Below are 55,800 nucleotides of genomic sequence, written 5' to 3'. Positions count from 1 at the left end.
GCCATGCGGCGGCCGGCCTGGGCCGAATAGGAAACGCCGTTGCCGCCGTAGCCGAGCGCATAGACCAGCTTCGCCTGGGGATCGGGACGCACGATGCGCGGCATCATGTCGTGGCTGACATCGACCCAGCCCCACCACGAATAGTCGATCTCGATGCCTGTGAGCGCGGGAAACTTGCGGTGCAGGCCGTCGATCAGGAGCTGGAGGTGCCGGTCATGCGCGGCGTCGGCACCGGTGATGGCGCTGCGGCTGCCGATCTGAACCCGGTTGTCCGGCAGCAGGCGGTAGTAGTAGCGCAAGGTGCGCGTGTCGGTGATCACCTGCCGGGTCTTGAAGCCGGTCGCCGCGACTTCGGCCGCAGTCAGCGGGCGTGTCACCAGCGAGTTCGACAGGATCGGCATGCAGCGGCCGGACAATTCCGGCGTCAGCCCGAGCGAGGTATAGGCGCCGGTGGCGATGCCGACGCCGTTCACGGTCACTTTGCCGCCGGGGGTGTGCAGGATGAACCTGCCGTCGCGATGCTCGATGCGCATCACGGGGCTTGCGGTATGAACCTGCACGCCGAGCGCGCGCGCCATCTGCAGATAGCCGAAGGCGAGCTTGGCCGGATGTACGCCCGTCCCAAGCGGCTCGTGCACCGCGCCGACGGCCTCGGCCTCGTTGACGAAGTCGCTCGCCAGTTCCTCACGCGACATCACCCGCGAGGCGTAGCCGAACACATCGTTGAGCACCTTGGATTCCGCTGCGATCTTGTCGAGGTTGCGCTGGCGGTGAGCAATGTAGAGGTGACCGCCGCGCTGCGGCTCGACATCGATCGGGCTCGTTCGCACCAGTTCCTCGAAGGTCTCGAAGCCCTCGGTGACCTCGGCGTGCATCCGCTTGGCGACGTCCAGGCCCCAGCGTTGGATCCATTGCGAGCGAGTCAGGCGGCCCGAGGCATTCTGTGCCTGTCCGCCGTTGCGCGTGCTGCAACCCCAGGCCACGCGGTTGGCTTCGAGCACCACCGCCTTGATGCCGTGCTCGCGCGCCAGGAAGATCGCGCAGGCAAGGCCGGTGTAGCCCGACCCGATGATGGCGACGTCGGCCGTCGTGTCGGCCGTGACCGGACCGTCGCTCTCCGGCGGCTTGCCAGCCGTCGCGATCCAGTAGGTCGGGGCGTAGTTGCGGTTGCGACCCGGTCCGTCGGAAATGAGCGGATCGTAGTGCGGATCATAAGGCGCCGCAGGCAAACTGTGCATGTTCATCACGCGGCACTCCCGCTCGCGGCCGGCTGCGGTGGCCGGTCCTTGCGGAAGGCGCTCTTCACGCAGATCTTGTCGCCGCGGAAGCTGAACAAGTCGCAGCCCTGGACCTCGATGCGCCAGCCATCCGGCGCGGTACCGCGGAACGTCCATTCGGATAGTGCCCGATCGCCGAACACGGCGTGGCGCGTGCACTCCCAACTCACGTCAGGCATGCCGCTCCAGGTCGCCTCGAACGCGGCGCGCACGTCGGCGGCGCCGCTGATGCGACGGCCGCAAATGTCGGGGCCGGCGGCCGCGTCGAATACGATGTCGTCGGTCATGCAGGCCATCACGCCTGCGCCGTCGTGACGGTTGAAAGCGGCGAACAGCGTGTCGAGCAGTTCGCTGCGGACGGTTTCGATATCGGCCATGTCATGTCCTCACGCATCACGCCGCGACATCTGCGGGGCGTCGCTTGCATGTGCCATGCGATCGGCCGCAGGCCCTAGAACCAGGGCGGGTGACCTCTGCGGCCAGAACTGGTCCGGTGGCCGGGCACGGGCTGGCCCTTTCGTCGCTGTGACGGACTTGCTGACTGGGCCGATGACTCGACCCTTGTGTTCTTACGCCCCACGCTGACGATGGCCCTGCAGGAACTGGCCGTCGCCGTCCACGACATCGCCGCCACATCGCTGCCGAGCCCGGCCCTGGTGCTGGCCGCCGCACTATCGATCTTTGCCGCGGCGCTGGTGCGGGGCTTCACCGGCTTCGGCTTCGCGCTGACAGCCGTGCCGCTGCTCGGCCTGTTCATGCCGCCGACACAATCGGTGCCGGTTGCCGTCTGCCTGCAACTTCTCATCGGGCTCAGCGATTTACCGCGCGCATCGCGTGTCTGCGACTGGTCGTCTTTGCGCTGGCTGATCCTGGGCGGCCTGATCGGCTCACCGATCGGCGCGCTGGTGCTGAGCCTGGTGTCCGCGTCGGCGGCGCGCATCCTCATCGCGCTGATCACCGTCGGCGCAGTCGTGCTGCTCAATGCGGGATTTCGGCTGGCTGCGGCGCCCGCGGGCTGGATCACGGCGCTGGTCGGTCTCGTCGCCGGTCTGTTCAATGGACTTGCGGGCATGCCCGGACCGCCCGTGATCGTCTACTACAATGCGGGTCCGTTCGGCCGGGTTGCCGCGCGTGCTTCGATGATGGTGTTCTTCCTCGTCTCTTCGATCGTTGCGACCGCCAGCCTCGCATGGTTCGGGCTGCTGGACCTGCATATCGCGGTCCTTACCGGGCTCGGCATTCCCGTAATGCTGGCCGGCGCCTGGCTCGGCGATCTCGGTTTTCATCGCGGCAGCGACACGCTGCACCGCCGGGTGTCGATCGCAAGTCTCGCGGTTGTCGCGGTCGGCAGCGCGCTCAAGGGGCTGAGCGACCTGCTGTAGCCACGCAGGTGTCCCGTCGAGACACGTGCTGGGCGAAGATCTCGCCGAGCTTGGCGATCCCCGCGGCGATCCGGTCGGTGCGGATCGAGGAGAAGCCGAGACGGAAACAGTTGCGCGTGGCCTCCGCGTTCATCGAGAACACATCGCCGGGCTCGATGACCACGCCCTCGGCGCGCGCCGCCTCCGACAGCTTCACCGCGTCCGTTCCCGCAGGGCAGGTGATCCAGTAGCTGGTGCTGCCCGGGCCGCGCGACCAGCTGCAGTCCGGCAAGGCCTGCGGCAGCAGTTCGTCGAGCAGGGCCGCGCGTTCGAGCAGCACGCGGCCGACCTGCTGCAGATGCGACCGGTAGTGTCCGAGGCCGATGAACAATGCCGCGACGCGCTGGTTGTTCAGCGGCGGATGGCGCAGCATCAGCCGGCGCAGCGCGCGCAACTCGCGGATGACGGGCGCCGGCGCCACGACATAGCCGAGCCGCAGGCCGGGCGCCAAGGCCTTCGACAGGCTGCCGACATAGAGCACGCTCTGGTCGCGGTCCAGACTCATCAGCGGCGGCAGGCCGCTGCCTTCCGGAATCAGTTCGCTTTCATAGTCGTCCTCGATCAGGACGATGTCGCGCTCGCGCGCGACCTTGAGAATCTCCTCGCGGCGAGCCCGCGACATCGCGGCCGTGGTCGGGCATTGGTGGCTCGCGGTCACATAGGCCATCGCGCAGCGCGCGAACGCCTCGTCGGGCACCAGGCCCTGATCGTCGAGCCGCAGCGGCACGACGTGGGACGTCATCATGCCGAAGATGTTGCGCGCATCCGGATACCCGGGGTCCTCCATGCCGATCGGCGTGTCGGGCTTCAGGAACAGCTTGGCAATTAGATAAAGAGCATGCTGCGCCCCGATCGTGAGCATGATCTCGTCGGCGCGGGCGCGGATGCCGCGGCGCGGCAGCACCTGCCGCTGCAATTGTTCGATCAGCGCCGGATCGTCGCCGTCGATCATGTCGCGCGCCCAGTTGTTGATCTCGGGGACGCTGAGCGCCGCGCGCGCGCTTTCACGCCAGTCATTGGTCGGAAACAGGCTCGGATCGAACTGGCCAAAGATGAAGGGATAGGGATAGGTCTGCCAATCGAGCGGCTTGACGATGTTGCGAAGCGCCGACGGCTGCAGCGCGAACCGCTCGGTCCAGCGCCGGCTGTAGACCTCCGTCGCCGGCTGCCTGGCTTCGCCGATCTGCTTGGGCAGGCCGGCCACGAAATAGCCGCTGCGTTCGCGCGACACCAGGAAGTTCTGGTCGACGAGCTGCTCGTAGGCGATGACGATGGTGTTGCGCGAGACCTTGAGCAGCGCGGCGAGGTCGCGGCTGGACGGCATGCGTACGCCGAGCGGCAGACGGCCGTCCTCGATCGCGGTCACGATCATCTGCCGAATCTGAAGCTGGAGGAAGCTGCCGCCGCGATCCAGCCCGTCGAACAGCGAGCCCCAGAACAGGACGTCGTGGAGCGGAACCGTCGGTCCGGCTGCTTCGGAACGCCGCAGGGGAGCGAATTTTGTCATCGAAATGCTTGGTCCTGGGAGCTGGCAGATGCGCGAATCTAAAGCAAAAACCGCGCCATAGCGGAATGCTTCTGGACGTGTTTCGCATGGGCTGGCTCCATTTGTGCATGGCATCTGGCGCTGGCCTGGACTCATTCGAGACCGCAGGCTTCCCAAAACGGCTCTTGGGAAGTTGTAGGAGTCCACGGTGAGCTCAGCTACGGTCGTCTACTCAGCCCGCAGGATCGTGACGATGAACCCGTCGCGTCCCTTCGCGACGCATGTTGCCGTGCGGGAGGGGCGGATCGTTGCGGTCGGCAGTGAGGCGGAGATCGCGCAATTCGCTCAGGACGGCCAGGTCGACGCCCGCTTTCGCGACAAGGTGCTGCTGCCCGGCTTCGTCGAGGGCCATAGCCACATCATGGAAGGCATCATGTGGTCGCTGCCCTATGTCGGAGCGTTCGAACGGCGCTCGCCGGAGGGCAGGGCCGTCGCCGGCGTTCCCGACATCGATGCCATCGTCGCGCGGCTCCGTGAGGCCGAAGCCGGGATGGCCGATCCGAATGCGACGCTGTTCGCCTGGGGTTTCGATCCGCTGCATATCGGTGGCCAGAAGCTGACACGCGAAGCGCTGGACCGGGTCTCGACCACGCGGCCGATCATGGTGATCCACGCCAGCTTCCACATCAGCGTGGTCAACACCGTGGTGCTGGAGCGCACCCAGCTCCTGCGCGCCACCGACATCTCCGGCGTCGTCGCTGGCGCCGACGGGCTGGCCAGCGGCGAACTGCAGGGCATCGCGGCCAGGCTGCGGGCGTTCCGCCTGGTGGGTAATCCGTTGTCGGAGCTGCTGACCTTGTCCGACGTGCAGCGCTACGCGTCGTCGGCCTGCGTACAGGGCGTGACCACGATCACCGATCTGCACAACGACCTTAGCGAGACCACGCTGGAGCTCTACCGCTCGGCGACGCAGCAGGCGGATTTCGGTGTACGCTTGGTGCCCGCGCTGGCCTCGGCCACGCATAGCCCGGAGCAGGCGATCGAAAAGATCGCGGCGCTGCGCGAGTCCGGCAACGACAAGCTGCATTACGGCATCGTCAAGCTGGTCGTCGACGGCTCGATCCAGGGCTTCACCGCGCGCCTGCGCTGGCCCGGCTATCACAATGGCGCGCCGAACGGCCTCTGGTACATCGCACCTGAAGATCTGCCGCGCCTGGTCGGTCTCTACCACAAGGCCGGCATCCAGCTTCATATCCACACCAATGGCGACGAGGCCACCGAGCTTGCGCTCGACGCGGTGGAGAAGGTGCAGACCGCGCATCCGCGCCCCGATCATCGCCATACGCTGCAGCATTGCCAGATGGCCGATGCGGCGCAATTCCGCCGCATGAAGACACTCGGCATGTGCGTCAACCTGTTTGCCAATCACGTCTTCTACTGGGGCGATTCCCACTACGAGCTGACGATGGGGCCGGAGCGCGCCGGACGTCTCGACGCCACCGGTACCGCGCAGCGGATCGGCGTTCCGTTCTCGATTCACTCCGATGCGCCGGTGACCCCGTTGTCGCCGCTGTTCACCGCCTGGTGCGCGGTCAACCGCGTGTCGTCGTCGGGGCGTAAGCTCGGTGCCGAGACCGAGGCGCTGAGCGTGGAGCAGGCGCTTTGCGCCATCACGATCGGTGCAGCCTACACGCTCAAGCTCGATCATCTCGTCGGCAGCATCGAGACCGGCAAATATGCCGACTTTGCCGTCCTCGAGCAGGACCCTTTCGCGGTCGCGCCCGAGGCGCTGAAGGATGTTCCGGTCTGGGGAACGGTGGTCGGCGGCGTCGTCAAGGAGGCGCCGCGCGCATGACGACGGCAGCGCCCATTCCGTTCACCGTGATCGGCGGCTTTCTCGGCGCCGGCAAGACGACGCTGCTCAATCGGCTGTTGTCCGGCAGCACCGAGCGCTGTGCGGTGCTGGTGAACGATTTCGGCGAGATCAATGTCGACGCCGCCCTGATCCGCAGCCATGACGGAACGACGATGTCTCTGACCAATGGCTGCGTCTGCTGCAGCATCGGGGCGGGATTCCTCGACACGCTGGCGCGGCTGCTCGACGATGTCGGCCGCTTCGACCGCGTCGTCATTGAGGCCAGCGGCGTCGGTGATCCCTGGCGCATCGCGGAGATCGCGCTGGTCGAACCGTCGCTGCGGCTCGACGGCGTCGTCGTGCTGGCCGACGCCGCCCGCATCGCGACGCAGTGCGACGACCGGCGTGTCGGCGAGACCGTCCGCAATCAGTTCGCCAAGTGCGACGTCGTGCTGCTGAGCAAGTGCGATCTGGTGATCGAGACCCAGCGCAATGCGGCATGCGCGGTGATCCGTGCCATCCGGCCGGACGTGTCGATCGAGCCGCTGTCGGCCGTGACCCCCGCCAATCAGGCGGTTTTCGGACGGGGGCAGGCTGCGCGTTTCCGGTCAGACCCTGTCGAGGAGACGGTCGATCACGAAAGCGATTTCCGCCGCTGGACCTATCGGCGTGACGGCCGCTTCGATCGTGCTAGGCTGGCCCTCGCTGTAAGCGCCTTGCCGCAACAATTGCTGCGTCTGAAGGGCACCTGCATGATCGACGGGGACGCGGGGGCGCAAGTGTTCCAACTGGTGTCGCGCAACTGGTCGCTGACGCCCGCGGAGCAGGACACGACAGCGGCTGCGGAGACGATCGCGCTTGCGGGGGTCGGCACCGCCGATCTTCCATCGGATCGCGAGCTCGATGCGATCCTCGACCGCGCGCTGACCGCAGCATGACGACATCGATGACATCCGACCACCAAACCACTTTCTCATCATCCACCCGGTCGTGAACCAGGAAAGCGGGATAGCCATGTTGATCAGACGACATTTTGTGCTGGGAGCTCTCGGTCTCGTTGCGGCCACGGTTGCATCCCCCGTGGCGCAGGCGCAGTCACCCGGCGGCAATACGCTCGTGGTCGCCACCACGCAGGTGCCGCGCCATTTCAACGGCGCCGTTCAATCGGGCATGGCCACGGCGATGCCGACAGCCCAGATCTTCGCAAGCCCGCTGCGCTATGACGACAAGTGGAATCCGCAGCCCTACCTCGCGCAGTCGTGGGAGGTCGCGGCGGACGGACTTTCCGTCACGCTGCACCTCGTCAAGGACGCGGTGTTCCATGACGGCCATCCCGTGACGTCGGAGGACGTGGCGTTTTCGATCATGGCCATCAAGGCCAATCATCCATTCCAGACGATGCTGGCTGCGGTTGACAAGGTCGAGACGCCGGATCCCTCGACCGCGATCATCCGACTGAAGAATCCGAGCCCGTCACTGCTGTTGGCGATGTCTCCGGCGCTGATGCCGATCCTGCCCAAGCACATCTATGGCGACGGCCAGGACCTGAAGACGCATCCGGCGAACCTGAAGCCGATCGGGTCCGGTCCGTTCAAGCTGACCGAGTACAAGCAGGGCGAATATTATACGCTGGAGAAGTTCGACAAGTTCTTCATTCCCGGCCGGCCCAAGCTCGACAAGATCGTGGTGCGGCTTGTTTCGGACCAGAATGCGGCCGTGGTCTCGATGGAGCGCGGCGATTTCAGCGCGCTTCCTTTCATCGCCGGTGCGCGTGACATCGACCGTCTGCAGAAAGCGTCCAACCTGGTCGTGACCGACAAGGGCATGGCGGGCGTCGGCCCGGTCAACTGGCTCGCTTTCAACACCAGGAAGAAGCCGCTCGACGACGTCCGTGTGCGCCAGGCGATCGCGTACGCTGCGAACCGCGATTTCATCGTCTCCAAGCTGATGAGCGGCAAGGCGACGCCCGCGCTCGGGCCGATCGCGCCGGATTCGCCGCTCGCCGAAGCCGGCGTCGAGTCCTACAAGGTCGACTATGCGAAGTCGGCGGCGCTGCTGGATGCGGCGGGCTACGCCAAGGGCGCCGACGGTTCGCGCTTCTCGCTGACCATCGACTACATTCCCGGTGCCGACGAGCAGCAGCGCAACGTCGCGGAATACATGCGCTCGCAGCTCAAGCGCGTCGGCATCAATCTCGAGGTGCGCGCCGCGCCGGATTTCCCGACCTGGGCGCAGCGCGTGTCCAACTTCGATTTCGACCTGACCATGGATACCGTCTACAATTGGGGCGACCCGGTGATCGGCGTCAACCGGACCTACCTGACGTCGAACATCCGCAAGGGCATCATCTGGTCGAACACGCAGCAATACTCCAACCCCAAGGTTGACGAGCTGCTGCAGGCGGCGGCGGTCGAAACCTCGCCCGAGAAGCGCAAGGCCCTGTACTCGGAGTTCCAGAAGATCGTCGTCTCCGACGTTCCGATCTATTTCATCAACGTCACCCCGTACTACAATGCCTTCGCCAAGGGGCTCGGCAATCTTCCGACCTCGATCTGGGGCATGATGTCGCCGCTCGACGAGCTGTACTGGGAAACGCCGTCGAAGACCTGAGGCCGGCCCGACTGGACATTCGCTTCACGACAATCTCCAGGAGAGTTTCTGCACCATGGCATTCGCCACCCATCTGGCCAGGCAGATCATCAACGCGGCAGCCTTGCTGATCGCCGTGCTGGTGCTGAACTTCTGCCTGATCCACCTTGCTCCCGGCGATCCCGTCCAGGTGATCGCCGGCGAGATGGGCGGCGCATCCGCCGATGTCGTTGCGGAGCTGCGCACCAAATATGGCCTCGACCAGAGCCTGATGCAGCAGCTCTCCATCTATCTCGGCAATGTCGCCGTCGGCGATTTCGGTTATTCGTACTATTTCAACCAGCCGGTGCTCGGACTGATCCTGCAGCGGCTGCCGGCAACGCTCTATCTGGCGCTGTGCGCGCTGGTCGGCGCGCTGACCATCGGCACCTTGCTCGGGATCGTCAGCGCGCGCAAGCCGAACGGCCTGTTCAGCCATGCGGTGACGGTGGTTTCGCTGGCGGGCTACGCGGCGCCGGTGTTCTGGACCGGGCTGCTGCTGCTGCTGCTGTTCGGCTCGGTCTGGCCGATTCTTCCCGTGGTCGGCATGGCCGACGTCGTCAATCCCAAGCATGGCCTTGCCTATGCGCTCGACGTCGCCCGCCATCTGGTGTTGCCGTCGCTGACGCTGGCGCTGGTGTTCATCGCGCAGTACAGCCGTCTGGCGCGCGTCAACATGATCGATGCGCTCTCGGCCGACTACGTCCGCACCGCTCGCGCCAAGGGCCTGCCGGAATGGCTCGTGGTCGGCAAGCACGCGCTGCGCAACACGCTGATCCCGATCGTGACGGTCGCCGGTCATCAGTTCGGCAATTTGCTAGCCGGCGCTGTGCTGGTCGAGACCGTCTTCAGTTGGCCTGGCATGGGCCGGCTCGTGTTCGATTCCATTCTGCGTCGCGACTATCCGACCCTGATGGCCGTGCTGTTCTTCTCTGCCCTGATCGTGATGACTGCAAACATTCTGACCGATGTGATCTACCGGTTGATCGACCCGCGTATCCGGACGGGGCGGCGATGACGACGATGGAGGCTTCCTCGCCGATACCTGCGCCGCAGATCGACCTTCCCGCCCGGGCCGCCGTGTCGCCCGGGCGCGTGGCTTTGCAGCAATTCATGAAGAGTCCGTCGGGGGTCGCGGGGGCCTGCATGCTGGTCCTGATCATCCTGGTGGCCGCGATCGGACCGTCGCTCTATCCGGTCGATCCGCTGGATCTCGTCGGAGCACCGCTCATGCCACCCGATGCCGACGCCTGGTTCGGGACCGACTATCTCGGCCGCGACATTCTGGCCGGATTGATCCATGGCGGTCGCGCGACGCTCGCGGTCGGCGCCGTCGCTGCACTCATCACGATCGCGATCGGGCTCGTCGTCGGCGCCGTCGGCGGCTTCTTCGGCGGGGCGATCGATGCGGCGCTGGTCAAGATCACCGAGTTTTTCCAGGTCCTGCCGCCGCTGCTGTTCGCGATGGTGCTGGTGACCCTGTTCGGGCCGAAGCTGACCACGATTACGCTCGCGATCGGCGGGGTGAGCTGGACCTCGGTGGCGCGGCTGACGCGGGCGGAGTTCATGCGGCTGCGCGACCTCGATTTCGTCAAGGCCTCGCGCGCGGCGGGCGCGTCCAGCGCCAACCTGATCCTGCGCGTCTTGCTGCCCAATGCGCTCCCAGCCGTGATCGTATCGGCGACGCTGGCGATCGGTGTCGCCATCCTGTTCGAGGGCGGACTGAGCTTCCTCGGGCTCGGCGATCCCAACGTCATGAGCTGGGGGCTGATGCTGGGCCAGAATCGCAACTACATTCTCGATGCGTGGTGGGCGGTGATGTTTCCGGGCGCTGCGATCTTCCTCGCGGTGCTCGCCACCAGCCTGGTCGGCGACGGTCTCAACGATGCGATCAACCCGCGGCTGCGACGGAGGTCGTGATGAGTGCGCTGCTCGAAGTCGACAAGCTCAATGTGAGCATGCGCAACGGCTCCGGCCGCCTCGTGCCGGTCATCGAGAACCTGTCGTTCACGGTTGCACCGGCGCAGACCCTGGCGCTGGTCGGCGAGTCCGGCTGTGGCAAGAGCATGACGGCGCTGGCCCTGATGCGGCTGCTGCCGGAGGATTTCGTCATCACGTCCGGCCGCATCATGCTGGAGGGCAGGGACGTTCTGACCTTGCCGCCGCGTGAGATGCGGACGTTGCGTGGCAGCGCCATGTCGATGATCTTCCAGGAGCCGATGACCGCGCTCAATCCGCTGTTCACGGTGGGCGACCAGATTGGCGAGGTGCTGCGCTGGCACCGCGGGCTCGATCGGGCCGCTGCGCGGGCGCATGCCGTCGATTTGCTCCGTGCGGTGCAGATCCCGGCCGCCGAGCAGAGGATCGACGCCTATCCGCATCAGCTCTCGGGCGGCATGCGCCAGCGCGTGATGATCGCGATGGCGCTGGCCGGGCGGCCGAAACTATTGATCGCCGACGAGCCGACCACCGCGCTCGACGTGACGGTGCAGGCACAGATCTTCGACCTGCTGGCCGACCTGCAGCACAGCACCGGGACGGCGATCCTGCTGATCACCCATGATCTCGGCGCGGTCGCCGAACTCGCCCACCAGATTCTGGTGCTCTACGCCGGACGCTGCATCGAGGCCGGCGCATCCAGCGAGATCGTGAAATCACCGCGCCATCCCTACACGCGCGGTCTGCTCGGCTGTGTGCCGCATCTCGCACTCGGACAGGCGCCGCAGCCCTGGGTCGATCTCGGCGAGATTCCCGGCATGGTGCCCCCACTCGGCGCGCGCGGCGCCGATTGCGCCTTTCTGGCAAGATGTGCGCAGGCCCGCGACGTGTGCCGTGCGAAGCCGCAGCCTGCGCTGGAACCAATTGCACAAGGCCATGCGGTGTCCTGCTGGCGCAAGGCGGAGATCGCGGCATGAGCATGGCTGAGGCGATCCGCGGCACAGGCACCCGCGAGGTGCTGCTCGACGTCAACGACCTCGTCGTGCATTTTCCGGCCGGCCGCCGCGATGGCAAGCCGTCTTTCGTGCACGCGGTCGACGGCGTCAGCTTCCGCGTTCGCCGCGGCACCACCTTCGGCATCGTCGGCGAGAGCGGCTCGGGCAAGTCCACCACCGCGCAGGCGGTGATGCGGCTGGTGCCGGCGACGTCCGGCCAGATCGTGTTCGGCAACCGCGACATCGCAGGCCTCACCGGGCGGCGGTTGCGCGAGGTCCGACGGCACCTGCAGATCGTATTCCAGGATCCGTTCTCGGCGCTCAACCCGCGCCGCCGCGCCGGCGACCAGATCCGCGAGCCGCTCGATCTGCTCGGAATCGGAACGCGCCGCGAGCGGGACGAGCGGGTGCGCAGGCTGCTGGCCGAGGTCGGCCTGCCGCCGCAGGCCGCCGATCTGTTTCCGCATCAATTCTCGGGCGGCCAGCGGCAGCGGCTGTGCATCGCACGCGCGATGGCGCCCGAGCCGGACCTCATCGTCTGCGACGAGGCGGTGTCCGCGCTCGACGTGGCGATCCAGGCGCAGATCCTGAACCTGTTGAAGCGGCTGCAGCGCGAGCGTGATCTCACCTACATCTTCATCTCGCACGATCTCGGCGTGATCCAGAAGTTCTGCGACGAGGTCGCGGTGATGTATCTCGGCAAGATCGTCGAGCAGGCGCCGGCCGCCCAGATCTTCGCCGCGCCCCGCCATCCCTACACCTGGTCGCTGATTGCAGCCGCCGCACCGCCCGGACCCATGCGCGACGAGTTGAAGCGCCGCCATCTCGTCAAGGGCGATCCGCCGAGCCCGGTCGACCCGCCCCCCGGCTGTCGTTTCGCGCAGCGATGTCCGGCCGTGATCGATACATGCACGCAGCATCTTCCGGTGTTGGATGCGATCGGACCGCACCACTACGTCGCCTGTCATCGTGTCGCAGAGCTGCCTTGATCGGCGATCCTTGCGGACGCGTTCCAGGATCGTTGCAAGGTCGCCGATACGAGGTTGCCGTGGGATTTCGCCAGACGGGGAAGATGTCGACCAGCGTCGGCGCTTGGAGCCGGCGTTGCCGTCTGACCGCAAATGAAGGTCATCGCGGGGCTCGTTCGTAAGCGACCCGATGCGAAGGTTAGAAATGCTCATTGCAGTGCAGGCGACGGCGGCTGATAGTTGCCGGGCGCGCTCGGCGTGGCAGCGCAATATGTTCCCGTGGAACCAAGAGCCCGAACGCCGTCGGTCCTGGCCACGGCGTCGTCGAACGATCTATGCGCGTCGCGGGCGAGTAGGGGTCTTGCGCAATGACTTTTGATCACCGATCTGTTGGGATTGCTGCCCTGGCATCTCTCGTATTTTGGCTGGCGGCGGAACGATCGACTGCGCGACCGGACATTCGGTATCAGATTGCCGAACAGAAGCAGGAGGGGGGTGCGATGCAGATCAAGCCCAACAAGACCATTCTCCAGGGAAAGGTGAGCAGGGTGGAGCGATCAGCCGACGGCTGGGGCGCGAATGTCGACATTTCGGTCGACAAGAGCACGGCAGCGGAGGGTTATTCTGATTTCGTGCAAGCGAAGCCCGGCTCCACCGTGACGGTCTTTACGGCGGAGCCGGAAGCGGTCGAAGTCGGAAAAGACTATACCTTGACGACCTCGGTGCTCGGCGGGCCCCGAGGCGAGCGGGTGGTCGTCGAAAGTGTAGACGCTCCGAAAAAATAGTGCGTGCCGAACTCGTTCGATCGCTGTCTGCCTTTGCAGAACTCAGACCTTGACGCTCAGCTGAATGACGTCATTGACCTCCTTGATCTTGGATAGCGCGACGCCGCTGGTCGTGCCGTCGTTCTTTCGCGTGTGCGGGTGGACGGTGCCCTTATCGTCCAGCTTGACCACGCCTGCGGATCCCGGAAAAGTATCGCCGGGATCTCCCGAATTCTTGTTGAATTCGAGTTCGCGTTTTCCGTCCGCCTGCACCAGCGCAACTTTATAGGCGAGGGGATTGGTGTTGTCGGATTGGGTCTCGTCGATATGCCAAACCGCGAGACCGTGGCCGGGAAGTTTGGCGTCGCGTCCCTTTTGCTGCCGGTTCTCGATCAGGAAATACTCCTTGGATGCCTTGCCTTTCGTCCATAGCCGGTAGCACGCCGTCTTGTCGGCCTCGAGGGCTTTGAGCGAAAGGTTGCCGGCCGCGGTGATGTTCTTCGGTTTGATCCATCCGAGCGTCGACAGGCACCATGCGGACATCCGCGCGGGTTGATCCCCTGCGCCGTTCCATGACCCTCCGGCCATCAGGCACCAGTTCCCGATCCCGCGGCTGCGATAACTCGTATCATACAAATCCGGCAGTCCGAGGAAGTGGCCGAATTCGTGAGAGAAGACTCCGAGCTTGCCGTCTTCGGGAGCGGTGAAATAGGCGTACGCCTTGACGCCGTTGTTCGTGAAAGCCGAAGGAAGCGTCCATTTGTGCGACCAGATCATGTCCTTGCGTTTCGCCGGGTTCGGCTCCGCCTCGGCACCACCGCCGGCATGGACCAGGAACAGACCGTCGATGAATCCGTCGCCATTGGAATCGAATGGCGCCAGCGAGTTGTTCTGGCAATATTTCTGCAGAATCTCCTGCAGCAGTCCGGGAGTGTTCTTCGGGAAATTGTTGCCCGTTCCGCTTTGACCGTCGACGTAGTGGCCGTACGGATTGGCGGCGCGAATCCAGTCCGTCACCTGTCCCGTCACCGTCAGATTGCCGAACGACATCTCCTTGTAGAAAGTCGTCATCGAGTTCGGCTTGTTTTTATTGAACAGCAGATCCTGGTAGTGGGTGGGTTTTGTTTTTCCGACATTGTCGGAAAAGTCGACGAGCAGGACGAGGCAGTTGAGCGTGACGCCCCCGCTCGTCGGCGCCAGCGAAACACGGGCGGCCGGCCGCCGGCCGTCATCGCTGGCTGACAGCATTGGGCCTTCTTCGCCGGTCGGCGGGTAGATCACGCCGTCGTTGAAGCCGGTTCGCCCAATGGCGGGAATGTTGAGCATCCCGGCCATCGTTGCGATACGCGCGTCGGCAGTGGAGAGGATCGAATTCTCCGCGATCTGGGCCTGAATATTCTTGAGTACCTTCGGGTGGGCGACGCAGGCGGTGGGGCCGCTATCATAGTCTTCGCCGGGATTTCCATTCCGGCAACCGCACGTCCGCAATGTCATGACACCCTCCGTGATTGAAAACGCCTCAACAAATACTAAAAAGAATAGCTGCCAAATGCGCCAACGTAAAGTTGTGTGCGGGCAAAATAAGACTGAATGACGACGTTCGGCGCTCTGACGCGGATCTGTCGCCAGGCGCAGGTCCATTTCCGAAGGCATGGTTGCCGGTAAAATGATATCGCGCCAGTCACGAAACGAGATTGCGAGCACAGCGTAGCCGCGCATTTGCGGTGAACACGACGGGGGGGAGAGTTCGCGGCGGATTTCTATTTGAAGTGCGACACCCCGTACATATGTCGAGGGTGAGCATGGGACGCCACTACAGCCAATTGAGCGCGACGGAGCGTAACGATCTTCAGGGGGGCGAAGAAGGCATCCCGCCGTGCCGATCGAGCTGATCTGGTCCAATCAGGCGCGGGCCGATCTGATCGATATCTATTTGCTGATCGGGATCGAGCAGCCGGCGGCCGCCGAACGCTATCTCGATCGTATCGAGGCGAAAGTCGAGCTGTTGAGATCGCAGCCGGCGCATCGGCGGCCGCCGGAATAAGCTGTTTCGGTCGTCAGTCCAACTGATCACCTGCCCGACGGGCAATCCGCGCATGCCCAGTATGCGCCAACTGCCCGTCGTGCCAGTTTGTCGCAAACTAATGACTTGCCTTGTCGGGCAAATCACCCTCACATTTCCGCGCATCCCGGCTCGCTGAAGAGGGACGTTTCGCGATCGTCACGAGCGTCGAGCAGGGGAAGCGACGGGCGCGTTGCTCTGCAGCCGGGTGTCACAGCCCGTGCCGACGAACGGAGCGATGCGACGGCGAAGTGGTGTGGTCCTGGCATCGCGGTGCTGATGCCAAGCCGGTGGTGATGATGATCCGCCGGTGACGGGGGCAAGACAGCCGATCCCCGGGGAGAGCGCCTATAAGTCGTCAAACCGTCGCGCAGGGAAGGCTGGATATTGGGCTGAACCTGTGTTTCTGCCGCGTGCTTTTTGCTGCACGCGGACCGCTTGTATCAGTCGATACCCGGTCTTCCCTGCGCCTCTTCGTCGGACGAAGAGGTTCACTTGAGGACACAGCTCGGGTGGAAGTCGCCGCGAGATCGCGAAGCCATGCCTGCTGTTGAAGCGTGCAGAACGCGCGTCGCATGATGCTCCGCGCCGGCGTTGCACAGGAGTAGACGTCGCCGACGTGCTGGTCGATCAGAAGGATCACTCGACGAGTGAGACCATTTCGAAGTTTGAGCAGTTTTGCAGACACGTTCGAAAGAGAGATGTCGCTCGCGCTCGCCGTTTACCTGATCAGGTCATGCGTTATTTCGGCGGCAGGGCTGATGATCGTCGGCGATGCATCAGGCATGCGTTCGCAAATGACGTGCCATGCGCTCTCACCACTGCGGTGGAGCCGTCACTTAAGCGTGTCTTAAAGGGTATCCTGATAGTCTCACCAGCGGCTCAACTCAATGGGACGACAAGGCGACAAGATGCGGAATGCGATGGGACGGCGTCAGTTTTTGTGCGGGTGTTGCGCGATGCTTGGCGCCCAGGTGATTGGCGCTGCCACGCTGCCGGGACGCGCGAATGCGGCAGGCGAGCCTGAGATCGTTCCGATCGAATTCGCGAGCTTCCACGATCAGACCTTCAAGAACGAATATCTGCAGTTCATGAACGTCACGATCCCGGCCGGCGGAATGGCGGCCTACCACAGTCATTTCAGGGATTTCGCGCAGGTCTATCTGGCCGTCTCGAATGCGGAGGGGACGCCGCTCGGCGGCAAGCCGCTGATCGTTCCACGCAAGGTCGGGGAGGTCCTGTTCACCAACTATACTAAGAAGCCGGGCGTCCATCAGGTCGTCAACGTGGGCGACGGTGACTTTCGGATCGCGGGCTTCGAGCTGTTCGATTCCGCGCCGGGCCGCTTCACGCCGGCCGCTCGTCCCGAGCCCTACGTCACGGTCATGGACAATCATCGGGTTCAGGCCTGGCGACTGATTCTGAAGCCCGGCGAAACCGCGCCGGCGATGCATCAGGCCGCCCCGGGCGTGCGGATCGTGGTGCAGGGTGGCGAACTCATCGAGGGTCGCGAGGGCAAGCCCGACCACAAGCTCAATTTGAAGTTCGGTGATTTCGCCTGGCAGGACATCGGGCCGGCGCGGACGATCCGGAATACGGGCAAGTCGACGATCGAGATGGTGGAATTCGAATTGAAGTAGGGCGGGGCCTTTCGCGCGAGAGCGCTCGGTGCGCCCTCGCGCTTGATTGTCATGGGAATGAGGAGTGGGGACGTGTCCATCAAGCGGACGGGAATTGCCATCGCGGCGCTGATGTCGGGCGTCATCGTCCTGACATCGGGCCTTCAACTCAGCGAGCGCTTGGGCGCCTATCAAAATGCCATCGCGGCGCACGCTCTCGAGACGCGGCTGGCGGCCGGCTTCGAGGCGGTGGGAGCACTGACCGTCGAACGCGGTCCCGTCAATCGCGCCTTGATCGGCAAGTCTCCGGCGGATGGCGCGGTGCTGAAGGAGTTCGCCGACAATCGCCGAAGCAGCGACGGGGCTCTGGAGAAGCTCGCTGTGCTCGCGCGTGGTGACGCCGACCTGACGCAGCGCGTCAAGGCGGCCGCGGCGAAGATCGCCGCCGTACGCGACGAAGCGGCGGCCAACTGGACCAAGCCGCTGGCCGAGCGCGGAAGCGGCATCGCCGTCAAGGCGATGCGCGACTACGCCGATGCGATGGTGAGCCTGAACCAGTTGCTCGAAAGCGGCATCAAGGAGACGATGCGGCTGAGCACCACGGCCGGCAACCTGCTCGACGTCGCCCAGAAGGGCTGGGTGATCCGGCAGACGGCAGGTCAGGTGTCGCTGCTGATTTCGGGGCTGGTCACGGCGGGCCGCCCGGCCACGGCGGCGGAACGGGACGAACTGAACTTCGCGAATGGTCAGATGGCGCGGCTGTGGGCCGAGATCCTCGATCGCGGCGACGATGCGCATGCGCCCAAGGCGACACGCGCGAGCGTCGGCGAGGCGCGTGAGCGTTATTTCGGCGCGGACAAGACGCTGCGCGAAGCGCTGATCAAGGCCGCCTCCAACGCGACGCCTTATGAGGTGTCGATCGACGACTGGCGCAGGCAGGCGACGATCGCCAACGCGTCGCTGTTGGGCATTCGCGACGCCGCCTTGCGCGATGCGCAGGCCGTCGCCGAGCAGGACGAGTCCGACGGGCTCAAGGGCATCCTGTTCGCGGGTGCCGCCATCCTGTTCGTGCTGGGCTTGTCGGCGGCGTCGTCCCTCCTGTTGGTGCGCCATCTGCTCAACCCGATCGCGAAGCTGTCGGAGGTGATGACCCGGCTTGCCCGCAATGAGGAGGCCGAGGTGCCGTTCGCGCTCCGCAAGGACGAGATCGGCGGCATGGCTCAGTCCGTGCAGGTCTTCAAGGAGGCCATGCTCACCACCAACCGGCTGGCCGGCGAACAGGCCGCCGAGCGCGTCATCAAGGAAAAGCGCGCGACGCGTCTCGAAGGCCTGGTGCGCGATTTCGAGGCCAAGGCGGGCGCCATGGTGGCGCAACTGGCCTCGGGCGCGACCGAACTGGAAACGACGGCGCGCTCGATGTCCTCAACCGCGACGCAGACCAAGGGGCAGGCGGCCACGGTTGCCGCCGCGGCCGAGGAGGCGAGCATTGGCGCCAGCACGGTCGCCTCCGCGGCCGAGGAACTGACGGCCTCGATCACCGAGATCAGCCGCCAGGTCGCGCAGTCCTCGACGATCACCGGCCGGGCCGTGGCGGATGCGCAGCGCACCGACAAGATCGTGCGGACCTTGGCGGAGGGCGCCGAGAAGATCGGTGAGGTCGTTACCCTGATCCAGGCGATCGCCGCCCAGACCAATCTGCTCGCGCTGAACGCGACCATCGAGGCGGCGCGGGCAGGCGAAGCCGGGCGCGGCTTCGCGGTGGTCGCCTCCGAGGTGAAGATGCTGGCAACCCAGACGGCGTCGGCGACGGCGGATATCGGGGCGCAGATCTCGCAGATCCAGGCCGCCACCAAGGAGGCCGTCGACGCGATCCGCGGCATTGCCGGGACCATCGAGGAGGTCTCATCGATCTCAAACGCAATCGCTGCGGCCGTCGAGGCGCAGGGTGTGGCGACTGAGGAGATCGCCCGCAACGTTCAGCAGACCTCGCATTCGGTCAAGGACGTGACGGCGACGATCAGCGGCGTGAGCAAGGCGGCGACCGAAACCGGCATCGCCGCGAGCGAGGTGCTGAACGCGGCGGACGGACTGTCGCGACAGGCCGAGCAACTGACGACCGAGGTCGGCAGCTTCGTCGAGGAGGTCCGCGCCGCCTGATCGCGGCGGCCCGGGGTGTCTTGCACGACCGGCTGAACCTGTGGTTCTGCCGCGTGCCTACTTGCCGCGCGGGGACTGCTTGTATCAGTCGATACCCGGTGTTCCCTGCGCCTCTTCTTCGGAAGGAGAGGTGGATCGAAAAGCAAAGCTCGGGCGCATGCGGCCGCGAGATGGCTCAGCCATGCCTGCTGTTTGAAACGTGGAGAGATGTATTGGTGACGATGTCCCGCGCCGGCGTTGCTAAAGGGCCTCGTGTTCAGCACGTGATGGGGCGATGTTTGGACCTGTCAGTGCGAACCCTAGGCCGATTTTACTTCGGGTCTGGCTGCTCATCGCGCGTCAGGACGACAGCCAGCGATCTGATGACGGGCGCGGCTACGACGACGATCGGCAACATCGTGGCCCAGGCCATCAGCCACGACGACATCCAGTTATGAGCGAAGTCGCCCATCGCAAAGGATGGCAGACTGGCTATGCCAGCGGCGACGAAGCAGGTCAGTCCGGACTGAATGGCTGCAAAGACGAAGTGGCTGTAGCGACGGGGAATGCCGAGCATGGCGGGCCTCCTCGCAGAAACCAAGGCAAGAGTCGGGCCAGGAACGCTCCGGTGTCGGGAGGCCTTCTCGGCGCAGCATGGTGGCTGTGCGAAGATCCCAGGAACACCTGCCGACGCGGCGGGCCAGACTTCACATCGTCCGTTCGGCGGCTTTGCCCTTTCCAGGGAAACTCAGCAGCGCCATGCCGAACAGGCCCGACAGCAGCGAGCCAAGCAGGACGCCGACCTTGACCTCGTTCTGAAGGGCTTCGGCACCGGGAAATGCCAGCAATCCGATGAAGAGACTCATCGTGAAGCCGATGCCGCAGAGGACCGCGATGCCGTAGACTTGGCGCCAGTCGGCCCCTTCGGGCAGGCGCGCCAGCCGAAGACGTATCGCAAGCCACGTTGCGGCAAAGATGCCGCTCTGCTTGCCGACGAACAGGCCCGCGATGATGCCGAGGGTCACGGGTTGCTTCAGGACATCCCAGCTCATCCCGGTCAGAGAGACGCCGGCATTGGCAAACGCGAAGATGGGCAGGATCGCGAAAGCCACCCAGGGGTGGATCGTGTGCTCGAGCGTGAGGAGGGGCGAGTGCCTGGCCGGGGAGGCCGGAATTGTCCAGGCCAGCGCGACACCTGCGAGCGTGGCGTGGATGCCCGACTTCAGCGTGAAGATCCAGAGCACGGCACCGAGCACGAGGTAGGCCGAGAGCCTCGCGACGCCGGTCTGATTCAAGACGACCAACACGGCCAGAACGACTCCTGCCGCGGCGAGCCATCCGAGCGAGAGGTGATCCGTGTAGAACACCGCAATGACGGTGACGGCGCCGAGGTCGTCCAGAATGGCCAGCGCGGTCAGGAATATCTTGAGAGAGCTCGGCACGCGAGAGCCGAGCAGGGCCAGCGCCCCGAGTGCAAACGCGATGTCCGTGGCGGTCGGGATTGCCCATCCGCGAAAGGTCTCCGCGGTGTTCAGGTTGAAGCCGATGTAGACGAGCGCAGGAACAACCATCCCGCCGGTTGCTGCAAATGCCGGCAACACCCGCCGCGGCCAGGTCGAGAGCTGCCCACTCAGGAACTCCCGCTTGATCTCGAGTCCGACGAGCAGGAAGAACACGGCCATCAGAGCGTCGTTGATCCAATGAAGGATCGAAAGTCCGGCAACGTAGCGTTGGAGCGAAGCGAAGTAGAATTCTGAAGCCGGAGTATTGGCGACGATCAGCGCAGCGGTGGCGGAAATCATCAGGATGATGCCAGCGCCGGCCTGGCTCGCGACGAGGCGATGGAACGCAGAGGGCAATGAACGTGACATCGTGTCTTGTATGGGACGCCGAGCAGGCAATCAAATCATGCCGGCGCGACGAGATGCGGCCAATTGTTGCGCCTCGATGCCGGCGATGCTGTGGAGGTGCATCGGGCGGTGTCCTTGTAGACAATGCTTCCGCTTGGGGCGCGAGCATTTGTGACGACGGTGTGCTCCGGCTTCACCGGACCGCCGGGGCCTTGCTCAGCCCGACCACATTGGTTGCACAAAACGATGATCGTTGTTGCCGCGCCTCGTCTGGCCAGCTCGCCCCAGGGCCCAGCCGCGCGCCACCTGTCACCGCGACTTCTCCGACCTCGCCCGCCGCATCTCGTCCTGTCGCATCGGCATCGCGTCCACGCGCTTGAACAAGTCGTCGGCTGAGATCGGCGTCTCCGAGGCAAGCGCAGCGTGCCCGTCCTTGCCGATCAGGGTGACCTTGAAGCGGCGGCCGTCGGTGCCGAGGGCAGAGCGGAGCTCGCGGGAGAGCGCGCTGTCGTCGACGGCTTCGCGCAGAATGATCTGGCGCTCCGACATGCCGGCTTTGGCTGCGTGAAAGATCCGGCGTTGCTGCTGCGCTGCGGCGTCGTCGGGGCCGGTCACCACCAGGATGCGGTGCGTCCACCGGTAAAGGGCGAGCGGAGAGGCTGAACTCGGGGTCGGCAGGGTGATGGCTCCCAGCAGGGCGATGGCTCCCAGGCGGATCGCCGTCGTGAGCAGAGGTCGTCGCATGCAGCAGATCTCCTGGTGGCGCGTTCAACTCAACGTCGTCGGCGACGAGCTGGATCAGCAGGCTTCGTTCCGGCACGGGGCCCGAATGGTCGGCGAGATCAGACGACGCGGATCGTAGCCCGCCACGCGGTCGAGGTGTGACGATGTCGCCGGCCTACCTGTTGCCCTGCTCCTCGATCGGGACGTCGTCCCAGGGGCGGTAATACAGCTTGCTGCACGCCTCGCGCAGAACGCCGCCCTCGATCGTGAGGTCGTCGCGATAGGCCTTCTCGACGAATTTCAGCGTGTCGACATGCCTGGCTTCGAAGTACATCTGGTGCACGTCCTCGCGGCCGGCGCCGAACACGATGCGGCCGACCTTGCTCCAGATCGAGGCCATCGTGCACATGCCGCAGGGTTGCAGGGTGGTGTAGAGCGTGGCGCCGCGCAGCTCGCCATTGTCGAAGCCGCGTCCGGCCGCACGGATGGCCTCGATCTCGGCATGGGCCGTGGCGTCATGCTTGTCGGCCACGTGATTGCGGTCGGCCGCGATGATCTCGGAGCCCAGCACGATGACGCAGCCGATTGGCGACAGCGCCGGATCGGCGCCATCCTGCGTTGCGACCTTGATCGCCTCCTGCATGAAGTGTTCGTCGGTCTTCAGGTTCGGCACGGTGAACATCCTGACGGTGGCGTCTGCGGTCAACGACGATGGCCGGGCTGCGGCGAAAGCCATCGTCGGCAGGGCAATGGCTCGATTTAGGCCTGGCATGGACCAGGCGCTCAGGTTTCGAGCTGCTTCATTTCCGCGATCTTCGTCAGCAAGGTCCCGCGCTGCCGGCGCAGCGTTGCCGTGATCGCGGGATCGCCGGCGCAGTCCTTCAGCGCGTCGTCATAGTCGGCCACGATCTGCTCCTCGCCGCTGACGAAGGACGAGAGCGCATTGGTGCCAAGGCCGGTCACCGCGGCGCGCACGCTGATGACGGTCTCGTGGACGGTGGACATGAACGATCCGGAATCGTCCGGTGTCTCGCCCAACCGGGTCAGCGCGTCATGCAGCTCCGCATGATCTCTCTCCTTCAAGGAGATCATCTCGGCAAAGAGCGACTTGAGCGCGGGCGTGTCGGCATCCTTGGCCGCTTCCTGATAGCCGTTGCGGGCATCAACCAGTGCAGTATGCAATGTCTTCAGGCTGTCAGCGGTCATGGTCGTCTCACCGTGTTGCTGTGTTGCATGGGGAGATTGCGACCACGACAATCCGCGTTGGCCGGCTTTGTTCCGGAGCGCGATGCGGCTGGGCCAGGCATGGTGCGGCAGACGATCTGTCCGACGGGCCATCCACGCATGCCCTGCATGCGCCAACTGCCCGTCGTGCCAGTTTGTCGCGGACGTATCGCTCGCAGCGTCGGGCACGCTGATGCCAAGCCGGCGGTGATGATCCGCTGGCGATGGGGGCAAGACAGCCGATCCCCGGAGAGAGCGCTTATAATTCGTCAACCGTCGCGCAGGGAAGGCCGGAGATTGGGCTGAACTTGTGGTTCTGCCGCGTGCTTATTCGTTGCACATGGACCACGGGTATCAGCCGATACGCGGTCTTCCCTGCGCCTCTTCTTTCCGAAAGGAGAGGTCGAACGGATGCAAAGCTCGGGCGCCGCGAGATGGCTCAGTTATGTCCGCTGTTTGAAACCGGGAAAGCCGGCCGTGTGATGTCCCGTGCCGGCGTTTCGCAGGGGCGCCAGAACGTCGTCGACGGGTTGGTCGATCCGGATCGTCATTATTTGGGAGTCGAACAGCCATGCGTCCGAGTTTGGAAGATAAGCTATTCTCGCTCGCCACCTCCCTGATCAGGCCAGCGTCATTATGATCTTTCGAACAGCGCGGCCGAGCGGCGGATCTCGCCGTGCGACAGGGACTATTCGCGACCGTGTTGCGCAAGGAACGAGATCAGCGTCTCCACAACAGCTTCGGGCGCTTGCTCAGGAAGCAAATGGCCACCGTCAATATCGACCTCCCGAACATCATCAGCCCACCGCCGCCATACGGTCCCAGGGGTCAGCACGTCGTCGTGACCTCGGTCCGCGACGAGGCGTTGGTGCCGGGGCCAGAGCACCAGCACCGGGCAGGCAATCTTTCGTCCCGCTCGTCTGTCAGCAGCATCATGCTGGACGTCGATATCGTAGGCTGCGCGATAATCCTTGATGATGGCCCTGCGAACCGAAGCTTTGGCGAACGCTTCGCGGTAGTCGGCGACGGCGATCTGATGCAGCGAGGAGAGGCCGTGCGCCATGTGGTCCAGCGTGTCGTCCAGAAAGGCATCGGGATCGGCTGCCAGAAGACGCTCCGGGAGGTCGCCGGGCTGCGCGAAGAGAAACCAGTGAAATGCCCGTTTCGCGAATTCGCGGTCGACGGCAGGCCAGACGTCGAGGGTCGGAACCACCGCGATCGAGCAATAGGCTGTGACCTGCTGAGGAAAGTCGAGCGCCAGGCGGTATCCCACACGCGCGCCGCGATCATGCCCGACAACCGCGAAACGCCGATGTCCAAGGGATTGCATCAGCGAAACAAGCTCTGTTGCGACGTCGCGCTTGGCCCAAGCCCCATCATTGCGGACCAGGCTTCGCCCATAGCCGGGGAGGTCCGGAGCGACGATCGAGAAGCGCTGTGCCAGCGCCGGAGCCACAGCATGCCACGTTGCATGCGTCTCGGGGTAGCCGTGCAGCAGCAGCACCGGTGGACCGTCGCCGCCCATGACGCCCGCGAAGTGCACGCCAGTGGTGGTGTGATCCAAGCGAGAAAATCCCTCGAACAAGCTATTGGTCGGAAGGACGCTCATAATCGTCTCCGTGCAGGCATGAGTGATCCGGATGGATTGCTGTTCTGAGCATTGCCGCTGCGTGATGGCAACGCCTGCGATGCAGATGAGCGAGCCGGCGACCACGGCGGGGGTCACAATGTATAGGGTGCAACGCGCGCTATCGAACATCGCGACATGGTGGCGTATTGCGGTCCCCTCAGGAAGACAGGAGCACGGCACAGGCCATTTCCAGCAGAGACATGAGATTTCCTTCCGAAGCTCTCACCTGCCAGGCTCCGTGCATGTGAAGCGCGTGTCGATCACGCCTTGTTCGCCGCGGTGACGAAAGCGGCAAGTTCTCGCCCAAAACGGGCTGGCTCCTCGTAGAACGGACTGTGCCCGCTCTGAGCAAATACGGACAAACGGCTTTCCGGCTTGAGCGATCGGATGCGCTCGGACATGGCTTGGCGAACGAGGCGGTCGTGGGCGCCGTGCGTCAACAGGATGGGACCGCTGTAGTTCGCGAAAGCCGGCTCCAGATCGGTCGTGGAGGTTCGGAGGAAGCCTTCATATGCCGCGGACGGCGTCATGCCGTTGACGACAAGCATCTCCTGCAATGCCGCGCCGGTCGGTGGCTGGTGGAAGCAGGCTCCGAGGAAATCCGCCGTTGCGGCGACCCGCTCCGCCAGATCGTGCGAGGTCGTGCTCCGGGAGAACTCACCCGCGAGCGGCGTGAGCAGGTCGGGCGACAATCTGGTGACGGCATCGACCAGGTTGATGCCGGCGATTCCGGCGCCGCCGTTCTTGCGGAGATGCGCACCAGCAACGTACCCACCGAGCGACCAGCCGACGAGGACGGGGCGGCGCAGTTTCGACGCCGCGATCACGGCTGCGACATCGTCCGCCCATCGATCGGAATCCGAGTAGGCGTCGAGAGCAGCCGGCTTGTCGGAGTCGCCATGCCCGCGCAGATCGAAACGAACCATTCGGAAGCCGGCCAGCACCGGATCGCGGAACTGCTTGTCCCAACTCAGCCGGCTTTGACGCAGACCATGGATGAACAGGATTTCGGGCGCGGCGGGGTCGCCTTTCGCTTCGGCAGCGAGCATCGCACCGTCGCTCGAGCGTGCGGAGAACAATTCACGGTTGGTGCGGGGGAGTACCTCCTGGTTGGTCGATCCCTGTCCTTGAGCCAGGACGTCGTGCGGCCGCACGGCCTCAGCCCCCAGCGCAGCGGCAGCGAACAAGAAGTGACGACGGGTCTGGCCCATGAAAGCGCTCCATGTTGTTTAGCGTTCGCTATTCAACTCGGTTGACGACCAGTGTCAAGCTATAGTTTAGTGATCGCTATGGAACAGAACGGAAAGTCGCGCGGTGGACGGCCTTGGAGCTTCGACCGCGACGGCGCGATCGAAACGGCCATGCTGCTGTTCTGGCAGCATGGCTATGAAGGCGTCTCGGTGGGCGATCTCACCAAGGCAATCGGGGTTGCGCCGCCGAGTCTCTACGCAGCCTTTGGCAGCAAGGCCGGCCTCTATCAGCTGGCGATGGCCCGGTATGAAGAGACAATGGGCTGCCTCGATGAGGCAGCCATCGCATCGGCAGAGTCGCTGCCGGCAGCGGTGCGGTGGTTGCTTGAAGGGGCGGTGAGGAATGTCACGCAACGTCCGCATGAACGCGGATGCATGATATCGAGCGGCCTCGTTGCCTGTCATCCTGATCACGCCGCCTTGGCGCAAGATGCCGCCGCCCGGCGCGAAGCGCTGCGCGCAAGGATCGCGCAGGCCCTGTCATCCTTTGCAGAGCACGATCAGATCCAGCGATTGGCCCGACATCTGGCTGCCGTCATGCAGGGAATTTCGATCCAGGCCCGCGACGGCGTCACGCTGTCGGAACTCGGTGTCATCGTCGATGAGGTCGTTGCGGGCGTCGCGGCGCGCTTCCCCGGAAATTGAGCGGAGCTGTGCTTGCGCGCATTGGAGCGGCCGGTCGCGCAAGGCAAACGTGCACTCGCATCATCGAAGTCATCCAAGCCATGACACCTCGATCGCCGATTGCCAGATATTGGCAGATCGTGACGTCACGATCAGCGTGAGCAGGCCGGGCAACCCTATCGACAACGCTAAGGCCGAAAGCTTCATGAAGACGCTCAAGGCCGACGAGGTCAACCAGCGAGGCATTCTCCGACATCAGAGACACGCCTCGCCGGATCGAAAGCTTCATCGCAGACGTCTACATAAGAACCGATCGCTTCTTGGGTTCGAAGCCGCGTTCGCGCAAGACAAGGCACGGTAACACGTCGTGGCAACCGCACTGTCACTGAGATTATCGTGTCTCACTTGAGGGGTGGAGTGCAGCACACTCAATGAGCTTCGCGACCTGCCGCGACCTCCCGCTTGCCGCTCGTCCGGCGACGCGGCTCAGTCGCCTCGCCGTCGATCGGTCGCAACGGGCTGTCGCGGCCTTCTGCTGACCGTTGCGCTCCGTCGGACGCATAGAAAGCCCTCCGCCATCATGCGGAAGGCGTCGACGGCTTTGGGCAGGGTGGATTGCGGATCGTCGCTGGCGGCGACCCAAAGGGCTGCGTTCAGAGCGGCGCCACAGAGCAGGCGGGCGGCGGCCTCGATGTCGGTGCGCTTCATGACGCCGTCGGCGATCAATGTCGCGACCGCCTGCTTGGTGGCCTCCAGACATTCGTTCTGGCTGGGCCAGTGCGAGGGATCGCCGAGGAAGGCGGGTCCATCGAGCAGCACGATCCGTCGCACCTCCGGATCCAGCGCCATCGCGATATAGGCCGCTCCTTCCGCCAGCAGACGGTCCCAGTCATCGCCCGCATCGGCGCTGGCCAGTTGTGCGCGGGCGGCCATCTCACCGTCGACCTGCGCCACCACGGCTGCGAGCAGGCCGGTCTTGTCGCCGAAATGGTGGTAGAGCGCGCCGCGCGTCAGACCGACCGATGCCGTCAGTTCGTCCATCGACGCCGCCGCGAAGCCTTCGGAGGCGAACGCTTTGCGGCCCGCGGCAATCAGCTTGGCGCGGTTCTCCTCCATCGTTTCCGAGCGACGACGTGCAGCCACAACCCACCCCTCCAGAAGTGCCGGAACCATATCAGTTGACATACGTTGCGTATATGAAAATAATATACGTCGCGTATGTGAACTGCGTGGTCGGCATTCTTCATCGGCTCCGCGGTGCAACGCTCAACAGGAGAATTCCCATGGCCCAGCGCGACGCCGTTTTCCCCGCAGGTCGGCACGACCTTTACGCATCCCATGCCTACTCCGCGGCGGTCCGCTCAGGCGATCTCCTGTTTGTGTCGGGGCAGGTCGGCAGCCGCAGCGACGGCTCGCCGGAGCCGGACTTCGAAGCCCAGGTCCGGCTGGCCTTCGCCAATCTCGAGGCCACGCTGCAGGCGGGGGGATGCGGGCTCGACGACATCGTCGACGTCACCAGCTTTCACACCGATCCCGAAAACCAGTTTGGCACGATCATGACCGTCAAGAGCGAGGTCTTCCCGCGTGCGCCTTATCCGAACTGGACCGCCATCGGCGTCAACTGGCTGGCGGGGTTCGACTTCGAGATCAAGGTGATCGCGCGGATTCCCGCCTGACGCGATCGGGTGCTTGAAGCGGTGCCGGCTACGAATGTGGGCGCGGTCGCCGATCGTCGCTCGCAACTCGCTGCCCAGTTCCGCCCGGCGCCCGCGACGATGGCGTCACATCTTTCGTCGTGCCGAGCGGTCATGACGATGCCGGGGAGGGGCGAACGCCACGCACGGCACAGGCCCTGCAGGCCATAGATGCGTCCGAGAAACGGAAAACGGCGTGCCTGTTGGCGTCCGCGCCAGCACGCCGTCATCGTCGATGCCGAGGACGACAACGTGCGCAGCTTCTACGAACGTGAAAGCGTTCTGCCGCTGCCGGATCATCCGATGAAGCTGTTTCGCCTGACGGCGGATAGCCGCCGTCTATTCGATGAAAAATGACTGGCGTGTTCCAGCGCTTCCCGCGTTGCCCCGCTCAGCGCGGACCTGCAACGCAGGCTGGGGCATTCACGTCCTTCTTCGTGCTGACATCGACGTGGATGGCTGAGACAAGCCCAGTCACTGCCCGTCGTGCCGGTTTGTCGCAAGCTCATCACTTGCATCGCAGCATCAGGCGCGCCCTCATGGTGTCGCAAGCCTCAATCGCAGACCTGCAATCGCGATGACCTCACTCCCGGAATGCGCGTCGACGTTGATGTGAACAGCGCCGCAACATCTGGATGCTCGGCGCGGCGGCAGCAGCTCGCATGCAAGTCGGTTGGAAAGAATGCGCATGGCCGTGCGTTGGTGCGCCGGCTGATGCCGGACGGTGACACACGCCGGTCGCGAGGCCAATAGGGTCGTGGAGGTCGAGATGTTGGTGTCCCCCTCAACGACCGAATGCGCTAAACCTGATCCAGATTCGCCGGGACGCCCCCGGCGATCGCCAATCACGCATGAGACGATCTCTTTGTCCTCCGTTCTTCGCACCTCCCGCGTCCCGGCGCAGCGCAAGGCGCCTTCAGCAAAACATACGGCCACACCGAAGAAGGCTGGTTCGCGCAAGACGACCGCCGTCGCGTCCAAGAAGGCCGTGGTTCCCAGGCCCGGCGTGTCCTCCTCGTCGCCGCTCGGTCTGCTCGCGCTGCACCTCGTGACTCAGTGGCAGGATTCGGGCCGAAGCGGTGTCGTCTTCCTCGCCGAGAACGAACGCAGAGGCGAGCGGTTGGGGTCGATCATCCAGGTGCTCGAGCCTGCGTGTGACGTGCTCGTCTACCCGCGGCTGGATACGCTGCCCTTCGATCTGCTCGAGCCGTCGCGCGACATCGCCGGCCGGCGGAGCTCCGTGCTGCGGCGTCTTGCGAGCGCGAAGAAGCCGATCCTGCTGATCACCACGGCGGAAGCGATGATGGAGCGCCTGCCGTCGCCGACTGACTGGTCGCGGATCGGCATGCTGCTTCGGGTCGGCGACGCCTATTCGGAACAGGATCTCGAGGCCCGTCTGGAGCGCCTCGGATATGACCTGGACGACAGCCCGGATTATCCCGGCGGCGCGCTGTTTCACGGCAATACGTTCGAGATCTTTCCCGCCGGTGCGACCGGTCCATTCAGGATCGAGCATTCCGGCGGCAAGCTGAGGCGGATCGCGAGCTTCAATCCGATGGATCAGGAGGTGATTGCCGAGTTCAGGGAGCTCCAGATCGATCCGATGTCCGAGCGGCTCGCGGTCAAGGACCGGGCGCGGAGCAAATCCGACCTGTTCGACTATTGCGCACGGGCCAAGTGGATCGCCGACACCGCGGTGCCGAAACATGCGGACATCTGGCTGACCACGATCGAGGACGCCGCGGCCCGCGCGGAGCGTGACCGCGCCTATCTGAGCCGCCGCGAATGGGACCTGGCGGCGAAGAAAATCGCTTTGCTGCCCCCGACGGCGCCCTATCGGGGGATCCCGGAATTCTTCAAGGAGGCCGCGCCCCGAAAGGCGCTGCGCGCCTTCATCGAGGACGCTCGGCAAAGTGATGCGCGCGTGCTGTTCGTTGCTGCGGTCGAGAGCGATCTGCGTCTCATGGCCCGGATGAGCGGCGTCAGGGCCGAAGGCGTTGCTGATTGGGCGGAAGCGACCGCGCGGGGCCGGCGGGAAGCTGCCTTGCTGGCAGGTTTCGACGCCGGCTTCGTCGTTCCCGGACGAAAGCTCGTGGTCATCACCGCGTCCGACGTCCTCGGCAGCAGGGCGCATCAGCCGCAACCGACGAACTGGGCCTGGACGCAAGGCTTCGACGCGGTCGGTCTGCCGGAGCTCGGCTCCGTCGTCGTGCATCTGCAGCGCGGATTGGCGCGCCTTGGCGGCTTGCGGTCGATGGGGAGTGGAGGCGTCACCGCCTGTGAAATGGTCAGGCTGGTGTTTGCCGGAAACGATGCCGTTCTCGTGCCGCTTGCCGAGCTCGCCTTGATCTGGCCGTACGCCGCCGAGCTCGGAGACATGTCGCTGGACAAGGCCGACGGCAGCTCATGGCGGCCACGGCGCGCCGCGGCCGAGACCGAAATCCATGTCGTAGCCAAGGCGCTCGCCAAGCAGCGGAGCCAGCGCCTGCGGCGGCCGGCGCCGAAGCTCGTGCCGCGTCCGGCCGCCTATGAGAAGTTCGTCGCGCGCTTTCCCTATTTCACCACCCCGGATCAGGCCATGGCCATCCGCGACGTCCTCGACGATCTTGCATCGGGGCACCCGATGGACCGGATCGTCTGCGGTGACGTCGGCTTCGGCAAGACCGAGGTGGCGCTGCGCGCAGCCGCGGCCACCGTGCTGGCGGGGAAGCAGGTCGCCATCGTCGTCCCGACGACGGTGTTGGCGCGACAGCATGTCGAGACGTTCCGCAAGCGCTTTGCGGCGCTCGGCGTCGAGGTCGGAAATCTGTCGCGCGTCGCGTCGACGGCCGAGGCGCGCAAGGTGCGCGACGGCTTGAAGAGCGGAGAGCTCAAGGTCGTCGTCGGGACATTGTCGCTGACCTCCAAGGACGTCAAGTTCGCCGATCTCGGCCTGATCATCATCGATGAGGAGCAGCATTTCGGGGCCGCCGAGAAGGCCATGCTGTCGAGCCTCAACAAGAACGGCCACAGGCTCTGGATGAGCGCGACGCCGATCCCCCGCACGCTGGCGGCCGGCCTGACCGGCCTTCGGGATCTCAGCGTGATCGCAACCCCGCCGGTTCATCGTGTCCCGGTCGTGACCAAGGTGGCGCCGCTGTCGGACATCGCGATCGCCGCCGCACTGACGCGCGAGCACAGGCGCAACGGACAGAGTTTCCTGATCTGCCCGCGGATCCAGGACCTCGAGCCGATGCAGGCCAGGATCCACGCGCTGGCGCCTGACCTGCGCATCATCACGATCCATGGCAGGCTGCCCGCCGATGACATCGACGAGCGGTTGATGACATTCGTCGAGGGCCAGGCCGATGTGCTGCTGGCGACGAACATCGTCGAAAGCGGTCTCGACATCCCGCGTGCCAACACCATCGTCGTGTGCTGGCCGGAACGATTTGGCCTGTCGCAGCTGCATCAGCTGCGCGGGCGCGTCGGGCGTGGCGGCATCAGGGCGTTCGCGCATTTTCTGACGGAAGGCGGCTCCGACCGCTCGGAGAAGCGGCTGTCCGTGATCGAGGAGCTGAACCGCCCCGGCGCAGGTTTTGCGATCAGTGCACGCGATCTCGATCTGCGCGGCGGCGGCGACATGCTGTCGGACCGGCAGTCCGGCCACATGCAGGTGTTCGGCCCGACTCTGTATGGACACCTGCTGACGCTCGCCCTGGAGGGCGATCGGGACGGGATGTCGGCGCTCTGGGTCCCGGAGCTGAACCTGCCGATCTCCGGACTGCTGCCTCCGGACTATGTGCAGTCCGAAGCGATCCGGCTGGAGATCTATGCGCGCGCCGCCAGGTGCCGGGATGACGACGAGCTGGAGGAGCTCGAAGATGAAACGCAGCGTCGCTTCGGGGCGCTGCCGCCGGCGGCCGGCAATTTCTTTGCGCTCGCCAGGCTCAGGGTGAATTGCAGGGAGCGCGGGATCATGCGGCTCGATGTCGGGCCGGAGGCGATTGCCGCGACGCTGCTCACGGGGAGACCCCGGAAGTCATCGTCGCGGCTGCTGCAGCGCGATGGCAATCGCGTGATCTTTGCCGGACCGAGCAGTGAGCCCGTCTTGAGCAGGGTCGAAAAGTTTCTCGATCTCCTGGACGAATGAGGGCGCGGGGCGCGCAGCCGCGGTGACGAAAATGGGTGGCGAAAATTCCGGTGGTCTGGTCCGACCGTCCGGGTAAGATACGCGGTGAGGAAACGCAGAATGCCCGGCACAGACCGGGCCTGTTAAGCACGTCCAGCAAGCCAATCCACGGAAGAGGGAGCATGCGATGAGGATGATCAAGGGGCCGGGACTCTTCCTGGCGCAGTTCGCTGCGGATACGGCGCCGTTCAACTCGTTCGACAAGATCTGCGAATGGGCGGCCTCGCTCGGTTACGAGGGCGTTCAGATCCCGACCTGGGATGGCAGGCTGTTCGACCTCCACAAGGCCTCGGAGTCGCAGGACTATGCCGATGAGATCAAGGGCATCGCGGCGCGCCATGGACTGGAAATCACCGAGCTCTCGACCCATCTGCAGGGCCAGCTCGTGGCCGTTCACCCGGCCTATGATGCGGCGTTCGACGGTTTTGCCGCGCCCGAGGTGCGCGGCAATCCAACTGCGCGCACCAGCTGGGCCGTCGACCAGGTCAAGCGCGCGATCGTGGCGTCCAGGCGCCTCGGGCTCACCGCGCATGCGACCTTCTCCGGTGCGCTGGCCTGGCCCTACATCTATCCGTGGCCGCAGCGGCCGCCCGGGCTGATCGAGGCGGCGTTCGACGAACTCGCGAGGCGTTGGCGGCCGATTCTCGATCATGCGGACGAGAACGGCGTCGATCTCGCCTATGAAATCCACCCGGGCGAGGACCTGCACGACGGCGTTTCTTACGAGATGTTCCTGCAGCGGGTGAACAATCACAGGCGGGCAAATCTGCTCTACGATCCCTCGCATTTCGTGCTTCAGCAGCTCGACTACCTCGCCTACATCGACATCTATCACCAGCGCATCAAGGCCTTCCACGTCAAGGACGCCGAGTTCAATCCGACCGGGCGCCAGGGCGTCTATGGCGGGTTTCAGAGCTGGGTCGACCGCGCCGGCCGCTTCCGCTCGCTCGGCGACGGCCAGGTCGATTTCGGCGCGATCTTCTCGAAGCTCACGCAATATGACTATGCGAGCTGGGCGGTGCTCGAATGGGAATGTGCGATCAAGCATCCCGAACAGGGCGCGCAGGAGGGCGCGGAGTTCATCAAAAGCCATATCATTCGCGTGACCGAGAAGGCGTTCGACGATTTCGCCGGCTCGGGCGCCGACGACATGGCCAACCGCAAGATGCTGGGCCTGTCCTGAGCGGAGACCGGAAATGGCGATCGAGGCAAGCAACGAAGCCGGTCGGCAGGCCCGCATCCGGCTCGGAATGGTCGGCGGCGGACAGGGCGCCTTCATCGGTGCGGTCCATCGCATCGCGGCACGCATCGACGACCAGTTCGAGCTGGTGGCCGGTGCGCTGGCGTCCGATCCGGGTCGCGCAATGGCCTCGGCGAAGGAGCTTGGCTTGGCCTCCGATCGCGCCTATGGCTCCTTCGAGGAGATGGCGAAGGCCGAAGCGGCGCGGGCTGATGGCATCGAGGCGGTTGCGATCGTCACGCCCAACCACATGCATGCGCCGATCGCGAAGGCTTTCCTCCAGGCGGGCATCCACGTCATCTGCGACAAGCCGCTGACGACGACCGTGGCCGACGCCGAGGAGCTGGTGGCGCTGGTGAAGGCGACGGGCAGGGTGTTCGTCGTGACGCACAACTACACCGGCTATCCGATGGTGCGACAGGCGAGGGCCATGGTCGCAAACGGCGAGCTCGGCGACATCAGGCTGGTGCAGGCCGAATATCTTCAGGACTGGCTGACCGAGCGGCTGGAGACGAGCAACCAGAAGCAGGCGGCGTGGCGCACGGATCCGGCCCGCTCCGGCGCCGGCGGCTGCATCGGCGATATCGGCACGCATGCCTACAATCTGGCCTGCTTCGTCAGCGGGCTCGAGCTCGACGAGCTGCTCGCCGAGCTCTCGACCTTCGTCGAGGGACGGCGCCTCGATGATGATGTCCAGATCCTGCTGAAGTGGAAGGGCGGCGCCAAGGGCATGCTCTGGGCGAGCCAGGTCGCGGTCGGCAACGAGAATGGCCTCACGCTGCGGATCTATGGCAGCAAGGGCGGACTCGAATGGGCCCAGGAGAATCCGAACCAGCTCTGGTTCACGCCGCATGGCCGGCCCAAGCAGCTCCTGACCCGCGGCGGCGCCGGCGCCATCGGCGCGGCGGCCCGCGTCACGCGCATTCCCTCAGGCCACCCCGAGGGCTACCTCGAAGGCTTCGCAACGATCTACGCCGAGGCCGCCCGCGCCATCCACGCGGCGCGCGCCGGCGGGAAACCCGATCCCGCCGTCCTGTTCCCGACCGTCGAGGACGGCCTCGCAGGCGTAAAGTTCATCGATGCCGCCGTGAAATCCTCAGCCGGGAAGGGCGTATGGGTCCGCATGAGGTGAGCGGCATCATTACGGTGGCATCATTACGGTGACAGTGCTGGACTGCACCCCTCAAGTGAGACACGATAATCTCAGTGACAGTGCGGTTGCCACGACGTGTTATCGTGCTGCCGTGGACTGCTTTCATGGACGGCATGAACCGGCGGATGATGTGACGGGCAAGCCGCTGCACCGATCGCGTGGACGCCCGATGTGTCGGGGGCGTGCACGGCCATGTCACGCCGCGGATGGTTGCCGGGCCGATGGCGGCGTCGTAGGCTCGCGCGCCATGCGACGGGCATGATCGTGGACCGCGTCGGTTCAGGACATGCCGATGGCGCTGATATCGCGGAGGACTGCGCGTGTGATGGATGACGACGACCGGAGCGGACAGATCGCCCGGATCGAGGCGCGGATCGAGGAACTTGCCGAAGTGGCCGAGCGGTGTCGAAAGTTCATCCTGGCCTCGAAGGTGGTGATCTTCGGCGGCGTCGGATTGCTGCTCGGTGCAGTGCTGGGCCTGCTCGGGTCCAGTGCGATCGCGCCCCTTGGTGCGATCGCGGCGATGCTGGGGGGCATCGTTTCGCTCGGATCGAACGTCAGTACGTTGCGACAGACCGTGGCGGAGATGGCTGCGGCTGAAACTTTGCGCTCGGACCTGATCGGCAGCATTGATCTTCGCCTGGTTGGCGAGGTCGGACGCATCGGATCGTAGCTCGCAATGCGATGAAGGAGTCGCGGTGCGCGCGCTGCCGCTCGACACTTTCGTCGAGGCGATGCACCGTGCGGATGAAAGACACGCCGGGCGAGCGTTGGGAGAACTCGCCCGGCGTCGCGTCGAGGTTTCGATCAGAGCGGCCTCAGCGGCAATTCCAGGTCGTCCCTTGCGCGCAAGCCGCGTTCGGGCTTTCGCCGCCGTAGATCTGGTAGGGGTATTCGCCCTTGCGATAGTAGCCATAGGCGTGGGGATTCGGCCCGTAGTAGGAGGGAGCCTGGTAGTACGCCGGACCGCCATAGACCGGACCATCATAATAATCATAGGCGTCGCGGCTTGCGGCGATCGCAAGTCCGGTGCCGATGGCACCTGCCGCGAGCGCCGCGCCCACCGCAGCGCCACCGCCGCCGTGCCAGCGCCCATTTCGCGCGTCGGCACTGGTCGGGGTCAAGGCGCCGATCGCGAGTGCGGTCAATGAAACGATTGCGGCCGTGCGGCCGAGCAGAGCTGTTTTGGTTGACATGTCAGGCCTCCAGTGATGTGCGCCGTGATCGGCGGGATGTTTCCGGTGTCAGCTCTGCCGAGAACTGCTTACGAACGTCAGAGCCTGGGAATGGCAGCAAACGCATGATCAATTGCGGTGATGGACCTGACCTTGTTCGAAGCGCCAGCGGCGGTACAAAAGCAAACGTCAGGTCCCCCGTACTAGAACCGCTGTTCCCGCTCGGAGTTCCCGGCTCCGCCCGATCTTCGAGCCCGGGCAATGACGGCGCGGAGAGGCATGGACGCGAACGCCGGTCGCCGTGACGGCAAGGTCGGCGGGACGTGAGGGGTCAACGCTCATCCCGCATGATCTTCTCGAACCGAAAGAAGTCGCCGTCTCCGGGCATGCTCTCCGGCGGAGGCCGATGCGGAAGCGGATGACGGACGCTGTAATATTCGACGATCTTGAAGCCGCACTTGTTGACATAGAAGTGAATGTTGCGCTTCTCGAAATACGGGGTGTGCGTTTCCCAAACCCTCGTTTCGGGATATCGGGCCTCGATCGCTCTCCAGGCCAACTGCCCGAGTCCGCGGCCATGCTGCCTTGTCGAGATGTAGAACAGATCGAGCGAATTGCGGTGGGTGACGGGATCGATCGTCAGGATGGCGCCGCCGACGACGGACCCGTCGAGCAGAACATGATGGATCGCTGCGCCCGTCGCATTGACCGACTCCTCGATGTCTTCGTCGGACGGGATCGGTTCGTCCGGAGCCGCGCCGAACGCCTCGACCATGCCGGCCGAAAAGGCCTGCTGCAACTCGCGCTTGAAGTCCAATAGATCCCGCTTGTCCGCAACCGCGAGTGTCACGCGGCTCTCTCCGATGTCCTGGTTCAAAGGTTCCTCTTGTTTCAATGCTGGCATCTGTCCGCCGCCACGAAGGCCGGCAATAGAACGTGGGGAAGCTTACCGACGCCTGACATCCGGGGCGATGCTGCAATCCGCAGGGATGTCGGCCGGAGATCGTGCCGGCGGCGCAGCCGGTGGATCGAGTCATATGAGAGCGTTACAGATCGCAAGGATGCGACCGTCGTACTCGATACCGATGTCAAAGGACGGCGGGATGCGTGTCCTGCCGCATCCGGCCGAGCCTCTTCTCGCGGCAGTCGCCGCCCGCATGATCAAGGAATCGAACCGATGCTCAAATTCGATCTTCACGGTATTGTGGCCGCGACGAAGCTCCAGGGCGGGATCAGGAGAAACACATGAGCCGCCTTCGCGCCCATCCCGAGAACCATCTGGTTGCCCGGATCGGATGGCTCAGGGCGGCCGTTCTCGGCGCCAATGACGGAATCATTTCGACCGCCAGCCTGATCGTCGGCGTGGCAGCGGCGGCCGCGACGCGAAACGACGTCCTGATCGCCGGTGTCGCGGGCCTGGTCGCCGGAGCGATGTCGATGGCGGCCGGTGAATATGTTTCGGTCAGCTCGCAGTCGGATACGGAGCAGGCCGATCTGGCGCGGGAGCGCAAGGAACTGAGCGACAACCCAGCCTTCGAGCTCGACGAATTGGCCGAGATCTATGTCAAGCGGGGAGTCGACGAGCCTCTCGCGCGGCAGGTGGCGGGGCAGCTGATGGCGAAGGACGCGTTGACGGCCCATGCGCGCGACGAATTGGGAATCTCGGAGATCACCGCAGCGCGGCCGATCCAGGCTGCGCTGACTTCGGCTCTGATGTTTTCAGTCGGGGCCGCCATGCCCTTGCTGATGGTCATCGTGTCGCCCGCCAATGCACTGGTCCCGATCGTTGCCGCGGCTTCGCTCGCCTTTCTTGCAGTGCTCGGAGCGATCGGCGCCAAGGCGGGCGGGGCGAACATTCTGCGCGCCACCGTGCGCGTGACATTCTGGGGCGCGCTCGCGCTGGCGCTCACCGCGGGCATCGGAAAACTGTTCGGGACCGTGGTTTGAAACGCGGGGAACGCCGGGTGATTTTCACGAGACCGACGCGCGCGAGCCGCGACGTCTTACCAGCCGATCGAAGCGATGATGTTGCAGGAGTAGCAGCGGAAGACGCGGACGGCCGCGGCGCCCAGCACGGCGGGCAGGTCGCCGAGATGGGTCATGTCTGAGCCGCATTGGTCGCAGGCGAGATGCGGAACGGGATCGGCGAGCGGCGGCGCGATGCGCCGGAGCCGAAGCGGGGCAGTAAACTCCGTCGACATTGCAGGATCCGATCTGTGGGACGTCGAAAACGGACTGAGAACACGCTGTCGATGTTCGTGCTGGAAACGTCCTCGATCGCAGCAGACATCGCTGCCAGTCCACGCAGGATGCTTGGCGGCGATGCAGGATGTCTGGCCCAAACGGCTCAGACAGTAGTTCTACGGGAGTTCCCGTGCGGCGCGTCGCGCCTGGTCCAACGCACGGCAGGTGTCGGCGTAGCGCCGCTCGGCAGCGACGTCGGCGTCCAATCCGGCCAGGACGCGCGCCAGACCATGGCTGCGCCCTTCGTGCTGCTGCCGGCATGTGGCCGGCCGCGGGGGCGTCGTCGACGGGCATTGTTTCGAGAAGCTGAACACCCAATTCGGTCCAGGCGCCATTATCGAACGGCCCGCGAGCCGCCACATCGGCGTCACGAGCATCCGATGGGCGCAACCCTCACGTCACGAGGATGCCGTCGCGGCGGCAGTGCGCCCGATGCCGTGGTCGTGAGGAGCGAACGAACGGTGGATGAACAGCAAACGCCGGGCGGATCCCGGCCGGGCATTCTGCATGAGGAGCATCTCCCGGCGAACCCGCGCGCCGCGTCCGCACGGCGCGCGCTGTGGTCGCTCGTCGGCCTCAGCCTGATGATCGGAATGCTCGTCGCGCTGCCGTGGCTGGTCGAGTATGTGACCGTCGGCCAATATCTCGTTCACACGGATGATGCCTATGTCAGACTGAACGAAGTGCCGGTCAGGTCGGCGGTTCCCGGCCTGGTCAGGGATCTGCTCGTGACCGACAATCAGGAGATCGTTGCGGGACAGGTTCTCGCGCGGATCGAGCACCGGGACGAGCGCGCCGCGACGGTCGCGCTGAACGACGTCGTCGCTCCCGTCGCCGGCGTCGTGGCCGCCAGCGGTCTCCACGTCGGGGATGTGGTAACGGCAGATCGGCCGCTGATGGCGGTGGTCACGCCGGGCGAGCCCCGCGTCATCGCGGCCCTCTCGGTCTCCGAGATCACCTATGTCGCGATCGGACAGGCGGTCGCGATCGACGTGCCGAGCCTGCCGGCCGTGCGGCTCTACGGACATGTCGCGGATGCCGAATGGATCGATGCGGTGTCAGGCTCGCCCAACGGCGAAGATCGGATCGCGCTGAAGATCGACCTGATGGCGGTGCCAGTGCCCGCCGGATTGCGATCGGGCATGGCCGTCGGCGCGACGATCCTGACCGGGCTGACGGGGACGGAGCGGATGGTCTCGCAGATCCTGCAAGAAAAGGCGCAGAAAACTTGCCGCTGCGAGCAGGATCTCCAAGCCGCGTCGGTGCAGCAGCGCATCTGACGGTGGCCCCGCTGCACGGCGCGCCGGACCTTGAGTCGAGGCCTTGAGAGTCGAGGCTTTAAGTCCGGGTCTCAAGTCCGGGCCTTAAGTTCGCGCCATGGGTCAGCCGCGGTTGAACTCCTGCACGCCGTCGTGAACCTGGTAGACGACCTTGCCTTCACGCCAGGCGAACGCGCCGCCGGGCTCGCGGCAGACGATGCCGGCCTCCGGAATCAGCTTGTCGCACAGCATGACGATGATGTCCTCCAGCGGTGCGCTGGTGTCGTTCTCCTCGGTCATGCGGTCGATCGAGATCTCATCGCCTTCGACGCCGTCCTCGATGTGGACGATGAAGATCTCTTCATGGCCATGGATGCCATGTGCCGTCACCCGAAACACTTCCCCCTTGTACTCGAATTCCCGAACCATCGCGTCCGCCCATATGAGTTTGTTGATTGAAGCTTCAAGCGGGGACGGAAACTAGGAGCGCGTCACGCGAGGGTCAAGAAAAGTTGGTGTCGGGAATCCGACAAAATGCGGTGTGCGGGCGCACATTGCGGGCGCTGCCGCATGTTCGCTGCACGACGAGTAATCCTTGCATGCCGCGCAGCACGAACGGCCGGTCGAGCCCGTTCGTGGCGAACTACTTTGGCGGCTTCATCTTCAGCAGGGTGTCATCGCGCCGAAGACCGCGTCCGTCTCACCATCACCGCTCGTCCTGCCAATGCGGATATGTCACGTAGGCCGTCACTGCGCCTTCATCATGCGAGCGAATGGTGATCTCGGAGCCCTTGGGCATGTGGACGAGTTCGCCCGGGCTCGCCGTGACCGTGCTGCCTTCTGCCGAGACCGACAATTGTTCCTGGAGGACCACCATGACATCGTCGACCGCGATCGTCTCGACGAGGCTCTGGTTCGGCCCATAGCGGCCAAAGCCGATGCTGATCGGTGCGCCGTGACGCTGGTCGACGACATTGGCCGCGAACACCTCGCCATCCTGTCCGGGCGAACGCTCGAACGACGCATCGGTCACGGCGAATTTGCGTACGGTCATGGATCGCTCCTCCACTGAACGAGATGGGCCATGGTAGTTGGGACATAAACCCAGGATGGGGAATTTGGTTCATTTGGCCGGGAGCCGATCACGGTGCGCTTGCTGTCGCAGGCTCCGCCGCCCATCGTCGGCATGACCATCTGCACGACGGGCAATTCCTGCATGCCGCACATGCACGAACTGCCCGTCGTGCCAGTTTGTCGCAAACTAATCCCTTGCACCGTCGGGCAAATCACCTCCACATTTCAGCGCATCCCGGCTCGCTGAAGAGGGACGTTTCGCGATCGTCACGAGCGTCGAGCAGGGGAAGCGATGGGCGTGTTGCTCTGCAGCCGGGTGTCAAAGCCCGCGCCGACGAACGGAGCGATGCGACGGTGAAGTGGTGTGGTCCTGGCATCGCGGTGCTGATGCCAAGCCGGTGGTGATGATGATCCGCTGGTGACGGGGGCAAGACAGCCGATCCCCGGGGAGAGCGCCCATAACCCGCAAAACCGTCGCGCAGGGAAGGCCGGATATTGGGCTGAACCTGTGGTTCTGCCGCGTGCTTATTTGCTGCACGCGGACCGCTTGTATCAGTCGATACCCGGTCTTCCCTGCGCCTCTTCTTCGAAGGAGAGGTCAACTGACAACGAGACTCGGGTGCCATCCGCCGCGAGATCGCGAATTCATGTCTTTGCAGCTTGACCCGTTCAGACGACCGACAGGCCTGTCATCCCGTCATCGCGCGCGAACGGGCCACGGCAACGAGCAGGTCTTCAGCCTCACGGACTCGGCGCACTCACCCCATCGTCGCCAACCGCAGCGCGAGCGCGCAGGCGCGGTCATATTCGTCGAGGCTGATCCACTCGTCGATCGTGTGCGGCTCGTTCTGGCCGGTGCCGAAGGTCACGGTCGGGACGCCGTGGCGGACCATCCAGTTCGCATCCAGCCCGCCATTGCCGGCGCGCAAGGTCGGCGTCGCGCCGATGTCGGAGACGGCGGCGGTGGCGCGCTTGACGACGGGCAGGGTCTCTTTCATCCGGAACGGGTGATAGTCGGTTTCGGCCGTGAACTTGACGCGCCCCGATTTGCCGTCGCTGTTGGTGACGCGCTTGGCGGCAGTCTCGAACGCCGCCTTGTAGGCCTTGGTGATCTCACGGACGAACTTGGCATCGTGGCTGCGGCTCTCGCCGCGGACATGGACGTAGTCGGTGACGACGTTGGTGGCGTCGCCCGCAGGGCGGCCCTCGCCGCCGGTGACCGGGCCGACATTGCTGGTGCCCTGTCTGGCGTCCTTGCCCTTGCCCTTCACCACCTTGCCGAACCAGCCGCCGGCCTTCACCTCGGCCAGGGCGAGCGCCAGGATCATGGTCGCGCTGATGCCGCGTTCGGGCGCGACGCCGGCATGCGAGGCGCGGCCGAAGATCTCGACCTGCCAGCGATCGGCGCCGACCGCGCCGATGGTGACGCCCGAGGCGGAGCTGCCGTCGAAGTTGAAGGCCATCTCGGGGTTGCCGAGGTCGTCGGTCCTGACGTGGCGCGCGCCCCACAGCCCGGTCTCCTCGCGCACGCAGAACAGCAGCGTGATCGGCGGATGATCGAGCTTCAGTCGGGTCAGCTCGGCCGCCAAGGTCACGAGGATGCCGCAGCCGCAGCGGTTGTCGCCGCCGAGCGCGGTCTTGGCCTGGTTGACGATCTTGCGGCCGGAGATCTTCGGCTGCGCGCCGGCGCACAGCGGCACCGTGTCCATGTGGGTCATGAACATGAGCCGCGGCTGGTTGTGCTTGGTGCCGCGGCCGGGCAGGTCGACGATGAGGTTGCCGGTCTCGGTCGGCAGCGGAATGCGCGTGTTGGCGTCGTCGAGCCGCATCGCCTTGGCCGGCACGCCTGCCTGCTTCAGCGCCGCCGTGAGCTCGCGCCCGATCGCCTTCTCCCGTCCGCTGACGCCCTCCACGGCAAGAAGACGCATCAGGCGGTCGGTGGCGGCGCTGGTGTCGATGGACATCACGAATCCCTTGGGAATGAAGCTGATGGTGCGCACCATCGGTCGGGGCGGGTCGTTTCGCAAGAGGGATAGGGACGCCGGAAACATGACCAAATCCATGATTCTCCAGCCAATTCCGAGGTGTGGGAGGACTGCCGATCGGGGCCGAAAGCGGCTTTTCCGTTGCGAAACAGCCGTGTTAGAAGGCCGCCAACGGTCACGAGAGACGGAACGGGCGGGAAGCGCATGAAGGACATCCTGGACACCCTCGAAGAACGGCGTGCGGGCGCCAAGCTCGGCGGCGGCGAGAAGCGCATCGAGGCGCAGCATGCGCGCGGCAAGCTGACCGCCCGCGAGCGCATCGAGCTGCTGCTCGACAAGGGCTCGTTCGAGGAGTTCGACATGTTCGTCGAGCACCGCTCGACCGAGTTCGGGATGGAAAAGAACAAAATCCCCGGCGACGGCGTCGTCACCGGCTGGGGCACCGTCAACGGCCGCAAGACCTTCGTCTTCGCCAAGGATTTCACCGTGTTCGGCGGCTCGCTGTCCGAAACCCACGCGCTCAAGATCACCAAGCTGCAGGACATGGCGATGAAGGCGCGCGCGCCGATCATCGGTCTCTATGACGCCGGCGGCGCCCGCATCCAGGAAGGCGTCGCGGCGCTGGCAGGTTATTCCTACGTCTTCCGCCGCAACGTGCTGGCGTCGGGCGTGATCCCGCAGATCTCGGTCATCATGGGCCCCTGCGCCGGCGGCGACGTCTATTCGCCGGCCATGACCGACTTCATCTTCATGGTGAAGAACACCAGCTACATGTTCGTGACCGGCCCGGATGTCGTGAAGACCGTCACCAATGAGGTCGTCACGGCGGAAGAGCTCGGCGGCGCCTCGGTGCATGCGACGCGCTCCTCGATCGCCGACGGCGCGTTCGACAACGACGTCGAGACCTTGCTGCAGATGCGCCGGCTGATCGACTTCCTGCCGTCGAACAACACCGACGGCGTGCCGGAATGGCCGAGCTTCGACGACATCGAGCGCGTCGACATGTCGCTCGACACGTTGATCCCCGACAATCCGAACAAGCCCTACGACATGAAGGAGCTGATCCTGAAGGTCGTCGACGAGGGCGACTTCTTCGAGATCGCGGAAGGCTTCGCCAAGAACATCGTCACCGGCTTCGGCCGCATCGCCGGCCGCACCGTCGGCTTCGTCGCCAATCAGCCGATGGTGCTGGCCGGCGTGCTCGACTCGGATGCCTCGCGCAAGGCGGCGCGCTTCGTCCGGTTCTGCGATGCCTTCAACATCCCGATCGTCACCTTCGTCGACGTGCCGGGCTTCCTGCCGGGCACCGCGCAGGAATATGGCGGGCTGATCAAGCACGGCGCCAAGCTCTTGTTCGCGTATTCGCAGTGCACCGTGCCGCTCGTCACCGTCATCACGCGCAAGGCCTATGGTGGCGCCTTCGACGTCATGGCTTCCAAGGAGATCGGCGCCGACATGAACTACGCCTGGCCGACGGCGCAGATCGCGGTCATGGGCGCCAAGGGCGCGGTCGAGATCATCTTCCGCGCCGACATGGCGGACCCGGAGAAGATCGCCGCGCGCACCAAGGAATATGAGGACCGCTTCCTGTCGCCGTTCATCGCCGCCGAGCGCGGCTATATCGACGACGTCATCATGCCGCACTCCACCCGCCGCCGCATCGTGCGGGCGCTGGCGATGCTGCGCGACAAGAAGATGGAGATGCCGGCCAAGAAGCACGACAACCTGCCACTGTGAGAGGACGAGCGCCGGCATCGGGGCCGGCCGCCGCGGCAATCTGGCACTTCCGCCGGCGCTGGCGTTAAGCTTACGGCTTAACTAATCTTTAAGGATGGGTTTGCGGGAACTGGGCCGCTGGCCTAGCTTTAATAGGTAGGCGGGTGGGCGAGCAGAGGTGGGTTGCGTATCATGACTGATCGAACATCGGCATTTCGGACGTCCGGAATTTTGGTCGCCTGCGCAGGGGCTGCCGCGCTGATGCTCTCCGCCGGGCCCGCATCGGCTGGGTCCGGTGCCGCAGTGGCCGCCGCTCCCGCAGGCCCGAGTGCGGTCGTTGCGCCCGCGCCCGGCGCGCGGCCCTTCATTCGCCATCACCGTCTTGGCTATCGTTCCTACCTCCCGGCCGCCGGCGCTTTTGCCTATGGCGGCCCCGGCGAGCCCGTGCCGCAGCAGATCCCGGAGCGGACCTCGGCCGACGTGCGTTACACCTATACCTACGACGTGCCCTGGGACTGGGCGCACCGCTATCCGCCGAACGTGGTTCCGTCCGACCGGCCTTATGTGTCGAGCTGTCCGGTGCAGAGCGTCACGGTGCCCGGTCGCCGCGGCGGCGAGCATACCGTTACCATCACGCGCTGCTATTGAGGGTACCCGTCGTCATACTGAGATTGCGATTTGAGGGTGCAATGGTTTGCGCCATGTCAACGCCAAAACGAATGCAATCCAATAGCTGAAGCAGATACCGAACGGCTTCGCGCGCGCGAGGTCGCAAGGTGACGAGGCCCGGACTCCTAGGCACTCCGGGCCTCGTTGTATTTCAATATGCTCTCGACAGCCGAGCGAGTCGGCGTTGGGAGGTTTCAATGACCAAGACTTCAACGATCAAGACTTCAACGACCAAGATCTCGACGACCAAGATCTCGACGACCAAGACTTCGACGACCAAGACTTCGCGCGGCCTTCGTTTCCCGGTCCGCCGTCTCTGCCTCGCAACGCTGCTACTGGTCGCCGCGACCGCCGCGGTGGCTGCCGACGAGACCATTTCGGTCGGCGGCTCTCGGGTGGCGCTGATCCGGCCGGCCGCGGTGCGCGCCAGCGTCATCCTGCTGCCGGGCGGCGATGGGGCGATCAACGTCGGTGATCACGGCGACATCCACGGCCTGCTGGGCAACCAGCTGGTGCGCACGCGCAACGCCTATGCGGCGCGCGGTTTGGCGGTGATGGTGGCGGACACCAACACCGACCTGAAGGCTGCGGTCGACACCATGGCCGCGATCAAACGGCCCGTGACGGTGATCGGCACCAGCCGAGGCACGTTGCGCGCGGCGGAAGGGATCGCTCGCGGCGCGCGGCCGGATGCGCTGGTGCTGACCTCGGGCTTTCTGAGCCCGGAGTCCGGCAGTTCGTCCAACGTGATGTCGATTCTCGGCTCGCCCTCGGCGCTGCCGCGGACCCTGGTCATTCATCACACCAATGACGGCTGCAAGTTCACGCTGCCGGCGGGCGTCGATCCCTTCATCAAGTGGTCGGGCGGCCGCGCGCGCGTCAAGTGGCTGTCCGGCGGCGAAGAGCAGGGCGATCCGTGCCAGGCGCGCGGTCATCACGGCTTCAACGGGCTCGACGGGCAGGTGGTATCGCTGGCTGCGGGATTTCGTTGAGGGAGAGTTGCAGGTAAGCTTCCGGACACTGTCCGGAGGATCTCATGCCGTCAGCCCTCTTCGTCGTGCGCGCCATCGTCGCCGATCCCTCGCGGCGCGAGGCGTTCGATCGGTGGTATCGCGACGTTCATTTGCCCGATGCGATCGCAAGCTTCGGCGTCCGCAAGGCGTGGCGCGTGTGGAGCCTCGCCGATCCTGCTGTGCATCAGCGATGTATCAGTTCGACGACGTCGCCGCGATGGAGCGCGCTGTCGGCGGCGATGAGATGAAGCGGGCTGATCGCCGATTTCAATCGCGACTGGCCCGAGGTCACCCGGACGCGCGAGAGCTTCGTTCTGGCGCAGACGGTCGAGGGCTGAACCGCGCCTCGGACTAATGGTGACGAAAGCGTGGCGACGCCATCGCGCCTGCAGTTCAGCTCACGTTCAGGTGATACGCCCAATACTTCTCCATGCTCTGACTCATCGATCACGGAGAGGCGCAATGGAACGACGGAACTTTCTCAAGCTGGCGTTGGGACTCGGCTGCGTAGCCGCTGCGGGCGCGGTGGTCCGCACCGCGGCCGCCGTTGCCGCGCCGCTCGCGCCATCACCGTTGAACGACGCCATGCCTTCAGCAACGGATCCGAACATCGAGCGCGCGATCGGCTCTCAGGACGAGGCCGATCGGCTCGCTCCGGAGCAGGTGCGCTGGGGGCATCACGGACATCACCATGGCCATCATCATGGCCACGGCCATCATTGGGGCCGGCATCGCCGCCATTGGGGTTGGCGTCATCATCACCGGCACTGGCGCCGTCGTTGGCACCGCCGTCACTATTGGTGATCCACGGCGGCATGTGCGTGAAATCACCGCCACACGATCGTTGAAATGTCGCGCTGCGATGCATTGAGAGGACGGATATTGCGATGAAGATGCTTGCTGCTTCTGCTATTGCACTCGGTCTCGGCCTGTTCAGCCTTCCAACTGCACAGGCTGCGCCGCTCGCACCTGTCATGCCGGCGGTCGTGCAGGGCGCTTCGTCTGCGGAGATCATTCTGGTGGCGCAAGGTTGCGGTCCCGGCTTCCACCGCGGTCCCCGCGGCGCCTGTCGGCCGCTCTACAATTGTCCTCCGGGCTGGCACACCGGCCCCTACGGCAAGCGCTGCTTCCGCAACCGGTAAACCTCGACGCATGCCGGCAGGGACGGAGGCTTCGCTCTGCCCCTGCCGGTCTCGATTACTTGCCCAGGAAGTCCAGCAGCAGCGCGTCGTATCTGTCGGGTGCCTCGAGGAAGACGAGGTGGCCCGCATTGGCGATCACCTCGGTGCGCCCATCGCGCATTCGACCGGCGAGAGTCCTCGCAAGCTCCGCGTTCTGGCCCATCTTCGCTTTCAGGGCGTCCGGCGCATTCGGCCGTCCCGGCGCATTGTGATCGTCGGCGCCCATGATGAACAGCGTCGGCTGCGTCAGCAGCGGGATCTCGTGCACGACGGGTTCGCGATAGATCATCTGGTAGGAACTGACGAAGGCGCGCAGCCAGCGCGGATAGTCGGCGCTGTCTTTGAGGTTGAAGCGGGCATCGATGAACGGCGTCACCTGCTCGGGCGGCAGCTTCAGTGCGTAGTTGGTCTCCAACTGCTTGCGATAGCCGTCCGCGGTGAGCCGGTCCTCGCTCTCGATGATCTTGTCGGAGGGGATCGGCGGGACGTAGAAGCGGTAGTCCTCCAGTCCGATGGGGGCGGTCAGCACGAGATGTGCGACGCGGTCGGGAGCGGCGCGGGCGATGCGGACGGCGAGCATGCCGCCCATCGAATGCGCCACGACATCGGCTTTGGCGATGCCGAGGTGATCGAGCAGCGCCATCGTGTTGCGCGCCAGCGTGTCGAAATGCAATTCGCCGGACGGCTTGGATGATTTGCCGAAGCCGATCTGGTCGGGCACGACGACGCGGAAGCCGGCGCCGGTGAGCGTCTTGATGACCGGCGCCCAGTAGCTCGAGGGGAAGTTGCGGCCGTGCAGCAGCAGCACGGTGCGGCCGTTCGGCTGCGCCGGCGCCACGTCCATGTAGGCCATGCGCAGCTGCTCGCCGTCATTGACCAGCGGCAGCAGGCCGACGGGATAGGGATAGGACAAGCCCTCGAGATTGATGCCATAGGGCTCGCGCGGCGCATCCGCCGCCGTGGCGGCGGCCGGCGTGAGGGCGAGCAGGACAGTGCAGAGTGCGACGGGAATCGCGACGGGAAAACGGAACATTCAAACTCCGGGACGGACGCACGACCGGGGTGGTCGTCAACCGTCTCGCCGTCGCATGCGTTCACTTGGGTCGCAACACAACAACACGGTGTTGCGATAAACCACGCGTGATCGTCACTCGCCGGCGGGCCCGAACAGAGCTGCGAAATGCTTCTCGCCGGCGCGGCTGAAATTCACCACGCGGCTGCCGGGCGCCGGGTCGCGCGCCGCCCATTTCAGTTCGGTGAAGCGCTTCATCAGGGCCGCGCCCAGCGTGCCCGCCAGGTGATGCCGCCGTGCGCTCCAGTCGAGGCAGGCCTTGCACACCGGGCGGCGCGGATGAGCCAGCATCTCCGGCGAAATCCGCAAATGCCGCGCCAGGAAGTGTTCACCACTCTCGGTGAGGATGATCTCCTGCTTGCGCCGGCGCACCAGCTTCTGCCGGACCATGCCGTCGAGCATCTGTACGCCGAGGTCGCCGGCGAGATGGTCGTAGCAGATCCGCGCGCGGCGCAGCTCCGGCTCCTTCGGGCCGGTGCGCACGCGCATGTGGCCGGCTCGTTCGGCCAGGCCGGCGAGCTTCTCCAGGACGTCGGCGACGTCGGGATCGGCGAGCCGGTAGTAGCGATGGCGGCCCTGTTTCTCCGGCTCGACCAGGCCGCCGCCTTCGAGCTTGGAAAGATGCGAGCTCGCGGTCTGCGGCGTTACGCCCGCCTCCTGGGCGAGTTCGGTCGCGGTCAGCGCGCGGCCGGACAGCAGGGCGGTCAGCATGTTGGCGCGGGCGGGATCGCCGACCAGCGCGGCCACCATCGCAATGTCTGGGCCTGATTTCATACTTCGATGCTAACCGAAGCATTCCCGTCGGGCAAGCGGCTAGAACCAACGATATCAAATAAACGAGAGGTTGTCATGGCCATCACCGTCTTCATCCGCTATCGCATCGACGCCTTCAAGCGCGAGTTGTTCGAGATTTACTCGCAAAGGTGGCAATCGATCATTCCCCGTTGTGGCGGCGACCTGATCGGTTATTTCATGCCGCATGAGGGCACCAACGACGTCGCCCATGGCCTGATTTCCTTCGACAGTCTTGCGGCTTACGAGCGCTACCGCGCGGCCTTGCGCGCGGATGCGGAGGGACGTGCGAACTTCGCGTTGGCGGAGGAGCACAGATTCATTCTGGGCGAAGAGCGAACATTCTTGCGCAAGCTCGTGGCGGCGCAATGATCATCCCCTTATGCTGGTGCAACGAAAGACGCATGGGAGGATGACATGACGGTGACGATTGCGGACAAGCGCGCGGCATTTCGCAGGCTGCACGAGACGGGCTGCTTCGTGCTGCCCAACCCGTTCGACGTCGGCACGGCGAAGATGCTGCAACAACTCGGCTTCAAGGCGATCGCCTCGACCAGCGCCGGCTTCGCCTGGTCGGTCGGCAAGGCGGACACCAGGGTCGAACTGGATGAGGTGCTGGGTCATCTGACGGCGCTGTGCGCTGCCGTCGATATTCCGGTCAATGCCGATTTCGAGGGCGGCTTCGCCGATGCGCCGGAAGGTGTCGCGGCGAATGTCACGCGCGCGGTCGCAACCGGCGTGGCGGGGCTATCGATCGAGGATTCGACCGGCGACAAAGCGGACCCGCTGTATGAGCAGGGGCTTGCCGTCGCGCGAATCCGCGCGGCACGGCAGGCGATCGATGCGACCGGCGGTGATGTGCTGCTCACCGGCCGCTGCGAGGCGTTTCTCTGGGGCAAGCCCGACCTCGCTCTCGTGACCGAGCGTCTTGCGGCCTATGCCGAGGCTGGCGCGGATTGCCTCTACGCGCCGGGGATCAAGACGACCGAGGAGATCGCGGCAGTGGTGAAAGCGGTGGCTCCCAAGCCGGTCAACCTGCTGATCGGTGCCTCCGGTCTCTCGCTGGCGCAAGCAGCCGAACTCGGCGTCCGCCGCATCAGCGTCGGTGGATCGCTGGCGCGGATGGCTTGGGCGGGCTTCATGCGGGCCGCCAAGGAGATGGCCGAGCAGGGCACCTTCGCCGAGTTGGCCGGCGGCTATCCCGGCGGTGAGCTCAACAAGGTTTTTGGATGAGATTGCCGAGCGCGGCCCGGTCGGTTGAACCCTCGGTCGCGTGTAGCAGCGAAAAAAAGCCGCGGACGATGCCGCGGCTTTTCAGGAGAATGCGCTTTAACCGCTCAGTAGCGGCCCGTTCCGATACCCACGCTCACGCCGGGCGCACGGATGCCGACGCCGCCGCGGTCTTCGTAGCCGCGCCGCTCGATGTAGCGGTCGCGCGGGCCGCGACCTTCGCCCTCGATGATGACACGGCGTTCGCGGCGCTCGCGCCAGCATCGGCCGTCCTCGTTGCACATCATGCGAACGTTCTGAACGTCCCGTTGCGGGACCATCGAGACGTTCGGCGAGACGGGAGCAGCCGAAGCGGCGGTCACTCCCAATGTGCTTGCTGCCGCTACGAGAGCGATGGAGAGAGCCTTCATCAGATGCCTCCTTTTCGTGGCAACACTGGTGAGCCAATCGGCTCGCGACGTTATGGTTCCACGGAAAGGTTCCCAGTCTGCTCTTTCGACTCGAAATGAGGATCAATCCCTATAATTGAAAAAAACATGGCGGGTGATCGCTCACCCGCCACCTGACGGCGATACTCGGTTGCCGGCCGTGAAATTACTTGGCGTTGTTGGTTGGGCCGTTCGGGGCGGCCGGCGGCGTCGTCCGATCACCCGCGGCACCGGTGGTCACGCCGGGCGAACTGTTGGACGTGCTACCGTTGGGGTTGGACGCGGATTGCGACGTCGGCGTCGTGGTCGCCTGATCGTTGCGCACCGACATGTTGTTCAGCCCGTAGAACACGGCGCCCAGCAGCAGCGCAATGCCCAGGGCATAGGCCGCGATGCGGCCGGTCGAGGATGGCGCGGTCGTCGGCTCGAGATCCGGCTGCAGGCGGCTGTCCAATGGCGGCGTGCGCTCGTACTCCGTTCCGGTCATTCCGGCGCCGGTGCTGTCGGGATGTGTGGACATGTCAGGACGGTTCATGCCGTCGGGATAACGTTCGTTGGGAAGCCGTTCGTTGGCCATCTCATCCTCCTCGTCGTGATTGTCGTCTGACAACAAGGGGAGCCGCGGGCCGTTCCGCAAAACCTTTGCAAATCCCGATCGGCACGGCTGAACGCCGCGCTAAGGTTCCTCACGCACGATGATTCGCATTGTCCTTCTGGAGCCCTCCTGATGTGGAACTTGCCGCCGACGGACAGCGTGTTGCATCTGTTGTCGTGGCTCGCATTGGCAGCCCAGGCGATGACCGCTGCGCTTGCGGCAGGACGTCGCAGCATGGATTGGATGGGCGTCTGCCTGCTCGGCGCCATCACCGCGCTCGGCGGCGGCACCCTGCGCGACGTGCTGCTCGGACACTATCCGCTCGCCTGGGTCGAGCGGCCATCCTACCTGCTGCTGACCTTGCTCGCGCCGTTCGTCACCATCGCGATGGCGCGTCTGGTGCACCGGCTGACGACGGCGTTCCTCGTGCTCGATGCCATCGGCCTCGTCGTGTTCACGATAGCAGGCTGCGAGATCGCCTGGCAGATGAACGTGCCGTTCGGCATCGTCATCGTCGCCGGGATGGTCACGGGCTGCGCTGGCGGTGTGCTGCGCGACATCCTCTGCAACGACGTGCCGCTGTTGTTTCGCGCTGAGCTCTACGCCAGCGTGTCGCTGCTGACCGGACTGATCTATGCGACGGGGCTGATGCTCGGCCTCGGCAGCGGCGTGCTGACGGCGCTGACCTTCGCCTTCGGCCTGTCGTTCCGGCTGCTCGCGATCCGCTACAAATGGAACATGCCGCGGTTCGTCTTCACCGAAGAGGGCAAGGGTTGACCCACGTCGCAGTGCACAATGGATCGTTCGCCGGGCGGACGTCGTGCAGCAACGATTCGGTAACTGTTCGAGAGCCACGCCAAGCCATGCTGGCTATCATCCCATTTCGCAGCGGCGGCCGTTTCCGACACAAACCGCAAAGCCGCAGGCATTGGCCGCCACGAAATTGCGATTTCGCGGGGCTGCCCTGCGGCCGCGAGATTTGTGATGCGCATTCTTGAAAAGCAGACTTAAATCATTGGCAGATCGCGCGCTTCCCGCATCGAGCGGGTCGGCGCGCACCCCGAAAAAGCACGGCAAGAGGGCGGAATGGGCATCAACGAGAGCGAGATCAATCTCGACCAGAAATACACCGCTGATACCGGCCACATCTTCCTGACCGGCATCCAGGCCCTGGTGCGGCTGCCGATGGCCCAGATCCGGCGCGACCGCGCCGCCGGCCTCAACACCGCCGGCTTCATCTCCGGCTATCGCGGCTCGCCGCTCGGCGGCTACGATCAGCAGTTGTTCTCCGCCCGCAAGCATCTCGAGCAGTACAACATCAAGTTTCAGCCCGGCGTGAACGAGGATCTCGCGGCGACCGCGATCTGGGGCTCGCAGCAGCTCGCACTGTCGCCCGGCGGCAAGTATGACGGCGTGGTCGGCATCTGGTATGGCAAGGGCCCCGGCGTCGACCGTTGCGGCGATGTCTTCCGCCACGGCAATGCCGCCGGCTCGGCCAAGAACGGCGGCGTGCTGTGCCTCGCTGGCGACGACCACGGTGCCAAATCCTCCACCGTGCCGCACCAGTCCGACCATGCCTTCATGTCGGCGCTGATGCCGTATCTCTATCCCTCGTCGATCCACGAGATGATCGAGATGGGCCTGCTCGGGATTGCGATGTCGCGCTATTCCGGCTGCTGGGTCGGCATGAAGGTGATCACCGAGACGGTGGAGACCACCGCCGAGATCAACCTCAACGACGAGATGACGCCGTTCGTCATCCCCACTGATTTCGAGATGCCGCCGGGCGGTCTCAATCTGCGCTGGCCCGACGACCGCTTCGACCAGGACCGCCGGCTGCAGGACTACAAGGGCTTTGCCGCGATCGCCTTTGCCCGCGCCAACAAGGTCAACCGCATCACGATGGACTCGCCGAACGCCCGCTACGGCATCATGGCGTCGGGCAAGAGCTACGAGGACATCCGCCAGGCGCTGCGCGAACTCGGGGTCACCGAGGAGGTCGCCGCCAAGATCGGGCTGCGGCTCTACAAGATCGGCATGCCCTGGCCGCTGGAGCCGGAAGGCGTGCGGCAGTTCGCGGTCGGCCTCGAGGAGATCTTCATCATCGAGGAGCGGCGCGAGATCGTCGAGAACCAGGTCAAGCAGGAACTGTTCAACTGGCGGGACGACGTCCGCCCGCGCATCGTCGGCAAGATGGACGAGCACGACAAGCGCTTCCTGCCGTTCGCGACCGAACTCTCCGTCGCCTCGCTCGCGTCGTCGCTGACCGAGCGGCTGCTGCGGCTCGACCTCAATCCCGAGATCAAGGCGATGCTGCGCGCCAAGGCCGACTGGTTCAACGGCCGCGACGCCTCGCAGATGCAGCTGATCTCGCCGGTGGCGCGCACGCCGTATTTCTGCTCGGGCTGTCCGCACAACACCTCGACCAAGGTGCCCGAGGGCAGCCGCGCGCTGGCCGGCATCGGCTGCCACTTCATGACGCTGTGGATGAACCGCAATACCGAGACGTTCACGCATATGGGCGGCGAGGGCGTGCCGTGGGTCGGCATCGCGCCGTTCACCGACGAGAAGCACATCTTCGCCAATCTCGGCGACGGCACCTATTTCCACTCCGGCAGCCTCGCGATCCGTCAGGCGATCGCCTCCAAGGCCAACATCACCTACAAGATCCTCTACAACGACGCCGTCGCGATGACCGGCGGCCAGCGCCATGACGGCGATCTGTCGCCGCAGCAGATCACCTTCCAGCTCCACGCCGAGGGCATCCGCGAGATCTACCTGGTCTCGGAAAATCCCGACGCCTATCCGGCCGACAGCATCGCGCCCGGCGTCAAGCTGGCGCATCGCGACGAGCTCGAGAACGTCATGAAGACGCTGCGCGAGACCAAGGGCGCGTCGGCAATCGTGTTCGTGCAGACCTGCGCCGCCGAGAAGCGCCGCCGCCGCAAGCGCGGCACGATGGAGGATCCGCAGCGTCGTGTCTTCATCAACCCGGCCGTCTGCGAGGGCTGCGGCGATTGCTCGGTGCAGTCGAACTGCATCTCGGTCGAGCCGCTGGAGACCGAACTCGGGCGCAAGCGCGTCATCAACCAGTCCTCCTGCAACAAGGACTATTCCTGCGTGAAGGGCTTCTGCCCGTCCTTCGTCACGATCGACGGCGGCAAGCCGCGCTCGCGCGCGCCGGCCGAGCTCGGCGACATCGGCGAGATGCCTGAGCCCTTGACCAAGCCGTCGCTGGACCGGCCCTACAATGTCGCCGTCGGCGGCGTCGGCGGCACCGGCGTGCTGACGATCGGCGCGCTGCTCGGCATGGCCGCGCATATCGAGGGCAAGGCCTCGATGATCCTGGACATGTCCGGCCTCGCCCAGAAGGGCGGCGCGGTGCTCAGCCACGTCCGTCTCTCCGAGAACACCGCCGACGTGACCTGCTCGCGCATCGTCACCGGCACCGCCGATCTCGTCATCGCCGCCGACGAGGTGGTGGCGGGCGCGAAGGAGACGATCACGCTGTGCGACAGCGCGCGCACCCATGGTGTCATCAACAGCCATCTGATCCCGACCGCCGATTTCGTGCTCAACCGCGACTTCAACTTCCAGAATCGCAAGGTGACGGGTCTCCTGGAAACCGCGCTGCACAAGGAGTCGAGCTTCCTCGATTTCACCAAGCCGGCCGAGGCGCTGCTCGGCGATTCCATCGCCACCAACATGATGATGATGGGGTATGCCTATCAGAAGGGCTTGTTGCCGCTCTCGGCGGAAGCGATCGAGAAGGCGATCGCGATCAACGGCGTTGCGGTCAAGATGAATACCGAGGCGTTCCGGCTCGGCCGCCTCGCGGTGGTCAACCCAGAGCGGCTCGCCGACATGATGACCGGCAAGGACGAGGCGGTGGCGCCGAAATCGCTGGAGGCGATGACGCTCGACGAGATCATCGCCCACCGCACGGCCTTTCTCACCGGCTACCAGAACGCGCGGCTCGCCAAGCGCTACCGCAAGCTGGTCGATCAGGTCCGCGACGCCGCGAATCAGGGCGGCTACGGCGAGGCGCTGTCGCGTGCGGTCGCCATCAACTACGCCAAGCTGCTGGCCTACAAGGACGAATACGAAGTGGCGCGTCTGTTCGCTGACGGCAGCTTCGAGAAGCAGCTGCATGACGCGTTCGAGGGTGATTACAAGATCAGCTTCAACCTGGCACCGCCGATTCTGAAGTCCGGCGTCGATGCCCAGGGCCGGCCGAAGAAGCGCAGCTTCGGGCCGGGCATGATGAAGATGTTCCGGCTGCTGGCAAAGCTGAAGGGCCTGCGCGGCACGCCGCTCGACATCTTTGGCTACGCCGCCGAGCGCAAGATGGAGCGCGACCTGATCGCCGGCTACGAGAAGGATGTCGCAACCGTGCTGGGCCTCTTGTCACCGGCCAATGTCGAGATCGCCGTCGAGCTCTTGTCGCTGCCCGACCGCATCCGCGGCTACGGCCCGGTCAAGGAGAAGGCGGTCAACGATGCGAAGGCCCGCTACGCCCAGCTCGCCGCCGACCTTGCCAATCCCCCGCCCGCGCCGCGCCAGATGGCGGCGGAGTAGGGCGGCGTAGATTCCATGGGGGAGCGGTGAGCGAGCCCTTCCGATAGGTTTGGGTTTCCACACTCGAACCCTCGGAGAGTC

The 55,800-nt window shown here is 65.0% G+C and carries 53 protein-coding genes and 1 pseudogene (1 of these 54 only partly in view); 31 read left to right on the top strand and 23 right to left on the bottom strand.

What is annotated here, in order from left to right; translation table 11 throughout:
• On the bottom strand, window positions 1-1,244 hold the 5' portion of the coding sequence (locus tag ACQR1B_RS32525; protein ID WP_434836849.1) for an NAD(P)/FAD-dependent oxidoreductase. Its footprint begins 145 nt before the window's first position; only the first 1,244 of its 1,389 coding nucleotides appear in the window; it begins with the start codon at window positions 1,242-1,244; its stop codon lies off the left edge, out of view.
• Window positions 1,244-1,654 (bottom strand): nuclear transport factor 2 family protein, encoded by a 411-nt coding sequence (locus ACQR1B_RS32520; protein ID WP_434836850.1) that lies wholly within the window; start codon window positions 1,652-1,654, stop codon window positions 1,244-1,246. The genes ACQR1B_RS32525 and ACQR1B_RS32520 overlap by 1 nt, the downstream gene beginning before the upstream one ends.
• 186 nt (window positions 1,655-1,840) lie before the next feature.
• On the opposite strand from ACQR1B_RS32520, the gene ACQR1B_RS32515 reads away from it, so the two are divergent.
• Window positions 1,841-2,659, top strand: coding sequence for a sulfite exporter TauE/SafE family protein (locus tag ACQR1B_RS32515; RefSeq protein ID WP_434836851.1), 819 nt, complete (start codon window positions 1,841-1,843; stop codon window positions 2,657-2,659).
• Here the strand turns inward: ACQR1B_RS32515 and ACQR1B_RS32510 are convergent.
• Complete coding sequence (locus tag ACQR1B_RS32510; RefSeq protein ID WP_434836899.1) at window positions 2,634-4,205, bottom strand: PLP-dependent aminotransferase family protein; 1,572 nt, start codon at window positions 4,203-4,205, stop codon at window positions 2,634-2,636. The genes ACQR1B_RS32515 and ACQR1B_RS32510 overlap by 26 nt on opposite strands.
• Before the next feature lie 187 nt (window positions 4,206-4,392).
• On the opposite strand from ACQR1B_RS32510, the gene ACQR1B_RS32505 reads away from it, so the two are divergent.
• From ACQR1B_RS32505 to ACQR1B_RS32470, 8 genes are all read left to right on the top strand, one after another.
• Window positions 4,393-6,039 carry an amidohydrolase gene (locus ACQR1B_RS32505; RefSeq protein ID WP_434836852.1) on the top strand — a complete coding sequence of 549 codons (1,647 nt, stop codon included), beginning with the start codon at window positions 4,393-4,395 and terminating at the stop codon, window positions 6,037-6,039.
• Window positions 6,036-6,977, top strand: coding sequence for a CobW family GTP-binding protein (locus ACQR1B_RS32500; protein WP_434836853.1), 942 nt, complete (start codon window positions 6,036-6,038; stop codon window positions 6,975-6,977). Before ACQR1B_RS32505 ends, ACQR1B_RS32500 begins: the two co-directional genes overlap by 4 nt.
• Window positions 6,978-7,053: 76 nt before the next feature.
• Window positions 7,054-8,649 carry an ABC transporter substrate-binding protein gene (locus ACQR1B_RS32495; protein ID WP_434836854.1) on the top strand — a complete coding sequence of 532 codons (1,596 nt, stop codon included), beginning with the start codon at window positions 7,054-7,056 and terminating at the stop codon, window positions 8,647-8,649.
• Between the two features lie 55 nt (window positions 8,650-8,704).
• Window positions 8,705-9,685, top strand: a complete 981-nt coding sequence (locus ACQR1B_RS32490) for an ABC transporter permease (protein WP_434836855.1) — start codon at window positions 8,705-8,707, stop codon at window positions 9,683-9,685.
• On the top strand, window positions 9,682-10,587 hold the full coding sequence (locus ACQR1B_RS32485; protein ID WP_434836856.1) for an ABC transporter permease: 906 nt from the start codon (window positions 9,682-9,684) through the stop codon (window positions 10,585-10,587). The genes ACQR1B_RS32490 and ACQR1B_RS32485 overlap by 4 nt, the downstream gene beginning before the upstream one ends.
• Complete coding sequence (locus tag ACQR1B_RS32480) at window positions 10,587-11,582, top strand: ABC transporter ATP-binding protein (protein WP_434836857.1); 996 nt, start codon at window positions 10,587-10,589, stop codon at window positions 11,580-11,582. The genes ACQR1B_RS32485 and ACQR1B_RS32480 overlap by 1 nt, the downstream gene beginning before the upstream one ends.
• A complete protein-coding gene (locus tag ACQR1B_RS32475; RefSeq protein ID WP_434836858.1) occupies window positions 11,579-12,589 on the top strand; it encodes an ABC transporter ATP-binding protein in 1,011 nt (336 codons plus the stop codon). The genes ACQR1B_RS32480 and ACQR1B_RS32475 overlap by 4 nt, the downstream gene beginning before the upstream one ends.
• Window positions 12,590-13,068: 479 nt before the next feature.
• Window positions 13,069-13,353, top strand: a complete 285-nt coding sequence (locus tag ACQR1B_RS32470; protein ID WP_434836859.1) for a hypothetical protein — start codon at window positions 13,069-13,071, stop codon at window positions 13,351-13,353.
• A 42-nt stretch (window positions 13,354-13,395) separates the two neighbouring features.
• Here the strand turns inward: ACQR1B_RS32470 and ACQR1B_RS32465 are convergent, their stop codons facing one another.
• Complete coding sequence (locus tag ACQR1B_RS32465; RefSeq protein ID WP_434836860.1) at window positions 13,396-15,051, bottom strand: M6 family metalloprotease domain-containing protein; 1,656 nt, start codon at window positions 15,049-15,051, stop codon at window positions 13,396-13,398.
• A gap of 157 nt (window positions 15,052-15,208) precedes the next feature.
• On the opposite strand from ACQR1B_RS32465, the gene ACQR1B_RS32460 reads away from it, so the two are divergent.
• The 3 genes from ACQR1B_RS32460 (at window position 15,209) to ACQR1B_RS32450 (ending at window position 19,170) form a co-directional block, all read left to right on the top strand.
• Window positions 15,209-15,376: a type II toxin-antitoxin system RelE/ParE family toxin gene (locus ACQR1B_RS32460; RefSeq protein WP_434836861.1), complete on the top strand. Its 168-nt coding sequence runs from the start codon at window positions 15,209-15,211 to the stop codon at window positions 15,374-15,376.
• Between the two features lie 977 nt (window positions 15,377-16,353).
• Window positions 16,354-17,034 (top strand): hypothetical protein, encoded by a 681-nt coding sequence (locus ACQR1B_RS32455; protein ID WP_434836862.1) that lies wholly within the window; start codon window positions 16,354-16,356, stop codon window positions 17,032-17,034.
• A 72-nt stretch (window positions 17,035-17,106) separates the two neighbouring features.
• Window positions 17,107-19,170, top strand: a complete 2,064-nt coding sequence (locus tag ACQR1B_RS32450) for a methyl-accepting chemotaxis protein (protein WP_434836863.1) — start codon at window positions 17,107-17,109, stop codon at window positions 19,168-19,170.
• Between the two features lie 310 nt (window positions 19,171-19,480).
• Here the strand turns inward: ACQR1B_RS32450 and ACQR1B_RS32445 are convergent, their stop codons facing one another.
• From ACQR1B_RS32445 to ACQR1B_RS32415, 7 genes are all read right to left on the bottom strand, one after another.
• Window positions 19,481-19,726 carry a DUF2798 domain-containing protein gene (locus tag ACQR1B_RS32445; RefSeq protein ID WP_434836864.1) on the bottom strand — a complete coding sequence of 82 codons (246 nt, stop codon included), beginning with the start codon at window positions 19,724-19,726 and terminating at the stop codon, window positions 19,481-19,483.
• A 130-nt stretch (window positions 19,727-19,856) separates the two neighbouring features.
• A complete protein-coding gene (nhaA, locus tag ACQR1B_RS32440; protein WP_434836900.1) occupies window positions 19,857-21,020 on the bottom strand; it encodes a Na+/H+ antiporter NhaA in 1,164 nt (387 codons plus the stop codon).
• A 288-nt stretch (window positions 21,021-21,308) separates the two neighbouring features.
• Complete coding sequence (locus ACQR1B_RS32435; protein WP_434836865.1) at window positions 21,309-21,743, bottom strand: DUF4174 domain-containing protein; 435 nt, start codon at window positions 21,741-21,743, stop codon at window positions 21,309-21,311.
• Between the two features lie 154 nt (window positions 21,744-21,897).
• Window positions 21,898-22,395, bottom strand: a complete 498-nt coding sequence (locus ACQR1B_RS32430) for a nucleoside deaminase (RefSeq protein WP_434836901.1) — start codon at window positions 22,393-22,395, stop codon at window positions 21,898-21,900.
• Window positions 22,396-22,505: 110 nt separating this feature from the next.
• Window positions 22,506-22,928 (bottom strand): ferritin-like domain-containing protein, encoded by a 423-nt coding sequence (locus ACQR1B_RS32425; RefSeq protein ID WP_434836866.1) that lies wholly within the window; start codon window positions 22,926-22,928, stop codon window positions 22,506-22,508.
• Window positions 22,929-23,634: 706 nt separating this feature from the next.
• On the bottom strand, window positions 23,635-24,660 hold the full coding sequence (locus tag ACQR1B_RS32420) for an alpha/beta fold hydrolase (RefSeq protein ID WP_434836867.1): 1,026 nt from the start codon (window positions 24,658-24,660) through the stop codon (window positions 23,635-23,637).
• A 176-nt stretch (window positions 24,661-24,836) separates the two neighbouring features.
• A complete protein-coding gene (locus ACQR1B_RS32415) occupies window positions 24,837-25,787 on the bottom strand; it encodes an alpha/beta fold hydrolase (RefSeq protein ID WP_434836868.1) in 951 nt (316 codons plus the stop codon).
• Between the two features lie 78 nt (window positions 25,788-25,865).
• Between ACQR1B_RS32415 and ACQR1B_RS32410 the strand changes: the two genes are divergently transcribed.
• On the top strand, window positions 25,866-26,471 hold the full coding sequence (locus ACQR1B_RS32410) for a TetR/AcrR family transcriptional regulator (RefSeq protein WP_434836869.1): 606 nt from the start codon (window positions 25,866-25,868) through the stop codon (window positions 26,469-26,471).
• Window positions 26,472-26,936: 465 nt separating this feature from the next.
• Here the strand turns inward: ACQR1B_RS32410 and ACQR1B_RS32405 are convergent, their stop codons facing one another.
• Window positions 26,937-27,623 carry a TetR/AcrR family transcriptional regulator gene (locus ACQR1B_RS32405; protein ID WP_434836902.1) on the bottom strand — a complete coding sequence of 229 codons (687 nt, stop codon included), beginning with the start codon at window positions 27,621-27,623 and terminating at the stop codon, window positions 26,937-26,939.
• Window positions 27,624-27,733: 110 nt separating this feature from the next.
• Between ACQR1B_RS32405 and ACQR1B_RS32400 the strand changes: the two genes are divergently transcribed.
• Entirely contained in the window at window positions 27,734-28,126 is a 393-nt protein-coding gene (locus ACQR1B_RS32400) for a RidA family protein (protein ID WP_434836870.1), read from the top strand.
• A gap of 189 nt (window positions 28,127-28,315) precedes the next feature.
• Window positions 28,316-28,501, top strand: coding sequence for a hypothetical protein (locus ACQR1B_RS32395; RefSeq protein ID WP_434836871.1), 186 nt, complete (start codon window positions 28,316-28,318; stop codon window positions 28,499-28,501).
• A 180-nt stretch (window positions 28,502-28,681) separates the two neighbouring features.
• Here the strand turns inward: ACQR1B_RS32395 and ACQR1B_RS32390 are convergent, their stop codons facing one another.
• Complete coding sequence (locus ACQR1B_RS32390; protein WP_434875147.1) at window positions 28,682-28,993, bottom strand: heterodisulfide reductase-related iron-sulfur binding cluster; 312 nt, start codon at window positions 28,991-28,993, stop codon at window positions 28,682-28,684.
• On the opposite strand from ACQR1B_RS32390, the gene ACQR1B_RS32385 reads away from it, so the two are divergent.
• The 4 genes from ACQR1B_RS32385 to ACQR1B_RS32370 all read left to right on the top strand — a co-directional run bounded on the left by ACQR1B_RS32385 (window position 28,914) and on the right by ACQR1B_RS32370 (window position 35,381).
• Window positions 28,914-32,276 (top strand): DEAD/DEAH box helicase, encoded by a 3,363-nt coding sequence (locus ACQR1B_RS32385; protein ID WP_434836873.1) that lies wholly within the window; start codon window positions 28,914-28,916, stop codon window positions 32,274-32,276. The genes ACQR1B_RS32390 and ACQR1B_RS32385 overlap by 80 nt on opposite strands.
• Before the next feature lie 166 nt (window positions 32,277-32,442).
• The gene (locus ACQR1B_RS32380) at window positions 32,443-33,498 is read left to right on the top strand and encodes a sugar phosphate isomerase/epimerase family protein (RefSeq protein ID WP_434836874.1); all 1,056 of its coding nucleotides are present in this window, start codon (window positions 32,443-32,445) and stop codon (window positions 33,496-33,498) included.
• Window positions 33,499-33,511: 13 nt separating this feature from the next.
• Window positions 33,512-34,687: a Gfo/Idh/MocA family protein gene (locus ACQR1B_RS32375; RefSeq protein WP_434836875.1), complete on the top strand. Its 1,176-nt coding sequence runs from the start codon at window positions 33,512-33,514 to the stop codon at window positions 34,685-34,687.
• Between the two features lie 346 nt (window positions 34,688-35,033).
• Window positions 35,034-35,381: a hypothetical protein gene (locus ACQR1B_RS32370; protein WP_434836876.1), complete on the top strand. Its 348-nt coding sequence runs from the start codon at window positions 35,034-35,036 to the stop codon at window positions 35,379-35,381.
• Between the two features lie 145 nt (window positions 35,382-35,526).
• Here ACQR1B_RS32370 and ACQR1B_RS32365 read toward each other — a convergent pair whose 3' ends face one another.
• Both ACQR1B_RS32365 and ACQR1B_RS32360 read right to left on the bottom strand, forming a co-directional pair.
• Entirely contained in the window at window positions 35,527-35,904 is a 378-nt protein-coding gene (locus ACQR1B_RS32365; RefSeq protein ID WP_434836877.1) for a hypothetical protein, read from the bottom strand.
• 310 nt (window positions 35,905-36,214) lie between these two features.
• Window positions 36,215-36,787, bottom strand: coding sequence for a GNAT family N-acetyltransferase (locus tag ACQR1B_RS32360; protein ID WP_434836878.1), 573 nt, complete (start codon window positions 36,785-36,787; stop codon window positions 36,215-36,217).
• A 341-nt stretch (window positions 36,788-37,128) separates the two neighbouring features.
• Here ACQR1B_RS32360 and ACQR1B_RS32355 point away from each other — a divergent pair, with 341 nt between their 5' ends.
• A complete protein-coding gene (locus tag ACQR1B_RS32355; RefSeq protein WP_434836879.1) occupies window positions 37,129-37,830 on the top strand; it encodes a VIT1/CCC1 transporter family protein in 702 nt (233 codons plus the stop codon).
• Between the two features lie 56 nt (window positions 37,831-37,886).
• On the opposite strand, the gene ACQR1B_RS32350 is transcribed toward ACQR1B_RS32355, so the two are convergent.
• The gene (locus ACQR1B_RS32350; RefSeq protein WP_434836880.1) at window positions 37,887-38,084 is read right to left on the bottom strand and encodes a hypothetical protein; all 198 of its coding nucleotides are present in this window, start codon (window positions 38,082-38,084) and stop codon (window positions 37,887-37,889) included.
• Between the two features lie 51 nt (window positions 38,085-38,135).
• Between ACQR1B_RS32350 and ACQR1B_RS32345 the strand changes: the two genes are divergently transcribed.
• Window positions 38,136-39,407, top strand: a complete 1,272-nt coding sequence (locus tag ACQR1B_RS32345; protein WP_434836881.1) for an HlyD family efflux transporter periplasmic adaptor subunit — start codon at window positions 38,136-38,138, stop codon at window positions 39,405-39,407.
• Window positions 39,408-39,509: 102 nt separating this feature from the next.
• Here the strand turns inward: ACQR1B_RS32345 and ACQR1B_RS32340 are convergent, their stop codons facing one another.
• The 3 genes from ACQR1B_RS32340 to ACQR1B_RS32330 all read right to left on the bottom strand — a co-directional run bounded on the left by ACQR1B_RS32340 (window position 39,510) and on the right by ACQR1B_RS32330 (window position 42,424).
• Window positions 39,510-39,815: a hypothetical protein gene (locus ACQR1B_RS32340; RefSeq protein WP_434836882.1), complete on the bottom strand. Its 306-nt coding sequence runs from the start codon at window positions 39,813-39,815 to the stop codon at window positions 39,510-39,512.
• Window positions 39,816-40,092: 277 nt separating this feature from the next.
• Entirely contained in the window at window positions 40,093-40,440 is a 348-nt protein-coding gene (locus tag ACQR1B_RS32335) for an ethanolamine utilization protein (protein WP_434836883.1), read from the bottom strand.
• A 778-nt stretch (window positions 40,441-41,218) separates the two neighbouring features.
• Window positions 41,219-42,424, bottom strand: coding sequence for a M20/M25/M40 family metallo-hydrolase (locus tag ACQR1B_RS32330; protein WP_434836884.1), 1,206 nt, complete (start codon window positions 42,422-42,424; stop codon window positions 41,219-41,221).
• A gap of 225 nt (window positions 42,425-42,649) precedes the next feature.
• Between ACQR1B_RS32330 and ACQR1B_RS32325 the strand changes: the two genes are divergently transcribed.
• From ACQR1B_RS32325 to ACQR1B_RS32300, 6 genes and pseudogenes are all read left to right on the top strand, one after another.
• Window positions 42,650-44,182, top strand: a complete 1,533-nt coding sequence (locus ACQR1B_RS32325; RefSeq protein ID WP_434836885.1) for an acyl-CoA carboxylase subunit beta — start codon at window positions 42,650-42,652, stop codon at window positions 44,180-44,182.
• Window positions 44,183-44,353: 171 nt separating this feature from the next.
• Entirely contained in the window at window positions 44,354-44,809 is a 456-nt protein-coding gene (locus ACQR1B_RS32320) for a hypothetical protein (RefSeq protein ID WP_434836886.1), read from the top strand.
• 218 nt (window positions 44,810-45,027) lie between these two features.
• Window positions 45,028-45,822, top strand: coding sequence for an alpha/beta hydrolase (locus ACQR1B_RS32315; RefSeq protein ID WP_434836887.1), 795 nt, complete (start codon window positions 45,028-45,030; stop codon window positions 45,820-45,822).
• Between the two features lie 44 nt (window positions 45,823-45,866).
• Window positions 45,867-46,181, top strand: a pseudogene (locus ACQR1B_RS32310) (hypothetical protein).
• A gap of 124 nt (window positions 46,182-46,305) precedes the next feature.
• The gene (locus tag ACQR1B_RS32305; RefSeq protein WP_434836888.1) at window positions 46,306-46,647 is read left to right on the top strand and encodes a hypothetical protein; all 342 of its coding nucleotides are present in this window, start codon (window positions 46,306-46,308) and stop codon (window positions 46,645-46,647) included.
• 83 nt (window positions 46,648-46,730) lie between these two features.
• A complete protein-coding gene (locus ACQR1B_RS32300) occupies window positions 46,731-46,985 on the top strand; it encodes a GCG_CRPN prefix-to-repeats domain-containing protein (protein WP_434836889.1) in 255 nt (84 codons plus the stop codon).
• 55 nt (window positions 46,986-47,040) lie between these two features.
• Here ACQR1B_RS32300 and ACQR1B_RS32295 read toward each other — a convergent pair whose 3' ends face one another.
• Complete coding sequence (locus ACQR1B_RS32295; protein WP_434836890.1) at window positions 47,041-48,057, bottom strand: alpha/beta fold hydrolase; 1,017 nt, start codon at window positions 48,055-48,057, stop codon at window positions 47,041-47,043.
• Between the two features lie 114 nt (window positions 48,058-48,171).
• Window positions 48,172-48,870, bottom strand: coding sequence for an ArsR/SmtB family transcription factor (locus tag ACQR1B_RS32290; protein WP_434836891.1), 699 nt, complete (start codon window positions 48,868-48,870; stop codon window positions 48,172-48,174).
• A 75-nt stretch (window positions 48,871-48,945) separates the two neighbouring features.
• Here ACQR1B_RS32290 and ACQR1B_RS32285 point away from each other — a divergent pair, with 75 nt between their 5' ends.
• The gene (locus ACQR1B_RS32285) at window positions 48,946-49,260 is read left to right on the top strand and encodes an NIPSNAP family protein (RefSeq protein WP_434836892.1); all 315 of its coding nucleotides are present in this window, start codon (window positions 48,946-48,948) and stop codon (window positions 49,258-49,260) included.
• 45 nt (window positions 49,261-49,305) lie between these two features.
• A complete protein-coding gene (locus tag ACQR1B_RS32280; RefSeq protein ID WP_434836893.1) occupies window positions 49,306-50,121 on the top strand; it encodes an isocitrate lyase/PEP mutase family protein in 816 nt (271 codons plus the stop codon).
• 104 nt (window positions 50,122-50,225) lie between these two features.
• On the opposite strand, the gene ACQR1B_RS32275 is transcribed toward ACQR1B_RS32280, so the two are convergent.
• A complete protein-coding gene (locus ACQR1B_RS32275; protein WP_434836894.1) occupies window positions 50,226-50,528 on the bottom strand; it encodes a hypothetical protein in 303 nt (100 codons plus the stop codon).
• A gap of 184 nt (window positions 50,529-50,712) precedes the next feature.
• Entirely contained in the window at window positions 50,713-51,123 is a 411-nt protein-coding gene (locus ACQR1B_RS32270) for a hypothetical protein (protein WP_434836895.1), read from the bottom strand.
• Between the two features lie 150 nt (window positions 51,124-51,273).
• Between ACQR1B_RS32270 and ACQR1B_RS32265 the strand changes: the two genes are divergently transcribed.
• A complete protein-coding gene (locus ACQR1B_RS32265) occupies window positions 51,274-51,918 on the top strand; it encodes a trimeric intracellular cation channel family protein (RefSeq protein ID WP_434836896.1) in 645 nt (214 codons plus the stop codon).
• A 309-nt stretch (window positions 51,919-52,227) separates the two neighbouring features.
• The gene (locus ACQR1B_RS32260; protein WP_434836897.1) at window positions 52,228-55,719 is read left to right on the top strand and encodes an indolepyruvate ferredoxin oxidoreductase family protein; all 3,492 of its coding nucleotides are present in this window, start codon (window positions 52,228-52,230) and stop codon (window positions 55,717-55,719) included.
• Window positions 55,720-55,800 lie beyond the last annotated feature (81 nt).

The sequence above is a fragment of the Bradyrhizobium oligotrophicum genome, from assembly GCF_051168495.1.
Lineage (GTDB): Bacteria > Pseudomonadota > Alphaproteobacteria > Rhizobiales > Xanthobacteraceae > Bradyrhizobium > Bradyrhizobium oligotrophicum_A.
The sequence above is the reverse complement of the archived record's forward strand: the minus strand, read 5'-3'. Positions and strand labels throughout refer to the sequence as shown.

Coding starts and splice junctions, on each gene's coding strand:
- ACQR1B_RS32475 (WP_434836858.1), top strand. CDS start 11,579: ATGAGCATGGCTGAGGCGATCCGCGGCACAGGCACCCGCGAGGTGCTG.
- ACQR1B_RS32305 (WP_434836888.1), top strand. CDS start 46,306: ATGGAACGACGGAACTTTCTCAAGCTGGCGTTGGGACTCGGCTGCGTA.
- ACQR1B_RS32520 (WP_434836850.1), bottom strand. CDS start 1,654: ATGGCCGATATCGAAACCGTCCGCAGCGAACTGCTCGACACGCTGTTC.
- ACQR1B_RS32485 (WP_434836856.1), top strand. CDS start 9,682: ATGACGACGATGGAGGCTTCCTCGCCGATACCTGCGCCGCAGATCGAC.
- ACQR1B_RS32395 (WP_434836871.1), top strand. CDS start 28,316: ATGCGTCCGAGAAACGGAAAACGGCGTGCCTGTTGGCGTCCGCGCCAG.
- ACQR1B_RS32510 (WP_434836899.1), bottom strand. CDS start 4,205: ATGACAAAATTCGCTCCCCTGCGGCGTTCCGAAGCAGCCGGACCGACG.
- ACQR1B_RS32470 (WP_434836859.1), top strand. CDS start 13,069: ATGCAGATCAAGCCCAACAAGACCATTCTCCAGGGAAAGGTGAGCAGG.
- ACQR1B_RS32455 (WP_434836862.1), top strand. CDS start 16,354: ATGCTTGGCGCCCAGGTGATTGGCGCTGCCACGCTGCCGGGACGCGCG.
- ACQR1B_RS32415 (WP_434836868.1), bottom strand. CDS start 25,787: ATGGGCCAGACCCGTCGTCACTTCTTGTTCGCTGCCGCTGCGCTGGGG.
- ACQR1B_RS32465 (WP_434836860.1), bottom strand. CDS start 15,051: ATGCGCGGCTACGCTGTGCTCGCAATCTCGTTTCGTGACTGGCGCGAT.
- ACQR1B_RS32265 (WP_434836896.1), top strand. CDS start 51,274: ATGTGGAACTTGCCGCCGACGGACAGCGTGTTGCATCTGTTGTCGTGG.
- ACQR1B_RS32360 (WP_434836878.1), bottom strand. CDS start 36,787: ATGCCAGCATTGAAACAAGAGGAACCTTTGAACCAGGACATCGGAGAG.
- ACQR1B_RS32295 (WP_434836890.1), bottom strand. CDS start 48,057: ATGTTCCGTTTTCCCGTCGCGATTCCCGTCGCACTCTGCACTGTCCTG.
- ACQR1B_RS32405 (WP_434836902.1), bottom strand. CDS start 27,623: ATGGTTCCGGCACTTCTGGAGGGGTGGGTTGTGGCTGCACGTCGTCGC.
- ACQR1B_RS32330 (WP_434836884.1), bottom strand. CDS start 42,424: ATGTCCATCGACACCAGCGCCGCCACCGACCGCCTGATGCGTCTTCTT.
- ACQR1B_RS32345 (WP_434836881.1), top strand. CDS start 38,136: ATGTTCGTGCTGGAAACGTCCTCGATCGCAGCAGACATCGCTGCCAGT.
- ACQR1B_RS32315 (WP_434836887.1), top strand. CDS start 45,028: ATGACCAAGACTTCAACGATCAAGACTTCAACGACCAAGATCTCGACG.
- ACQR1B_RS32350 (WP_434836880.1), bottom strand. CDS start 38,084: ATGTCGACGGAGTTTACTGCCCCGCTTCGGCTCCGGCGCATCGCGCCG.
- ACQR1B_RS32340 (WP_434836882.1), bottom strand. CDS start 39,815: ATGGTTCGGGAATTCGAGTACAAGGGGGAAGTGTTTCGGGTGACGGCA.
- ACQR1B_RS32370 (WP_434836876.1), top strand. CDS start 35,034: ATGGATGACGACGACCGGAGCGGACAGATCGCCCGGATCGAGGCGCGG.
- ACQR1B_RS32355 (WP_434836879.1), top strand. CDS start 37,129: ATGAGCCGCCTTCGCGCCCATCCCGAGAACCATCTGGTTGCCCGGATC.
- ACQR1B_RS32290 (WP_434836891.1), bottom strand. CDS start 48,870: ATGAAATCAGGCCCAGACATTGCGATGGTGGCCGCGCTGGTCGGCGAT.
- ACQR1B_RS32410 (WP_434836869.1), top strand. CDS start 25,866: ATGGAACAGAACGGAAAGTCGCGCGGTGGACGGCCTTGGAGCTTCGAC.
- nhaA (WP_434836900.1), bottom strand. CDS start 21,020: ATGTCACGTTCATTGCCCTCTGCGTTCCATCGCCTCGTCGCGAGCCAG.
- ACQR1B_RS32500 (WP_434836853.1), top strand. CDS start 6,036: ATGACGACGGCAGCGCCCATTCCGTTCACCGTGATCGGCGGCTTTCTC.
- ACQR1B_RS32325 (WP_434836885.1), top strand. CDS start 42,650: ATGAAGGACATCCTGGACACCCTCGAAGAACGGCGTGCGGGCGCCAAG.
- ACQR1B_RS32260 (WP_434836897.1), top strand. CDS start 52,228: ATGGGCATCAACGAGAGCGAGATCAATCTCGACCAGAAATACACCGCT.
- ACQR1B_RS32385 (WP_434836873.1), top strand. CDS start 28,914: ATGTTGGTGTCCCCCTCAACGACCGAATGCGCTAAACCTGATCCAGAT.
- ACQR1B_RS32375 (WP_434836875.1), top strand. CDS start 33,512: ATGGCGATCGAGGCAAGCAACGAAGCCGGTCGGCAGGCCCGCATCCGG.
- ACQR1B_RS32425 (WP_434836866.1), bottom strand. CDS start 22,928: ATGACCGCTGACAGCCTGAAGACATTGCATACTGCACTGGTTGATGCC.
- ACQR1B_RS32445 (WP_434836864.1), bottom strand. CDS start 19,726: ATGCTCGGCATTCCCCGTCGCTACAGCCACTTCGTCTTTGCAGCCATT.
- ACQR1B_RS32365 (WP_434836877.1), bottom strand. CDS start 35,904: ATGTCAACCAAAACAGCTCTGCTCGGCCGCACGGCCGCAATCGTTTCA.
- ACQR1B_RS32275 (WP_434836894.1), bottom strand. CDS start 50,528: ATGAAGGCTCTCTCCATCGCTCTCGTAGCGGCAGCAAGCACATTGGGA.
- ACQR1B_RS32300 (WP_434836889.1), top strand. CDS start 46,731: ATGAAGATGCTTGCTGCTTCTGCTATTGCACTCGGTCTCGGCCTGTTC.
- ACQR1B_RS32435 (WP_434836865.1), bottom strand. CDS start 21,743: ATGCGACGACCTCTGCTCACGACGGCGATCCGCCTGGGAGCCATCGCC.
- ACQR1B_RS32400 (WP_434836870.1), top strand. CDS start 27,734: ATGGCCCAGCGCGACGCCGTTTTCCCCGCAGGTCGGCACGACCTTTAC.
- ACQR1B_RS32495 (WP_434836854.1), top strand. CDS start 7,054: ATGTTGATCAGACGACATTTTGTGCTGGGAGCTCTCGGTCTCGTTGCG.
- ACQR1B_RS32280 (WP_434836893.1), top strand. CDS start 49,306: ATGACGGTGACGATTGCGGACAAGCGCGCGGCATTTCGCAGGCTGCAC.
- ACQR1B_RS32285 (WP_434836892.1), top strand. CDS start 48,946: ATGGCCATCACCGTCTTCATCCGCTATCGCATCGACGCCTTCAAGCGC.
- ACQR1B_RS32490 (WP_434836855.1), top strand. CDS start 8,705: ATGGCATTCGCCACCCATCTGGCCAGGCAGATCATCAACGCGGCAGCC.
- ACQR1B_RS32320 (WP_434836886.1), top strand. CDS start 44,354: ATGACTGATCGAACATCGGCATTTCGGACGTCCGGAATTTTGGTCGCC.
- ACQR1B_RS32270 (WP_434836895.1), bottom strand. CDS start 51,123: ATGGCCAACGAACGGCTTCCCAACGAACGTTATCCCGACGGCATGAAC.
- ACQR1B_RS32480 (WP_434836857.1), top strand. CDS start 10,587: ATGAGTGCGCTGCTCGAAGTCGACAAGCTCAATGTGAGCATGCGCAAC.
- ACQR1B_RS32380 (WP_434836874.1), top strand. CDS start 32,443: ATGAGGATGATCAAGGGGCCGGGACTCTTCCTGGCGCAGTTCGCTGCG.
- ACQR1B_RS32335 (WP_434836883.1), bottom strand. CDS start 40,440: ATGACCGTACGCAAATTCGCCGTGACCGATGCGTCGTTCGAGCGTTCG.